The 45,939-nt window shown below is 58.6% G+C and carries 46 protein-coding genes, 1 tRNA gene and 2 pseudogenes (1 of these 49 only partly in view); 28 read left to right on the forward strand and 21 right to left on the reverse strand.

Annotated features, from left to right (window positions below):
* Positions 1-1,391 carry the 5' portion of a GABA permease gene (gabP, locus tag BK659_RS05125; protein ID WP_123424027.1) on the reverse strand. Its footprint begins 1 nt before the window's first position, so only the first 1,391 of its 1,392 coding nucleotides appear in the window; the start codon lies at positions 1,389-1,391; only part of the stop codon is in view: it crosses the left edge, with 2 bases visible at positions 1-2.
* Between the two features lie 555 nt (positions 1,392-1,946).
* Between gabP and BK659_RS05130 the strand changes: the two genes are divergently transcribed.
* The 9 genes and pseudogenes from BK659_RS05130 to BK659_RS05170 form a co-directional block, all read left to right on the forward strand.
* The gene (locus tag BK659_RS05130) at positions 1,947-2,720 is read left to right on the forward strand and encodes an ABC transporter ATP-binding protein (protein WP_123424028.1); all 774 of its coding nucleotides are present in this window, start codon (positions 1,947-1,949) and stop codon (positions 2,718-2,720) included.
* 13 nt (positions 2,721-2,733) lie between these two features.
* Entirely contained in the window at positions 2,734-3,489 is a 756-nt protein-coding gene (locus BK659_RS05135; protein WP_123424029.1) for an ABC transporter substrate-binding protein, read from the forward strand.
* Between the two features lie 77 nt (positions 3,490-3,566).
* Positions 3,567-4,262: an ABC transporter permease gene (locus BK659_RS05140; RefSeq protein ID WP_123424030.1), complete on the forward strand. Its 696-nt coding sequence runs from the start codon at positions 3,567-3,569 to the stop codon at positions 4,260-4,262.
* Positions 4,259-4,948, forward strand: a complete 690-nt coding sequence (locus BK659_RS05145) for an ABC transporter permease (protein WP_071552393.1) — start codon at positions 4,259-4,261, stop codon at positions 4,946-4,948. Before BK659_RS05140 ends, BK659_RS05145 begins: the two co-directional genes overlap by 4 nt.
* A complete protein-coding gene (locus BK659_RS05150) occupies positions 4,929-6,158 on the forward strand; it encodes a methyltransferase (RefSeq protein ID WP_123424031.1) in 1,230 nt (409 codons plus the stop codon). Before BK659_RS05145 ends, BK659_RS05150 begins: the two co-directional genes overlap by 20 nt.
* A gap of 310 nt (positions 6,159-6,468) precedes the next feature.
* Positions 6,469-7,710 carry a nucleoside deaminase gene (locus BK659_RS05155; RefSeq protein ID WP_123424032.1) on the forward strand — a complete coding sequence of 414 codons (1,242 nt, stop codon included), beginning with the start codon at positions 6,469-6,471 and terminating at the stop codon, positions 7,708-7,710.
* Between the two features lie 269 nt (positions 7,711-7,979).
* A tRNA-Thr gene (locus tag BK659_RS05160) sits at positions 7,980-8,055 on the forward strand.
* A gap of 83 nt (positions 8,056-8,138) precedes the next feature.
* Complete coding sequence (locus BK659_RS05165) at positions 8,139-8,420, forward strand: hypothetical protein (RefSeq protein ID WP_123424033.1); 282 nt, start codon at positions 8,139-8,141, stop codon at positions 8,418-8,420.
* Positions 8,421-8,538: 118 nt separating this feature from the next.
* Positions 8,539-8,974, forward strand: a pseudogene (locus BK659_RS05170) (site-specific integrase); the annotation flags it as partial.
* Here BK659_RS05170 and BK659_RS05175 read toward each other — a convergent pair.
* The 6 genes from BK659_RS05175 to BK659_RS05200 all read right to left on the reverse strand — a co-directional run bounded on the left by BK659_RS05175 (position 8,975) and on the right by BK659_RS05200 (position 12,821).
* Positions 8,975-9,802 carry an NYN domain-containing protein gene (locus tag BK659_RS05175; protein WP_123424034.1) on the reverse strand — a complete coding sequence of 276 codons (828 nt, stop codon included), beginning with the start codon at positions 9,800-9,802 and terminating at the stop codon, positions 8,975-8,977.
* Positions 9,803-10,265: 463 nt separating this feature from the next.
* Positions 10,266-10,589, reverse strand: a complete 324-nt coding sequence (locus BK659_RS05180; RefSeq protein WP_259740208.1) for a hypothetical protein — start codon at positions 10,587-10,589, stop codon at positions 10,266-10,268.
* Positions 10,555-10,953, reverse strand: coding sequence for a carboxymuconolactone decarboxylase family protein (locus BK659_RS05185; RefSeq protein WP_123424036.1), 399 nt, complete (start codon positions 10,951-10,953; stop codon positions 10,555-10,557). The genes BK659_RS05180 and BK659_RS05185 overlap by 35 nt, the downstream gene beginning before the upstream one ends.
* A 247-nt stretch (positions 10,954-11,200) precedes the next feature.
* On the reverse strand, positions 11,201-11,911 hold the full coding sequence (locus BK659_RS05190) for an SDR family NAD(P)-dependent oxidoreductase (protein WP_123424037.1): 711 nt from the start codon (positions 11,909-11,911) through the stop codon (positions 11,201-11,203).
* Positions 11,912-11,952: 41 nt separating this feature from the next.
* Positions 11,953-12,609: a DsbA family oxidoreductase gene (locus tag BK659_RS05195; RefSeq protein WP_123424038.1), complete on the reverse strand. Its 657-nt coding sequence runs from the start codon at positions 12,607-12,609 to the stop codon at positions 11,953-11,955.
* Positions 12,606-12,821, reverse strand: a complete 216-nt coding sequence (locus BK659_RS05200; RefSeq protein WP_123424039.1) for a tautomerase family protein — start codon at positions 12,819-12,821, stop codon at positions 12,606-12,608. The genes BK659_RS05195 and BK659_RS05200 overlap by 4 nt, the downstream gene beginning before the upstream one ends.
* Positions 12,822-13,095: 274 nt before the next feature.
* Between BK659_RS05200 and BK659_RS05205 the strand changes: the two genes are divergently transcribed.
* Positions 13,096-14,253, forward strand: a complete 1,158-nt coding sequence (locus BK659_RS05205) for an AAA family ATPase (protein ID WP_123424040.1) — start codon at positions 13,096-13,098, stop codon at positions 14,251-14,253.
* A 46-nt stretch (positions 14,254-14,299) separates the two neighbouring features.
* Here BK659_RS05205 and BK659_RS05210 read toward each other — a convergent pair whose 3' ends face one another.
* Positions 14,300-14,500 carry a hypothetical protein gene (locus BK659_RS05210; RefSeq protein WP_123424041.1) on the reverse strand — a complete coding sequence of 67 codons (201 nt, stop codon included), beginning with the start codon at positions 14,498-14,500 and terminating at the stop codon, positions 14,300-14,302.
* A 494-nt stretch (positions 14,501-14,994) separates the two neighbouring features.
* Between BK659_RS05210 and BK659_RS05220 the strand changes: the two genes are divergently transcribed.
* Complete coding sequence (locus tag BK659_RS05220; RefSeq protein ID WP_123424042.1) at positions 14,995-15,276, forward strand: DUF3077 domain-containing protein; 282 nt, start codon at positions 14,995-14,997, stop codon at positions 15,274-15,276.
* 100 nt (positions 15,277-15,376) lie between these two features.
* Here BK659_RS05220 and BK659_RS05225 read toward each other — a convergent pair whose 3' ends face one another.
* From BK659_RS05225 to BK659_RS05255, 7 genes are all read right to left on the reverse strand, one after another.
* Positions 15,377-16,663 carry an OprD family porin gene (locus tag BK659_RS05225; RefSeq protein ID WP_123424043.1) on the reverse strand — a complete coding sequence of 429 codons (1,287 nt, stop codon included), beginning with the start codon at positions 16,661-16,663 and terminating at the stop codon, positions 15,377-15,379.
* A gap of 236 nt (positions 16,664-16,899) precedes the next feature.
* Positions 16,900-17,295: a nuclear transport factor 2 family protein gene (locus BK659_RS05230; protein ID WP_123424044.1), complete on the reverse strand. Its 396-nt coding sequence runs from the start codon at positions 17,293-17,295 to the stop codon at positions 16,900-16,902.
* Positions 17,296-17,320: 25 nt separating this feature from the next.
* Complete coding sequence (locus tag BK659_RS05235) at positions 17,321-18,016, reverse strand: DsbA family protein (protein ID WP_123424045.1); 696 nt, start codon at positions 18,014-18,016, stop codon at positions 17,321-17,323.
* A 211-nt stretch (positions 18,017-18,227) separates the two neighbouring features.
* Positions 18,228-18,428, reverse strand: a complete 201-nt coding sequence (locus BK659_RS05240; RefSeq protein WP_123424046.1) for a hypothetical protein — start codon at positions 18,426-18,428, stop codon at positions 18,228-18,230.
* Positions 18,429-18,674: 246 nt separating this feature from the next.
* Positions 18,675-19,781 carry an agmatine deiminase gene (aguA, locus tag BK659_RS05245; RefSeq protein WP_123424047.1) on the reverse strand — a complete coding sequence of 369 codons (1,107 nt, stop codon included), beginning with the start codon at positions 19,779-19,781 and terminating at the stop codon, positions 18,675-18,677.
* Positions 19,782-19,786: 5 nt separating this feature from the next.
* Positions 19,787-20,665, reverse strand: a complete 879-nt coding sequence (gene aguB / locus BK659_RS05250) for an N-carbamoylputrescine amidase (protein WP_123424048.1) — start codon at positions 20,663-20,665, stop codon at positions 19,787-19,789.
* Between the two features lie 304 nt (positions 20,666-20,969).
* Positions 20,970-23,882, reverse strand: coding sequence for an aminotransferase (locus tag BK659_RS05255; protein WP_123424049.1), 2,913 nt, complete (start codon positions 23,880-23,882; stop codon positions 20,970-20,972).
* Between the two features lie 268 nt (positions 23,883-24,150).
* Between BK659_RS05255 and rfbB the strand changes: the two genes are divergently transcribed.
* The 7 genes from rfbB to BK659_RS05290 are packed head-to-tail and all read left to right on the forward strand — an operon-like array spanning position 24,151 to position 31,279.
* A complete protein-coding gene (gene rfbB / locus BK659_RS05260) occupies positions 24,151-25,233 on the forward strand; it encodes a dTDP-glucose 4,6-dehydratase (RefSeq protein ID WP_123424050.1) in 1,083 nt (360 codons plus the stop codon).
* Positions 25,230-26,102, forward strand: coding sequence for a glucose-1-phosphate thymidylyltransferase RfbA (gene rfbA, locus BK659_RS05265; RefSeq protein WP_123424051.1), 873 nt, complete (start codon positions 25,230-25,232; stop codon positions 26,100-26,102). Before rfbB ends, rfbA begins: the two co-directional genes overlap by 4 nt.
* Complete coding sequence (gene rfbC, locus BK659_RS05270; RefSeq protein WP_123424052.1) at positions 26,102-26,650, forward strand: dTDP-4-dehydrorhamnose 3,5-epimerase; 549 nt, start codon at positions 26,102-26,104, stop codon at positions 26,648-26,650. The genes rfbA and rfbC overlap by 1 nt, the downstream gene beginning before the upstream one ends.
* Positions 26,647-27,528 carry a dTDP-4-dehydrorhamnose reductase gene (gene rfbD / locus BK659_RS05275; RefSeq protein ID WP_123424053.1) on the forward strand — a complete coding sequence of 294 codons (882 nt, stop codon included), beginning with the start codon at positions 26,647-26,649 and terminating at the stop codon, positions 27,526-27,528. The genes rfbC and rfbD overlap by 4 nt, the downstream gene beginning before the upstream one ends.
* A gap of 36 nt (positions 27,529-27,564) precedes the next feature.
* Positions 27,565-29,373, forward strand: a complete 1,809-nt coding sequence (locus BK659_RS05280; protein WP_123424054.1) for a sensor histidine kinase — start codon at positions 27,565-27,567, stop codon at positions 29,371-29,373.
* Positions 29,370-30,773: a sigma-54-dependent transcriptional regulator gene (locus tag BK659_RS05285; RefSeq protein ID WP_123424055.1), complete on the forward strand. Its 1,404-nt coding sequence runs from the start codon at positions 29,370-29,372 to the stop codon at positions 30,771-30,773. Before BK659_RS05280 ends, BK659_RS05285 begins: the two co-directional genes overlap by 4 nt.
* A 50-nt stretch (positions 30,774-30,823) precedes the next feature.
* Positions 30,824-31,279, forward strand: coding sequence for a thioesterase domain-containing protein (locus BK659_RS05290; protein ID WP_123424056.1), 456 nt, complete (start codon positions 30,824-30,826; stop codon positions 31,277-31,279).
* A 46-nt stretch (positions 31,280-31,325) separates the two neighbouring features.
* Here BK659_RS05290 and cysQ read toward each other — a convergent pair whose 3' ends face one another.
* Positions 31,326-32,162 (reverse strand): 3'(2'),5'-bisphosphate nucleotidase CysQ, encoded by an 837-nt coding sequence (cysQ, locus tag BK659_RS05295; protein ID WP_123424057.1) that lies wholly within the window; start codon positions 32,160-32,162, stop codon positions 31,326-31,328.
* Positions 32,159-32,725: an ADP compounds hydrolase NudE gene (nudE, locus tag BK659_RS05300; protein ID WP_123424058.1), complete on the reverse strand. Its 567-nt coding sequence runs from the start codon at positions 32,723-32,725 to the stop codon at positions 32,159-32,161. The genes cysQ and nudE overlap by 4 nt, the downstream gene beginning before the upstream one ends.
* Positions 32,726-32,813: 88 nt before the next feature.
* Between nudE and yrfG the strand changes: the two genes are divergently transcribed.
* The 5 genes from yrfG (at position 32,814) to BK659_RS05325 (ending at position 38,680) form a co-directional block, all read left to right on the forward strand.
* Positions 32,814-33,476 carry a GMP/IMP nucleotidase gene (gene yrfG, locus BK659_RS05305; protein ID WP_123424080.1) on the forward strand — a complete coding sequence of 221 codons (663 nt, stop codon included), beginning with the start codon at positions 32,814-32,816 and terminating at the stop codon, positions 33,474-33,476.
* A gap of 187 nt (positions 33,477-33,663) precedes the next feature.
* Complete coding sequence (locus BK659_RS05310; protein WP_123424059.1) at positions 33,664-34,551, forward strand: LysR family transcriptional regulator; 888 nt, start codon at positions 33,664-33,666, stop codon at positions 34,549-34,551.
* A 94-nt stretch (positions 34,552-34,645) separates the two neighbouring features.
* A complete protein-coding gene (gene fdhD / locus BK659_RS05315) occupies positions 34,646-35,485 on the forward strand; it encodes a formate dehydrogenase accessory sulfurtransferase FdhD (protein ID WP_123424060.1) in 840 nt (279 codons plus the stop codon).
* On the forward strand, positions 35,482-37,830 hold the full coding sequence (locus tag BK659_RS05320) for an FdhF/YdeP family oxidoreductase (protein ID WP_123424061.1): 2,349 nt from the start codon (positions 35,482-35,484) through the stop codon (positions 37,828-37,830). Before fdhD ends, BK659_RS05320 begins: the two co-directional genes overlap by 4 nt.
* A gap of 361 nt (positions 37,831-38,191) precedes the next feature.
* Entirely contained in the window at positions 38,192-38,680 is a 489-nt protein-coding gene (locus BK659_RS05325) for a glycine zipper domain-containing protein (RefSeq protein WP_123424062.1), read from the forward strand.
* Positions 38,681-38,744: 64 nt separating this feature from the next.
* Here the strand turns inward: BK659_RS05325 and BK659_RS05330 are convergent, their stop codons facing one another.
* Positions 38,745-39,176: an acyl-CoA thioesterase gene (locus tag BK659_RS05330; RefSeq protein WP_123424063.1), complete on the reverse strand. Its 432-nt coding sequence runs from the start codon at positions 39,174-39,176 to the stop codon at positions 38,745-38,747.
* 48 nt (positions 39,177-39,224) lie between these two features.
* Positions 39,225-41,171, reverse strand: a complete 1,947-nt coding sequence (locus tag BK659_RS05335; protein ID WP_123424064.1) for a RecQ family ATP-dependent DNA helicase — start codon at positions 41,169-41,171, stop codon at positions 39,225-39,227.
* A gap of 255 nt (positions 41,172-41,426) precedes the next feature.
* Between BK659_RS05335 and BK659_RS05340 the strand changes: the two genes are divergently transcribed.
* The 4 genes and pseudogenes from BK659_RS05340 (at position 41,427) to BK659_RS05355 (ending at position 43,653) form a co-directional block, all read left to right on the forward strand.
* Positions 41,427-42,515: a S8 family peptidase gene (locus BK659_RS05340; RefSeq protein WP_123424081.1), complete on the forward strand. Its 1,089-nt coding sequence runs from the start codon at positions 41,427-41,429 to the stop codon at positions 42,513-42,515.
* A 394-nt stretch (positions 42,516-42,909) separates the two neighbouring features.
* Positions 42,910-43,206, forward strand: coding sequence for a hypothetical protein (locus BK659_RS05345; protein ID WP_123424065.1), 297 nt, complete (start codon positions 42,910-42,912; stop codon positions 43,204-43,206).
* A gap of 90 nt (positions 43,207-43,296) precedes the next feature.
* Positions 43,297-43,479 (forward strand): annotated as a pseudogene (locus BK659_RS05350) (transcriptional regulator); the annotation flags it as partial.
* A gap of 3 nt (positions 43,480-43,482) precedes the next feature.
* Positions 43,483-43,653 (forward strand): YhfG family protein, encoded by a 171-nt coding sequence (locus tag BK659_RS05355; protein WP_123424082.1) that lies wholly within the window; start codon positions 43,483-43,485, stop codon positions 43,651-43,653.
* A 124-nt stretch (positions 43,654-43,777) separates the two neighbouring features.
* On the opposite strand, the gene BK659_RS05360 is transcribed toward BK659_RS05355, so the two are convergent.
* Entirely contained in the window at positions 43,778-44,005 is a 228-nt protein-coding gene (locus BK659_RS05360) for a DUF7683 domain-containing protein (RefSeq protein WP_123424066.1), read from the reverse strand.
* Positions 44,002-45,216: a colicin E3/pyocin S6 family cytotoxin gene (locus tag BK659_RS05365; RefSeq protein ID WP_123424067.1), complete on the reverse strand. Its 1,215-nt coding sequence runs from the start codon at positions 45,214-45,216 to the stop codon at positions 44,002-44,004. The genes BK659_RS05360 and BK659_RS05365 overlap by 4 nt, the downstream gene beginning before the upstream one ends.
* A 207-nt stretch (positions 45,217-45,423) precedes the next feature.
* Here BK659_RS05365 and BK659_RS05370 point away from each other — a divergent pair, with 207 nt between their 5' ends.
* Positions 45,424-45,789 (forward strand): DUF1493 family protein, encoded by a 366-nt coding sequence (locus tag BK659_RS05370; protein WP_123424068.1) that lies wholly within the window; start codon positions 45,424-45,426, stop codon positions 45,787-45,789.
* Positions 45,790-45,939: the final 150 nt, after the last annotated feature.

The raw sequence follows: 45,939 nt of genomic DNA on the forward strand, positions 1-45,939 counted from the left end.
CAGCTCAACACTACCGCGCCACGTTGTTCCAGTTTGCGACGGCGAGCCACAAACAAACCGGCAGCCACCACCAAAAGGCTCAACAGCCCCGTGGCAAGGATTTCCACACGATGGGCATCCTGAAACAGCATGATGGTCAGGGCCGCCACGATGAATACGATCACCGCGTAGGTCAGGCCCGGGAACAGCCACATGCTGAAGGCGATTTTTTCGCCGCGTGCCATGCGCTGTTTGCGCATGCGCAGTTGCGAAATCGCGATCACCAGGTACACCAACAGCGCGATAGCGCCGGAGCTGGCCAGCAGGAAATCGAACACCGCAGCCGGGGCCACGTAGTTGGCGAACACTGCCAGGAAAGCTGCGGCGGTGGACAGGATTACTGCCCAGTACGGCGTGCCAGCGCTGTTGGTGCGCTGGGAAACGGCCGGTGCATCGCCGCGCTTGCCCAGGGAGAACATCATGCGGGATGCGGTGTACAACGCCGAGTTCAGGCAGCTGGTCACCGCAACCAGCACCACGATGTCGACGATCAGCTTGGCATTCGGGATGCCCATGCGCTCAAGCACGGTCTGATAGGAACCGACGCTGGCCAGAACCGGGTCGTTCCATGGCACCAGGGCCACAACGATGAAGATCGATACGAGGTAGAACAAGCCAATCCGCCAGATCACCGAATTGGTGGCCTTGGAGATTTGCTGGCCAGGGTTCTTCGACTCCGCGGCCGCGATGGTCACGATCTCAGTGCCCATGAAGGAAAACATGGTGGTCAGGATGGCGCCCAGTACGGCGCCCATGCCATTTGGCAGGAAGCCCTGGGTGTCGAACAGGTGCGAAACGCCGCTGACCTGGCTGCTTGGCAGGTAGCCGAAGATCGCCATGACACCGAGGACAATGAAACCGATGATCGCCAGGACTTTGATCAGAGCGAACCAGAATTCGAACTCGCCGTAGTTTTTCACGCTGAACAGGTTGGTCACTGTCAGCAGCAAAGTGATGATCAGGGTAAATGCCCAGATGGCCACGTTAGGGAACCAGGCATGCAGGATAGTCGCGGCGGCGTTGGCCTCCAGCGGGATTACCAGAACCCAGAACCACCAATAGAGCCAGCCGATGGTGAAACCGGCCCAGTGACCGATGGCGCGATCGGCGTAGGTCGAGAAAGAGCCCGTGTCCGGAGAAGCAACGGCCATTTCGCCAAGCATGCGCATGACCAGCACTACCAGCATACCGGCGGCAGCGTAGGCCAACAGCACGGCCGGGCCTGCGGCAGCGATGGCGTGACCCGAGCCAACGAACAGGCCGGCGCCGATAACACCGGCAATCGACAACATGGTCACATGGCGCGGTTTGAGCCCCTGTTCGAGGCCATTAGAGCTTTGGGTACTGCTCATTGAAACTACCTTTGTAAGGAAAAGCGATTGCGTCCATCCCGCCTGGCGTCCTTCTCGTAAAAAGAAGCCAACGGGGCGTTCTGGATTCTGCACGCAATAATTGCGCCAAAATGTTTCAAACCCTTCTACCCCGGCGATCTCGCCTTGACCGGACAGTCATCGCAAGTCATTGAAATTAATGGCACTTCGCCAGAACGTTACCCTGCCACCCACTTCACAAACGAATTCACGCACCAGAAACACACCGAAAAAACGGCTCGCGCACAATAAAAGTGCAGATCGGGAACGTTTGTCCGGTTAGCGCTTCCAACACCCGGCCAAAGCTGGCACCATCGCGCCTTTTTTTACGCGACACCCGCGCAGACATGGCTTCAAACGGGGGATTGGTGGTTGATGGCGCAACAGTCTGCTGCGCTGATGCAACAACCGGTCACACACTGCCCGTCCAAGCCCCGCGGGGCTGTTGGTCGCCATTCGAACGCTATGCTAGCGTGGCGCCTCGCCAGGAACGCCGACCAACAGCACAAGCACAACAGAACACAATGAGGACCGCACATGGCTGAGGCCACGCCCGCGCTTGAAATCCGCAACTTGCACAAACGCTACGGCCAGTTGGAGGTGCTCAAAGGCATCTCGCTGACCGCCCGCGACGGCGATGTGATCTCGATCCTGGGCTCCTCCGGTTCCGGCAAGTCGACTTTTCTTCGTTGCATCAATCTGTTGGAAAACCCGAATCAGGGCCAGATCCTGGTGGCCGGTGAAGAGCTCAAACTCAAGCCTGCGAAAAACGGCGAACTGGTCGCCGCCGACGGCAAGCAGATCAATCGCCTGCGCAGCGAAATCGGTTTTGTATTTCAAAACTTTAACCTGTGGCCGCACATGAGCGTGCTCGACAACATCATCGAAGCCCCTCGCCGCGTGCTCGGGCAAAGCAAGCGCGATGCCATCGAAGTGGCGGAAGCCTTGCTGGCCAAGGTCGGCATCGCCGACAAGCGCCACGCCTACCCGGCAGAACTTTCCGGCGGTCAGCAACAGCGCGCCGCCATCGCCCGCACTCTGGCGATGCAACCCAAAGTCATTCTGTTTGATGAGCCGACTTCCGCGCTTGACCCGGAAATGGTTCAGGAAGTACTAAACGTGATCCGCGCCTTGGCCGAAGAAGGCCGCACCATGCTGCTGGTCACCCACGAAATGGGCTTTGCCCGTCAGGTGTCCAGCGAAGTGGTGTTCCTTCACCAGGGCCTGGTGGAAGAGCAAGGATCGCCCCAGCAGGTGTTCGAAAACCCGCTTTCGGCGCGCTGCAAACAATTCATGTCCAGCAACCGCTAATGGAGCTACCCACATGCAGACTTACACAAAATTCCTCCTGGCCGTGGCCACCACACTGGTGTTTTCGGCCAACGCGATGGCCGACGAAAAACTGAAAATGGGCATCGAAGCGGCTTACCCGCCGTTCAACAACAAAGATGCCAGCGGTCAGGTGGTCGGCTTCGACAAAGACATTGGCGACGCCCTGTGCGCCAAGATGAAAGTCGAGTGCGAAGTCGTCACCTCTGACTGGGACGGCATCATCCCGGCACTGAACGCCAAGAAATTCGACTTCCTGGTCTCCTCGCTGTCGATCACCGAGGAGCGCAAGCAAGCCGTTGATTTCACCGACCCGTACTACTCGAACAAGCTGCAGTTCATCGCGCCGAAAAACGTCGACCTGAAAACCGACAAGGCCTCGCTCAAAGGCAAGATCATCGGCACCCAGCGCGCCACTCTGGCCGGCACCTGGCTTGAGGATAACTATGGCGACGACGTCACCATCAAACTCTATGACACTCAGGAAAACGCCTACCTGGACCTGACCTCCGGTCGTGTCGATGCGATCCTCGCTGACAAGTACGCCAACTACGACTGGCTGAAAAGCGACGCTGGCAAAAACTACGAGTTCAAAGGCGAACCGGTTGTATCCAGCGACAAAATCGGCATTGCCGTGCGCAAGGGTCAGGACGAACTGCGTAACAAGCTGAATGCCGCGCTGAAAGAAATCGTCTCTGACGGCACCTACAAAAAGATCAACGACAAGTACTTCCCGTTCAGCATCTATTGATTCTGACTGGCCTGACCGGTGCTGCCTGAAGCGGTGCCGGTCGTCAGCAATGCCTGCGGCAACTTGAATAGAAATTCATGATTATCGATCTTTACGGATTCGGCCCGGCGCTCGCCGCTGGCGCGCTGATGACCGTTAAACTGGCGCTCACGGCACTGTGCCTGGGGCTGGTGCTCGGTCTGCTCGGCGCCTTGGCCAAGACTTCCCCGTACAAGCCGCTGCAATGGCTTGGCGGCACTTACTCGACACTGGTTCGTGGTATCCCGGAATTGCTCTGGGTGCTGTTGATCTACTTCGGCACGGTCAACCTGATGCGTGCCTTGGGCGAGTTTTTCGGCAATCCCGACCTCGCGCTCAATGCCTTCGCCGCCGGGGTGATCGCCTTGGGCCTGTGCTTCGGCGCCTATGCCACGGAGGTTTTTCGTGGCGCGATCCTGGCGATTCCCAAAGGCCACCGTGAAGCCGGCGTAGCCTTGGGCATGTCGAAATTCCGGATCTTCACCAAGCTGATCATGCCGCAGATGTGGCGCATCGCCCTGCCAGGGCTGGGCAACCTGTTCATGATCCTGATGAAGGACACCGCGCTGGTGTCGGTAATCGGCCTGGAAGAAATCATGCGTCACGCGCAGAACGGCGTGACCATGAGCAAGCAGCCGTTCACCTTCTACATGGTCGCCGCCTTCATGTACCTGGGCCTGACGATTCTGGCCATGACCGGCATGCACCTGCTGGAAAAACGCGCCGCTCGCGGCTTCGCGAGGAGCACGCAATGAACTGGGAAGTCATCATCAAATGGCTGCCGAAATTGGCTCAGGGCGCGACCCTGACCCTTGAGTTGGTGGCGATCGCCGTCGTCCTCGGTTTACTGCTGGCGATTCCGCTGGGCATCGCCCGCTCGTCGCGTCTGTGGTACGTGCGCGCACTGCCTTACGCGTACATTTTCTTCTTCCGTGGCACGCCGTTGCTGGTGCAACTGTTCCTGGTCTACTACGGTCTGGCGCAGTTCGATGCCGTCCGCGCGAGCGCGATGTGGCCGTACCTGCGCGATCCGTTCTGGTGCGCCACCGCCACCATGACCCTGCACACCGCCGCCTACATCGCCGAGATCCTGCGTGGAGCGATCCAGGCCATCCCGAAAGGCGAGATCGAAGCCGCACGGGCGTTGGGCATGTCGCGCCCCACTGCGCTGTTCTACATCATCCTTCCGCGTGCCGCGCGCATCGGCCTGCCGGCCTACAGCAACGAAGTGATCCTGATGCTCAAGGCCAGCGCCCTGGCCAGCACCGTGACCTTGCTCGAACTGACCGGCATGGCCCGCACCATCATTGCCCGGACCTACCTGCCGGTGGAGATCTTCTTCGCGGCCGGCATGTTCTACCTATTGATGGCCTACATCCTGGTGCGCGGCTTCAAGTTGCTGGAGCGCTGGTTGCGCGTCGATGCCTGCCAGGGACGTTGATCGGCCAGTGCTGACGGGCGAGCAACTGCTCGTCCGCTTCAACGCGCTAGACGGGTTTCTGACTGAACACCAGGCGCTCTGGCGACCGCGGCCGTTTACCCATCGGCAACTGCCGTGGGAAGCGGAATATCCAGAGCTGGCGGATTGGCTACGCCAGGGTTCACTGGAAGACGCGGAAAACAGCCACAACCATCCCGAACAGCTTCTGGCACCCGCGCCTTTTCCAGGACTGGCAGCGCAGGCCATCACCCTCGGCGCTGTAGGCGAGCTTCCGGCTCATATGACGGAGCCTTCGACCCGACGGCTGAACGTCGACGTGCCGGGCCGCAAATGGCAGCAGATCGAAGCCTTCGCCGGTTGCCTGCAATTTGCCGCAAAGCCCCGGCACTGGCTGGACTGGTGCTCGGGTAAAGGTCACCTGGGACGACGCCTGCTGCAAGCCGACCAACAACTGACCTGTCTGGAGTACGACCCGGCGCTGATCGCCAGCGGTCAGGCGCTGAGTCAACACCATCACCTCATGGTCAATCACTTCCAGCAGGATGTGATGGCAAGCGATGCGGCTGCTCACCTGAGCGCCGAACACACCCCGGTCGCCCTGCACGCCTGCGGCGATTTGCATGTACGGCTGATGCAACTGGCCAGCGCGGCCGGCTGCAAACAATTGGCCGTTGCACCCTGCTGTTATAACCGCATCAGCGCCCGCCAGTACCAACCGCTGTCCGACGCGGCTAAAGGCTCCAACCTACAACTTTCCCTCGACGATCTGGCCCTGCCGCTGAGCGAAACCGTCACCGCCGGTGCCCGCGTCCGACGTCAACGCGACATGTCCATGGCCCGCCGCCTGGCCTTCGACCTGCTGCAACGGCAACTGCGCGGCTGTGACGACTACCTGCCAACACCATCGCTGCCCAGCGCCTGGCTGGATAAACCCTTCGCCGATTACTGCCGCGACCTGGCCACGCTGAAAGACTTATCCACAGTCCCGGCGCAGGATTGGACGGCGCTGGAAGCCGCTGGCTGGGAACGCCTGGCGCAGGTGCGCAATCTTGAGCTGCTACGCGGCCTGTTCCGGCGCCCGCTGGAACTGTGGCTGGTACTCGACCGTGCGCTGTTTCTCGAAGAACAGGGTTATTCGGTTCGCTTGGGATTATTCTGCGAAACCCCACTGACACCGCGCAATTTGATGCTGCTCGCCGAGCGTCGATGACCCCTCCATTTCGATCAACAGCCTGTGGATAAGTCTGTTGATGAAACTTGCCGAAAGCCTTTGGATCCATGGCTTTTAGGCCATAAAAGCGGCTGGTCATTTTTTGTTCATATTAAAAAACAGGCGAAAAAACAGCCAGTTGCGATTTATTGAGAACTGCTCCACAAAATAAGCCGTAAACGCAGCGAAGCCACCTCCCGTTGTGCATAAGCATTAAGCCGAATGGTCATAACCAACCTCCGTAGCTTGAACTATGGTTGCCAGGCGTCAGAAATCTCTGGCACTCAGGACAGCAAGGAGCTGGTACACAATGACCACATTGAACAGTGCACAGGAAGCAGTCGATACCGTCGCCAACCAGGCCATTCTCGCGGCCATTCAAAAAACTTTCGCCGTCGGCGGGGCGATCATCAACAACGCCACCGGCGAAGTCATCGCAGCCCTTCATAACAACGTGTTAATGCCTTTTCCGGGGAAAGGCACCACCTACTTCCTACCTCACGACCCGACCGCCCATGGCGAGCGGCAATTGGTGGACTGGTACTACGAAAAAGCCGCATCGCTGAAGCTTCCGCCGCCCGACAAATTGACCATCGTGACCACACTGGACCCATGCGCCATGTGCGCCGGCGCTCTGCTCACGGCCGGATTCAACGTCGCCGTAAGCGCGATCGATGACTACGCGGGGGTCAACTACAACAGCCAGTTCACCTTCCCGTCGTTGCCACCGCAGATTCGTCAACAAGCGCAAAAAACCTGGGCCTATTACGCGGTCGCCGCTCCTGTCAGCCGTGCCTATCAAGGCTCGATGAGCCTGGTGTTTGGCGGCCAGACCATCGACTCGGCGGCGTACTACCTCACCAGCTCGATCTTCTCCGCCAGCGTCGACACTGTGCGCAAAGCAAGTAACAACAGCGGTCTTGAGCCTTCCAAGCTGAAAAACCCGGCCACGCTGCCGGCGAACAGTCCGGTACGCCAAGCGTTGACCAAGTTGAGTCCATTCGCCTTGACGGTCACTTCCAGCAACCCGCGTGACCCTGGTGCGGAACTGGCGCCGCCTCTGCTGAAAACCGCCCAGCAAGCCAATGTGTTCAATTCTGTGGCCTTGCTTGATCCCTTCGGCAACCTGCTGGTGTGCCTGGGTGGCGTGGAAAACCAGTCGCCGATTCGCACGGCATTCATGGAGACCACCCGCAGCTATGCAGTCATGCGCTGGACCCTGATGAACGACCCGGACCCGGCGGTACGCGCCCAGGCCGAGCAGTACCTGACGCACCCGAAATACGGCACCTTCGTGTTCCTCTACGCACCGGACCCACTCACACCCCAAGCGGTGATGACCTTCGGCGCGTACGGTTCGACCATGGAAGGCCCGGTGCCGCAAAGCTACCCGTCGAACCTGCAATACGTGCTGTTGCCAGGAAACACCACGGCCCAGGCGCTGTCGCAACTGGCCCAGAACCTGCCGCCGTTCTATACCCAGAGCGTGCAGGTGGCGCCCGCCCAAGTCCTGAGCCAGGCCTTGATCAGCGCTGTCAAAAACGGCGTGTAACCGACTGACGCCATCCACAAGACCAGCCCGCCGAACCATCGGCGGGCCTGCCGTGAAAACGTCACGATTGGAACCCTGTCATTCGTCAACAAAAGCCTCCCTGCGGGCGACACGTTTTACACCGAACGACAACCGTGGACTGATCAAGACCAGCCCTGAAGCGCTCAAGCGCACGCAAGGGCGAGAACCTTGCCAAAGGCATACTGAAAAATAGTCAGTAATCAGGGGTTTACAGAACCCTGCCAATCGCTATAATCGTCGCCCAACACGCCGGTATAGCTCAGTTGGTAGAGCAACTGACTTGTAATCAGTAGGTCCCGGGTTCGACTCCTGGTGCCGGCACCATACAAAACGAAGCCCTCGCAGCAATGCGAGGGCTTTGTTGTTTCTGCCAAACGTACAATTAGACGTACAAAAGGAAGAAAGTAATGGATTACCTTGTAGGTATGAAAGCCTGCATCAACGTCATTGGTCTTTGTCTGAATATGGGCGGCGTCATCATGCTGTTCTTCTGGTCTTTGCCTCAGCCATCTCCGGATGCGAACACTGGGCGCATTCTCGAAGACGGTACCAATATGGAAGATGGTAGAACTGCTGGGGAGCATCGAGCAGAGGCAGCCCGCAAGAAACTAAAGTCCAAAGTCATCGCCTATGCTGCCTTGACCCTTCTGCTTGCCGGGTTCGGCTGCCAGCTATTTGCCGCCGTTTAGATTGCCTGCAAGAACCAACTGCCGCCTCCGGTATCCGCCCCTACCCAATCCTCTGCTGGCACCCAGCCAGCAGCAACTACGCCGCCGGCGCCCACCCTATTCCGTTTTTTCTACATGGATTACCGACGAGAACGAACTGGTCAAGGGCGTACTAACCAACCGCCGCAAGGAAAGCCGGGACAACATCGTTCGTTGGACAGCGCGCCTTCGCGCAGCATGGGACGCGGCCAAAGCTGTCAGGTCGGAAACCTGAGCGAAAACGGGTTCCGGTTCCGATCCGCGCAGATCAACGTTTTCTGATCGTATCGTCCACCGGCAAACAGCTGTCGAAGTCCGGACTGGATACCGCGTTCCAACGCCTAATCGTCCAAGCCATCGAGAAGGGAGTGCTCACCGAAGAGCAGCGCTTTGGCATGCACGATTTCAAGCGGAAGGGGATCACCGACACCGTCGGCACCCGGGCGGACAAGCAACAAGCATCGGGTCACAAAGATGAATCGATGATGGATGTTTACGACTTGAGTGTGCCGACAGTTAACCCATCGGCAGATTGATCAATCAGGAACGCCAGGCTCGTCGGTATCATCTGGCGGATTGACGTATTCAGGCGCAGGTTCCGCTGCATCAGCAGGATCTGGCTGCCGCCACCACACTGGAACGTTTGCTACCGGCTCTCTGGTCACATTGCTAATCATCCTGACGATATCGTACGACCTGACACCGTCCACATGCTCGCTCAAACTCGCTGCGGTCGTGGCCCACATCGGGTCAAGGACAAAATCAATACCGTTCGTTCTCGCAAGCTTCGCAGCTGGCACAAAATCAGAGTCACCGGCGATCAGAACGATCACATCTGCCAGCTTATTCAAAGCCAAAGTGGTGATGTCCATGCCAAGCTTTATATCAACCGCCTTCTGATCAATGTCGTAGTGAAAATCGGCATTGGTGAGGTCCGCCCAATTTTTCTGGCCTTTCAGTAGGTCATCAAGCGAATGGTCATTGAGACGCCATCGGCCGCTTTTCGACAACTCGCCAAGCCGCAACGCAGTTTTTCGGCTTTTTTTGAGCCTATCGTGGAGTTCGCCCCTTACTTTATACGGCGGGTGTTCTTTGAAATTGATGTTGCCTGGGGTTCTGTGCCCTTCGGGGGTGATAGGGTAGCGAACCTGCTTGTCGTTGGGAGGACAGTCGTAGTAGTAAACGCGGTATAGCTCTCGCGGTAGCGTCCGACGCTCTTCGATGTGCGATTTCACGAGCACGTGGACGATAGTGCTGAGCTGTTCTGAGTTGAGAAGGAAGCCTGGTCGAAAGTATTTTCGGGCAAAAAATCGTACACGCTCGAAGAAAAATCCACCATCGACCAGTACGGCTGTCCTTTTCATATCCAATTCCTTCAGGCAAAAAAAAGTCCAGGACCGCCGGGCAGGTTCTAAACATTGCCTGCGAGCTGTACTGGACTGTTGATCAATTTTGATCAAGGCTGTCACTGGTGTCAACTCAATTGTCAGGTCAAAAGTTAATTCGAATGTCAGGTTGTCGGCTAGCCTGATGATCAATCAGGTACTCGGGCAAATTATCCACAGATCAAAGGTAGAGAGCGCTGGACAAAACACCAGTTTTTTCCGCGTACATTAACCCGGCAGGAATCCGCAAAATCAGGGCAAAAGCCACATAACAAGCGTACAAAATAAGCTCTAGACGTTATGACTTCACTGACTAAGGCGCCTGACTTGTAATCAGTAGGTCCCGGGGTCGACTCCTGGTGCCGGCACCATACAAAACGAAGCCCTCGCAGCAATGCGAGGGCTTTGTTGTTTCTGGGGTTTGGAAAACCCGCGCTCCCGCCTAGGGCCCTTTGCCGAGAAAAGGCGCGGTTTCCACCTCCAGCATCAGCAGCACCATTTCCGTCAACTCGGCGTCGGACTTCTGTCCCCCATAGAGGTCGTGGAGTGCTTTGGCGAAGGGAATACGCAGGTCCTGGTTTTCTTCGCGGGCGGTATCGCTGTATTGCATGAGTTCGCTGATGGCTCGCAGTACAGCCGCTTGCCACCGAGCGGTGGTCCTGGGACCATCGCCGGTGATTGCAATCAATTTATCCTTCGTCAGCTGGCGAAGGGCTTGTTCCCGCAACGGCTTAAGCGGCTTTGGGTTGCGAGTGATCTTTGACATACCGGATGATACTCAGCGTTTCCTGCCGGAACTGCTCGTAGTCGATCTGCTGGGCGTTAATAAAGGTGCTGCCCATCATGGTCAGCGATCCCATAAAGCTGGCTTCTGAAATTTCCTCGTCGCTCGCGCCAAACAAGCGCGCGGCTTCGGTATGGAACAGGGCGCAATACTTACAACGGGTCGCGCCAGACACTGCCAGACCTATTAACTCCTTGTACTTATTAGGAATCTTGGTATCCGCCAGCCAGAAGTCCCGGGCCACGGCCCAGAATCCGCTCGCTCCACCTTCCGGCATCTGCTTAATCCACTCCGGTACCTGACCCAGGGTCTGTTCAATTTCCCGATAGGTATCACGAATGGCCATTTGGCACCTCCTTACCTCTCTGGAGACATCTGCTTCAGAGGTACAACTTAGTTTAGTTCGCTGGCAGCCATGCCAGAGCCGGCAGCAGGACGACGCCAGCAATGAATTCTTAAATATCGTAGAAACAACAGGATGGATTTAGACTTTTTTGGCGCAATGACGAACCACTCAGTCCCTGGAGTTATCAAACTTGACCCTCGCAAAAGTGCGAGGGCTTGGTTGTTTCCGAGGTGTGGAAAAGCAGGTCTTAGTGACCGGCGCTCTGACCGCCATCGACGTGCAGGATCTCGCCGGTGACGAATCCGGCCGAGTCCAGATACACAACGGCCTGGGCGATGTCGCTGATCTCCCCCATGTGCCCGACCGGGTGCAAATTGCCCAGCGCTTCATGGGTTTCTTCGCCGTGCATCGGCGTTTTGATGATGCCGGGGCTGACCGCGTTCACACGGATGCCACGCTTGGCATATTCGATGGCCAGGGATTTGGTCGCCGCGTTCAGGCCCCCTTTGGTCAACGACGCCAGTACCGAAGGCACGCCGTCGATCGCGTGGTCCGTCAGGCTGGTGGTGATGCTGACGACGTGGCCGCTGCCTTGTTTTTCCATCTCGGCGATGGCGAGTTGGGTGATGTAGAAGAAACCATTCAGGTTCACCGACAGCACAGCGGCGTAGTCCTCGTGGGTATAGGCGATGAACGGCTTGGCGACGAAGATCCCGGCGTTGTTGACCAGCGTGTCGATACGGCCAAAACGTGCGATCGCTTCACGAATCACGCGCTCGGCGATCGCCGGGTCGCCGATGTCACCCGCCACGGTGAGGATGTCCGGGTCGGTGGACGGTTTGATCGAACGCGAGGTGGCAACCACCCGGTAATCGAGATCACGGAAAGCCTTGACCATACCCGCGCCAAGACCTTGGGATGCGCCAGTAATAACGATGACTTTTTTCGAATTGCTCATGATGAACCTCTACAAAATAGTGGGGTTTGAAACGTGATCAATCAGGCTTCGGCGGGTGCCCGCGCCATTTGCCTCAGCATGTCTTCGTAGTACTCGACCGATTGCGAACCGGACACCAGGTGACGGCCGTTGAGGACCATGGCCGGTACCGAATTGATGCCGTGCTCGCGGTAAAACGCTTCGAGCTCACGGACCTCCTTGGCAAACGCTCCAGACGCCAACACCTCACGCGCACGCGCGGTATCCAACCCCGCTTCAGCGGCCAGACGTACCAGCGTTTCCCGATCGCTCGGGTTCTGGCCTTCACTGAAAAAAGCGCGCAGCAAGCCTTTCTTCAGTTCGATCTGCCGCCCTTCCTGTAACGCCCAGAACAACAGACGATGCGCATCAAAGGTGTTGTAGAAGTGGCTGCGTTTTTCCAGATCGAACCGCAACCCGATGGCCTGACCACGGTCCATCAGCATCTCTTTACCGGCGGCGACTTCCTCGGCGCTGCGTCCGTATTTACGCATCATGTGCTGGACCGCGTTCTCACCTTCGGCCGGCATGTCCGGGTTCAACTCGAAGGGCTTGAAAGTCAGCTCGACCGAAACTTCACCGGCCAGATTCTCGATGGCCTGCTCCAGTGCCGTCGCGCCCAAAGCGCACCACGGGCACACCACATCAGAGACGAAATCAATGGTGACGGACTGAGTCATGACTGCCCCTGCGCCAGTTGTTTTCGGTATTGGGTGGTGGTGATCCCGGCATAGCCCCAGTTATCGGTGTCGACTTCTTCGATCACGATGTGGGTCAGGTCCGGGCGTTTGTTGAGAACCCGCTCCAGGGTTTCAGTGATTTCGGCGATCACCTGAGCTTTCTGCTCTGAGGTAACGCCATCGCGGGTGATGCGTACGCTGACGAAAGGCATGACAACTCTCCAGTGACCTGCCCTTCGGGATGATGGGTAGGTGGTGGAGATGAATGTATGGCGTTACTTGGGAGGGATAAAGATGGGTGCGAGAACTTCATTAGTGACGCTGTGTAATGAGTAAGGGCAAGACATTGATATGCCTAAACCAGCTCTCCCTCCTGAAAAATCTTGGAGGAACGCTGATTTCTGAGCCCTCAGACCAGGTCCCAGTCTTTATGCTAAATTATGGCTGGCCAATAATTATGGCATATCCATAAAAAGAGGTAATTGCATGAGCAGCATTTTCCAGCGCCCTGAACTGGCTGAAGAGATGGCGAACCAGCTCCTCAATCCGGGTGTTCTCGATGAAGGTCTGCGCTCAGGTCTGTTTCTGTCCGGCCTGCGCAGGACAGGTAAAACGACATTCTTGAGAAACGACCTCATCCCTGCCCTGGAAGAAGCCGGTGCTCTGGTCATTTACGTCGACCTATGGAGCGATACGCTGGCCAATCCTGCGACGCTTTTGCACAACGCTATCCGTAAACGCCTGGAGGAGCTCCAGACGCCAGGCTCCACGCTGCTCGAAATACTCAAGCGCGTTAGCGGTGCTGATATAGGCGCAGCAGGATTCAAGTTCAGTTTCAAACTCGACAGCATTGGCAACGCAGGTGGACCGACACTGGCGCAGGCTTTGACGGAAGTCGTGGATCAAGCAAAAACCAATTTGGTGCTGATCATCGACGAAGTACAACACGCCATTTCCTCCGACGACGGTAATCAACTGCTCCTGGCACTCAAAGCAGCTCGTGACGCGATCAACCCTCGCCCGAATACGCCGGGTTACTTCCTGTTCATCGGAACGGGATCGCACAGGGCACAAGTCAGCGAACTGACGGCAAAGCGAAATCAGGCATTTTCCGGGGCCACATCGACGGCGTATCCGGTGCTGAAAGGTGATTACGTTGAATACCTGCTCAACCGGCTCGTCATGACAGTGAAAAAGGAGAAATTACCGTCCCTCGACGTCGCGGTCGAAGCGTTCAACATTTTGGGAAATCGACCTGAGGAAATGCTCAAGGCGCTGCGACAGCTCATGCAGCAAGATGGGGATCCCGACCTTTTCCTGCCGGTTATTGCCAGTACGTTGCGCTCGGCGGCGGCGAGTATTGAGCTTGAGAAAGTTGAGCTGTTGGGCAGCCTGGCCCAAGCAATTTTCAACAAAATTGCATCCACGCAGGGCGATGCACGGGGCATTTTCTCCACCGATGCTGCGGCTGAGTATTCGAAGACAGTGGGTCGAGAGGTGCGTGTTGAGGAGATTCAGCCCGTTGTGATTGCGCTGGTTGCGGAGAACATCATCATGCGGCGCGGGCATGGGATCTATGCGATCACGGATCAGTTTGTTCAGGAGATCTGGCTGGAAGAACGGGCGTTGATTGAGGCTAGTTAGAGACCTAGCAGGGGGTATTGATAAGAAACGTGGTCTGTCCCCAGATTTACTCTCCACTCGTTGACGCGTCGCTGTTATTTGATTGCTGCGACGCGTTTTTATGATGTGCCGTGGATGACGACACGTTCGCGTCGAAGTCAATATCTGCTAACGGTGTCACCTCTGCCATACGAAGGGCGCGCTCGATATTCATTTCACGCACAGAATCCAGCAGATCCATCTGAAACTGATTCAGCTCATCACCCATTTCCTATGTCTCCTTCATCCGCTCTGACAAAGCGCCGACCGGCTTTTTCGAAATTATGAAAATTATAGCCGGCCAACAATTATTGCCCATTCATAAAAACCACTAAAACTCCCCAGCTACGGCCAGCACTTCGCCACGCTTGCAGACTATCAGCCCGCACGCTAGGCTCCCGTCATCGCTGCAAATTCAGCGAACGGGTTTGGCGACCCGATTTACAATAGGCGCACAGGCGCCACCATTACGATTGCTGGCGTTTTTTTTCGCTCGTACTTTCTGTTATGGCGGCTGTGCGCGGGAGACCTTCGGGTCTGCCGGGTTCCTATTGTCCCGGTTCGCCAACCTGCGTACAGCTGCCACCCATAATCGTTTGGCGACGGTTCGTGGCAGTTCCTCAACAATAGGAGCTAGACCATGTACAAGATCAGTCCGTCCAAATTCTGCGCCAGGCGACCTTCAAGGTCCCATTTTGCCTCCCCTCGTCGCGGAGGTGCCCAATGACTAACCCCCAAGACCTGAAAACCATCGGCCTCACGCCCTTCTCCATCCATTCCGACCAAGCTCTATTTCGCGTCAGCAGTGGCGTCCCGATCCTCGAAGCCCTGTCCCACGTTTCCGACTTGCTCCACCTTTCCAAACTGTTGGCCGAAGATGCGGCGATGGAGCGCGGTAAAGACCGCTATGCCTGGGCGTCGCACTATTTGCAGGAGATGAGTAAGGCGGTGATCGATGACGTGGTGAAGGTGCTTGGCGCGCCGGGTAACAACCGCAGCCAGTAACGTCGTGACCTGAATCTGATCCGCATGCAAGAAAAAGCCCCAAATCAGTCGGGGCTTTCTCATTTCGGCCTTACATCAGGCCTGAATCACACAACCATCATCAGAAGATATTGATCGGGTAATCCACAAACACACGTACTTCGTTGCCGCTGACGTTGTAGTCGCTGGATTTCTGCGACACGCGCAGGACCGAACTGCGTACTTTTACGCTCAGGTCTTTGGCCGGGCCACTTTGGACCACGTACTTGAACTGGTTGAAGATTTCGCGCTCGGTACCGCCGGTGCTGGTGGCGGTGGTGATGTTGTCGCCACGCACATAAGCCACGTTGTAGGTCAGGCCTGGAACGCCGAAGGCGCCGAAATCGAGGCCGTAGCCCAGCTGCCAGCTGCGTTCGTCTTCGGCGTTGAAGTCGGACCAGTAGGAGTTGGCGAGGTAGATGGTGTTGCCACCGTCACCGACACGACCCTGTTCTTTCTGATAGCCGCCGTACGGGTAGCCGAGGTTGCTGTCACCGGTGCTGCGCTGGTGCGCAAGGGTGAACGAGTGCGGGCCAGTGACATAGGTCGCTGCCAGGCTCCAGATTTTGTTGTCCTGGCCTTCGGTGTCATGTTCCAGAGCGTAAGACTTGTCCAGCTTGGTCTGGTAGCCGTTGAAGTCCAGGGTCAGGGACTGATCGGTGGTCAGCGGGAACACGTAGTTCAGGTTCACGTACTGTTTCTTCAGAACGTCTTCAACGTTGGACGCGTAGAACGCACCTTTGAACTGTTCGGTGAACTGGTAGCTACCGCCCAAGACGTTGATCGACTTCAGGCCACCGCTGTCACGACCTTCGGCGCTCTTGCGCGATTCGGCGGTGAAACGGCCAGCGTTCAGCTCCAGGCCTTTGATCTCCTTGGAGGTGATCAAGGTGCCGGTGTAGCTTTCAGGTAGCAGACGGGCGTTGTCGTAGTTCAGTACCGGCAGTGCCGGCATCTGGTCACCGTAGGTCAGCACGGTGTTGGACAGACGGAATTTTACCGCCGCGCCAGCCTTGGACAGGTCATCGGCGGCTTCGCCGCTGTCGCCTTGCTTGAAGAAGTCGATACCACCGGCGCCGCTACGGCCCTTGCCGCCATCGAGACGCAGGGCGTACAGACCGAAGGCATCAACGCCGACACCCACGGTGCCTTGGGTGAAACCCGAGGAGAAGGTGCCGATGGCAGCCTGGCCCCACTCGGCCTTGTCTGGGTTACCGTCCTTGTAATCGCGATTGATGTAGGCGTTGCGCAACAGCACTTTCAGGCTGCTGTCTTCAACAAAACCTTTGGACTCAGCTTGGTCATTTGCCATGGCTTGAGTCGCGCTAAAAATCCCCAGAGCGATCAGACCGATCCGCTTGTTCAACATGTTATTTTCCTTATTACGGGTTGATACGCGCTGTGACCGGTGGCTGAAATGGCTGCTATGGCGCTCTTTTTTCATTCCAAAACAAAAGGCCCGCCCACGCAAAAGCGAGGCAGGCCCTTATTATTTTTTGGAGTCGTGGCGGTTGGCCACAGGCGTGGGCGGGAATCCTAGCCGCGCCCCTAAGCATGTGTCAATTTCGTGAATCGTCTGTGATTAGGCGAAAATCGTCTAAGAACTTACTGATCAGCGATCGCCAATTGCACGGTGTGGCTGTCTACAAACTGCTCGAAATGGGTGACTTTTCCATTCGCCAGAGTCCACAAATGCGCGACTCGAGCGTTCATCGGACGGCCCGTGGCCTTGTAGATTCCACTGTAGTTTCCGTAGGCAAACACCTTGTCATCCTGCGCGACATAGCTCTCGACCTTGAACTGAAAATTTTCCCATTCAGTGCCCAGACGCTTGAAGACATTCTCGACGATGGCGTCGAAGCCAACGTAGGTTCCAGCGTAGGGAAACCCCGCGGCTTCGGTCCACTGTGCATCGGCAGTCAACGCCGCAGCAGTGTTGCGTGCGTTTTCCTGGGAGTTGGCACCTTCGTAGGTGCTTTTGATCAAGCTCAGGTTATCCATGGGTCGCTCCGCGTAAGGTATGAAATCAGTGAGCACAACCGTCCAGGCCACAAGCCTGAACCGGGGAAGCGGAATCGCTCGGCTGAGTGACGACCGATTGGCTCAACCAGGCAGCAAAAGCTTCAGGCTTACCGAGCCATGGGCCGATGTCGACCAGGGTAAATTGACCGTCCTGTTCCAGCGCCAGTGTCGGAAAACCCTGGCCACCGACCTCTGCCAACAATGCGCGGCTTTGCTTGATGTGATCTTGGGTTTCGTTCGCCAGTGCGTCCTTGAACTCGCGCTTGAAGGACTCTGCTTCCAGGCCAATCGACACGGCGAGTTCCAGCAACACCGCTTCATCGGCAATCCGCCGACCTTCCGCGTAGTGCGCGCTCTGCAAACGCCCCAGCAGTTCCAACCCACGTCCGGCGAGTTGCTCAGCAGCCAGCACGGCAGCAATCGGTGGTGCCGAATCGAACACCGCAGTGTGATCACGCAGCAAGCCTTCGAAATACGCCTCACCAAACGACTGCCCGGTGTACTCGGCGATGCGTCGGTCGTGAGGCATCACGTAATCGCGCAGTTGAGGCGAAACCGTCTGTCGGTTAGCACCGGTCATCATGCCGCCGCCGTGGGCGACCACCGGCAAAACGGCCTGTGCCGCTTGCACCAAAGGCTTGGCACCGTAGCACCAGCCGCACAGTGGATCGTAGATGTAATGAAGGATCGTGGTAGACATGGAAAGCTCCAGCAAAGTCGTAGGAATTCGATGCCGGCAGACTATTCCTCTGTCGATGAACGAAAAACGCCGGATTGACTTTTAGTCTGTTTCGCAGATCGGTCGAATGGTCTGTTTGGGCCACAGCAGGCTGGACCAAACCTGAACCCGCTTTTTTAAGGGCAAAAAAAAGCGCTGCCATCCGGGCAGCGCTTTACCAATCCTTTGCTTTCTATCCTTCAATCACAGCCCACAAGGCTTCAAGCTCTGCCTCACTGAACAAACCAGCGGGATAACGCTCGATCATCATCCTGCGCGGGTCAGGTTCTCTGACCTGTCGCGTTCCGTTGGATTTCAACCATTGCGCCAGCACCTGAAGCGATTCGCCATTCATTGCCAAGGGATGCGATGTCCGCTCGCTGACCATATTCATTTCCGGCGCTCTCTCCTGGTTTGTGAGCGGCTAACTTATCCAAGGTTTATGACAGAACAACGCAGTTCTACATTCCCGAGAATTACTCTCAGACAGATACAAGAGCTATGCCAATGTGCCAGCCAGACCGACGCGCGGACATAAAAAAACCCGCAGTCCATAAGGGCTGCGGGTTAGATAGGGGTCACTCGATTAAACCGGGTATAGCTCCCATCAATCCAGTGCCGCCGGTTGTTACAACTTCACTCAACCTTTGTGCGGTGCTGGCTGCTGTTGGGTAAGGCAATGGATATTACCGCCGCCCAGTAACAGTTCACGCCCCGGCACCATTACCACTTCGTGCTGCGGGAACAGGTTTTGAAGGATTTCCTTGGCTTGCGCGTCCAGCGGATCGTCAAAACTCGGCGCAATGATGCCGCCGTTGACGATCAGGAAGTTCACGTAGGAACCGGCCAGGCGCACTGAAGGGTTACGTTCCTGAGTGCCGTCTACCGGGTCGACACCTGCGCATTCTTCCTCGGTCGCGTAAAGCGGCCCCGGAATCGGCATTTTGTGCACCGTAAATGGGCGGCCCTTGGCGTCATTGCTGCTTTGCAGCACCTTCATCGCGGCCTGGCAACGCGGGTAGTTCGGATCCTGCGGATCATCGGTCCAGGCCAACAGCACTTCACCGGGACGCACGTAGCAGCAGAAGTTATCCACATGACCGTCGGTCTCGTCGTTGAACAGACCGTCCGGCAGCCAGATGATTTTATCCACAGCCAGCTGTGCGCTGAGCACCGCTTCGATGTCGGCACGGTTCATGTGCGGATTGCGATTGCGGTTCAACAGGCACTCTTCGGTAGTGATCAGCGTGCCCTCGCCATCGACGTGAATCGAACCGCCTTCGAGCACAAAGCCCTCGGTGCGGTAACGCGGGCTGCGCTCGATCTCAAGGATCTTTCCAGCCACTTGCGAATCACGATTCCACGGCGAATACAGACCGCCATCGAAGCCGCCCCAGGCGTTGAAGTCCCAGTCGACACCACGGACTTCGCCGCTGTTGTTGATGACAAATGTCGGGCCGGTATCACGGACCCAGGCGTCGTCGCTGGACATCTCGACGAGGCGAATATTCGGCACGTCCAGACGCGCTCGGGCGTTTTCGTACTGGGCCGCCGATACGGCAACAGTCACCGGTTCAAAACGCGCGATGGCTTTGGCCACCGCAACGTGAGCGGCCTGCGCTGGCTTGCCACCCAGGCGCCAGTTGTCCGGGCGCTCCGGCCAGACCATCCAGGTCTGGGTCTGGGTCGCCCACTCGGCGGGCATGTAAAAACCGTCAGCGCGAGGCGTGCTGTGCAAAGTAGTCATAGCGATCAGGACTCCAGGGAACCGTCGAGGGTTTTGATTGCGCCGTACAGGTTCGGGCGACGGTCACGGAACGAACCCCAGGCACTGCGGACGCGCTCCAGTTCGTCGAGGTCGAAGCTCTGAACCAGTACGCCTTCTTCGGTTTCGTTGAGTTCCTGAACCTTTTCGCCAAACTGGTTGGCGATGAACGACGAGCCGTAGAAGGTGATGTCGTAGCCGTCCTGTTCTTCATTGCCGATGCGGTTGCTGGCGATCAGCGGCATCAGGTTGGCGCCGGCATGGCCTTGCTGAACGCGCTGCCAGTGATCGCGGGACGAAATGGTCTTGTCGTGCGGTTCGCTGCCGATCGCGGTTGGGTAGAACAGGATTTCCGCGCCTTGCAACGCCATGCTGCGGGCGCACTCCGGGAACCACTGATCCCAGCAGATGCCCACGCCGATTTTCGCGTAACGGGTATTCCAGACTTTGAAGCCGGTATCGCCCGGGTTGAAGTAGTACTTTTCATGGTAGCCAGGACCGTCCGGGATGTGGCTTTTACGATAAATCCCGAGGTTGCTGCCATCGGCATCGATGATTGCGATGCTGTTGAAACGTGCGCGACCTGCCAGTTCGAAGAAGCTGATCGGCAGTACGACTTGCAGTTCCTTGGCGACTTTCTGGAAATGCTTGATGGCCACGTTTTCGGAGGCGGTGGTGGCCAGCTGCAGGTAGTCCGGGTTCGGCTTCTGGCAGAAGTACGGGGTCTCGAACAATTCCTGAATCAGGATGATCTGTGCGCCTTTGGCTGCAGCCTCACGGACCAGCTTTTCTGCGGTCTCGATGTTGGCTTCAAGGTCCCAGGAACAGGCCATCTGGGTAGCGGCGACAGTAACGATACGGCTCATGAATCATCTCCCGGGCGGGTTCAGAGGGTCGATTGTGGCATCGGCCGATGACAGAAATGGGAACGGACAGGCGCGGTGATCTGCGCCGTGGCGTTAGGCGACTTTATAACCGATAAAAATCGGCTTTTAAAGCTATAAAACATCAACCCATCGAAAATACTTCAGTTAAACCCGATATCAATCGAATTTAAACGCAATCCCTGTGGGAGCGAGCTTGCTCGCGATGGCGGTCTGACGGTCAACATTAATGTTGGATGTACCAGCCTCATCGCGAGCAAGCTCGCTCCCACAAGGGGGGATGTGTTTAGAGCCCTTCGTCCAGCACCCTCGACAGGGTATCGACAAAGAAATCCACGCTTTGTCGCGAGGTCACCATCGGCGGTTTGATCTTGAGGATGTTCAGGTAATCGCCGGTCGGCTGCATGAAAATCCCCAACTCGCGCAGGCGGTCGCACAGTGCGGTGGTTTCTTCCGTGGCCGGTTCCAGGGTCTCGCGGTTGCGAATCAGCTCAACGCCCAGATAAAAGCCGGAGCCATGCACCGCGCCCACCAATGGATGGCAGTCGATCAACGCCTCAAGCCGCTCCTTGAAATACCCGCCAACGACCTGGGCGTTTTCCCAAAGTTTCTCTTCCTTCATCACATCCAGCACCGCCATGCCAATGCGGCAACTGACCGGGCTGCCACCAGCCGACGAGAAGAAATAACCTTCGGCCTCCAGCGCTTCGGCGATTTCGCGACGGGTAATGACCGCACCCAATGGCTGGCCGTTGCCCATGCCCTTGGCCATGGTGATGATGTCCGGCACCACGCCTTGCTCTTCGAAGCCCCAGAAGAACTTGCCCATGCGGCCATAACCCACCTGCACTTCGTCGGCGATGCACACGCCACCCTGGGCGCGAACCAGCGCATACACCTGTTTCAGGTAACCCGGAGGCAGTGAGATCCCACCCGCGTTGCCGTACACCGGCTCGCAGATGAAACCCGCCAATTGCCGCTTCTGCTCGGCAATCTTCGCCAGGTTGTGTTCGACGCTGCGCACATAATCCGGTGCGCTGTCGAGGCCGCGGAACTCGCCACGATAAGTGTTCGGCGCGGTCACCGGATGCACCCAGTCCGGACGACTGCTGAGGGCCTTGGGGTTATCTGCAATTGAAGTCGACACCGCGTCGGCCGCCACCGACCAACCGTGATACGCCTCAAGCACGCTAAGCATGTCGCGACCACCGCTGTAGGCCCACGCCAGGCGAATCGCCAGGTCATTGGCCTCGGTGCCGCTATTGACCAGAAACACCCGATCCATCGAGTCCGGCGCCAGCGCCAGCAAGCGCTCGGAGAACTCGGCGATTGCCGCATAGTGGAAACGCGAGTTGGTGTTGAGCAACGACCACTGACGGCTGGCCTCGGCCGCCATGCGTGGATGACCGTGACCGAGCACCGCAACGTTGTTGAGCATGTCCAGGTAGGAACGCCCCTGCATGTCGATCAGGTAATTGCGCCAGCCACGCTCGATGCGCGGCGGATCGACGTAATAGTGTTTTTGCGAGCGGGCAAAACTCGCATCGCGGCGTGCCAGCAAGGTGTGTGAATCGAGTTCAGCTTCAGCATCGCAAGCCAGCCCCAACAACGCAGCCGGCGATGGGCACAACGCCTGCCAGGCAGATGCGCGCGATGGTGTGCAAAACAGTGGAGGATTCAGTTCCGCGCCACGGCTGAGTTGGACCCGCAACGCTCCACTGACTTCACCCAGCACCTGCCCTTTGAGCACGGCCGCACCTGCGTGTAGCGAGGGATGGACACCCCACAGGCGCACACTCAACTGTGCACTGTCCAGTTGCAAGCGGCCGTCAGCGGCCAGGTGCACGACGCCGGCAAACGGTGCCTCGACCGTAGTGCCCTGTGGCACCCGCAAGTCGACGTGCAGCGGACAAGTGTCCGGCTCGACGGCACTGTCCGGACGCGTCCGCGATAAACGGTATTGCCCATAACGACTGGCTGCCAAACCATGAGCTGCCGCCGCTTCGACCAACAGGCGTTGGTCGATACCTTCGTGCTCCCAGTTGCCCGCTTCGAAATGCGGACTCAGGACACCGAGGTCGATCAAGGCAAACTCGCGGCCCACCAGGCTCGGCAGCAATGGCGCAAAACCCTGGCTCACAATCGCCGGCAGCGACTGGCCGACCGCCACCAGAATGGCCGCCTCCATCAACTCAAACGGTATCGAGGTCGCGACGCGGAAAATCTCCCACTCGTGGTTCAGATTGTCGCGGCTGTACTGATTCTGCGGATCGATGCTGACCTGTTGCTCACCGCTGAGCACCAGCACCGCCGCACGCGCGACGATCATCGGCCACAGCGCCTGCAACTCTTCGTGCTTCAGCGGATTGACCGCGTGGTAAGCCTGCACCGCCGGCAGAATGCACAGCGGATCGCCATCGGCATGGTGCAGCAGCGCGGCGCAGGTCACCGACAGATCGGTAATGCGCCAGGTACGAATCAGATCGCCGAAATCGATAACGCCCTGCAACTGCCAGTGACGCTGCTGATCCCGTTGCCAGACCACGTTGTCATCGGTGATGTCCATGTGGATGGCTTGCACCGGCAACTTCGCCACCAGTGGCTGCAAACGCCGTTCGGCCTGTTGCGCGGCCTCGGCGATCAACGCTCGCTGCCGCTCGTCGCTGATCACTGGCAACAGGTGGTTGATCAACGCACTGGCGTGCCGGGCGTCCCACTGCAAGGTACGCTCAAGCCCCGGATGCTCGAACCCGGCCAGCGCCAGGTCCATTTCGCCACAGAGCTGGCCGAGGCCGACGACCAGTTCATGGCCAAGGTGTTTGAGGTGAGTCAGCGATTGACCTTCGATGTAGTCGAGCAAGCGCACATGCAGTGATTGACCGGCAAGTTCCAGGGTCAGCAGGTCTTCACCATTTTTCGCCGGGATCACCCGGGGCACCTGCAGCCCAGGCTGTGTGCCCAAATGCTTGAGCGCTGCGTGCTGGGCCTGCAACTCCAGGGCGGCGTAGTCACCACGGCAGATTTTGAGGACGAAACGGCCCTGGTCGCTGTCGAGCCGGTAGTTGAGATCCTGCTGGCTGCCCAACGACTGCAGCGTCCCGCTCAGGCCGTAGTGCTCGCGCAACAGCTCCAGCGCTTGCTGCGCGGAGACTCGCGGGCTGGGCAAACTGGCGCGGTGAATCAACGTGGCGAGCAACATACAACGACCCCTGGAATTTTTATAAGGCGTCTATATCGCCACTGCTGACTGCGATACGCAACCCCCTTATACCGGTCAGTGATCGGTAAGGGTGGGGGCTTTCAAGCCACGCCATACAGCGGCGAACTTTCCCACGCTGTGTTACGAATCCGATCAACAAAACCCCACAAAAAACTAAATCCGACCGCCCCCCCCTTGTGCCGCCACCCCTCCTGCCGACAAGCTATGATCCATACGTTTATCGTTTGACGGAAAAGGGCAACTCCACATGCGCATCCTCATAACCGGCGGTGCCGGCTTCATCGGTTCGGCGCTGGTTCGCCACCTGATCCGCCATACGGCACATGAAGTGCTCAACCTGGACAAGCTGACCTATGCCGGCAACCTGGAGTCGCTGAGCAGTATCGCCACCGACACCCGTTACGAGTTTGTGCAAGCGGATATCGTCGACCAGGCCGCCGTCAGCGCGGTACTGGCGCGGTTCCAGCCGCACGCGATCATGCACCTGGCGGCCGAGTCCCATGTCGACCGTTCCATCGATGGCCCGTCAGACTTCATCCAGACCAACATAGTCGGCACCTACAGCCTGCTGGAGGCCACACGCGCCTACTGGCTGAACCTGGCCGAGCCAGAGAAAAGCGCCTTTCGCTTTCACCACATTTCCACTGACGAGGTGTATGGCGACCTGCATGGCGCCGACGACCTGTTCACCGAAACCACACCCTATGCGCCGAGCTCACCGTACTCCGCCAGCAAGGCGGCGTCCGACCATCTGGTCCGCGCCTGGCAGCGCACCTACGGATTGCCGGTGCTGCTGACCAACTGCTCGAACAATTACGGGCCGTTCCATTTCCCCGAGAAGCTGATTCCGCTGGTGATCCTCAACGCCCTGGCCGGGAAACCGCTGCCGGTGTATGGCAACGGCCTGCAGGTGCGTGACTGGCTGTTCGTCGAGGACCATGCTCGCGCGCTGCTCAATGTGGTGACCAACGGCGTAGTCGGTGAGACGTACAACATCGGCGGCCACAACGAACAGAAAAACATCGACGTGGTGCGCGGTATCTGCGACCTGCTGGAAGAGTTGACGCCGCAAAAACCTGAAGGCGTCGCGCACTTCGCCGACCTGATCACTTTCGTCAAAGACCGCCCCGGCCACGACCAGCGTTACGCCATCGACGCCAGTAAAATCGAACGCGAGCTAGGTTGGGTGCCCGAAGAAACTTTCGCCAGTGGTCTGCGTAAAACCGTGCAGTGGTACCTCGATAATCTAGACTGGTGCCAACGGGTCCAGAATGGCAGCTATCAAGGCCAGCGACTGGGCTTCACTGACTTCAAGGACTTGATCGCATGATAAAGGGAATTGTACTGGCCGGCGGCTCTGGTACCCGCCTGCACCCGATCACACTCGGGGTATCCAAACAACTGCTGCCGGTCTACGACAAACCGATGATCTATTACCCGATCTCGGTGCTGATGCTCGCAGGTATCAAAGACATCCTGTTGATCTCCACCCCCCAGGACCTGCCGCAATACCGCAATCTGTTGGGCGACGGCAGTCAGTTCGGGGTGAGTTTCAGCTATGCCGAGCAACCGTCTCCGGATGGCCTGGCCCAGGCATTCCTGATTGGCGAGGAGTTCATCGGTGACGATTCGGTGTGCCTGATCCTTGGCGACAACATCTTCCATGGCCAGCATTTCGGTGAGCAACTGCACGCTGCCGCCCGCCGACCATCGGGTGCCACCGTTTTCGGCTATTGGGTCAAGGACCCGCAGCGGTTCGGGGTGATCGACTTCGATGGCGAAGGACGTGCACTGTCGATCGAAGAAAAGCCGACAAAACCAAAGTCCAGCTATGCCGTCACCGGGCTCTATTTCTACGACAACGATGTCATCAAGATTGCCAAGGCCGTGAAACCTTCGGCCCGTGGCGAGCTGGAAATCACCGACGTCAACAACGCTTATCTGCAACGCGGCGACCTGCGAGTGGAGCGCTTCGGTCGAGGCTTTGCCTGGCTCGATACCGGCACCCATGACAGCCTGCTGGAAGCCTCGCAATACGTGCAGACCATCGAGCACCGCCAAGGCCTGAAAGTCGCCTGCCTCGAAGAAATCGCCTACCAGAACGGCTGGATCAGCCACGAGCATTTACTTGAACGGGCCCGGTACTTTGGCAAAACCGGCTATGGCCAATATCTGTTTACCATTGCTGGAGAAGAGTAATGAAGGTGATCCACACCGACCTGCCCGGTGTTCTGATAATCGAGCCGAAGGTCTTTGGTGACGAGCGCGGTTTCTTTTATGAAAGCTTCAATGCGCGTGCGTTCGAGGAAGCGACCGGGCTCAGGCGCGAATTCGTTCAGGACAACCACTCCCGCTCACTGAAAGGTGTGCTGCGTGGCCTGCACTATCAACTGGAACACACCCAGGGAAAACTCGTGCGGGTCACCGCCGGCGAGGTACTCGATGTGGCGGTGGACATCCGTCGCAGCTCGCCGAGTTTCGGGCGGTGGGCCGGCGTGCGCTTGTCGGCTCAGAACAACTGTCAACTGTGGATTCCTGAAGGATTTGCCCACGGCTTTATGGTGCTGAGCGATTACGCCGAGTTTCTGTACAAAACAACCGATTACTACGTACCCAGCGCCGAACGCTGCATCAGATGGGATGACCCGACCTTGGCCATCGACTGGAAGCTCGACGGCCTGGTACCGCAACTGTCTGCGAAGGATCAAGTCGGAAAATCCCTGCAAGAGGCTGATCTGTTCCCATGAACGCGACCCTGAAAATCCTTATCAGCGGCCAGCATGGCCAGGTCTCCCGTGAGCTACAAAAACGCCTGGTCGATCTGGGTGAATTGATCGTGCTGGGGCGCGATCAGCTTGACCTGGCAAATCCCGATCAAATTCGTCGACAGGTTCGTGCTGAGCGTCCAGATCTGATCATCAATGCCGCCGCACATACGGCTGTCGATCAAGCGGAAAGCGAACCCGAGCTGGCATTTGCGATCAACGCCACAGCTCCGGGAGTATTCGCCGAACAGGCTCTGGAGCTGGGCATTCCGCTGATCCATTACTCCACCGACTACGTGTTCGACGGCAACAAGACCACGCCCTATACCGAAGCCGACGAACCCCACCCGCTGGGCGTCTACGGCGCCAGCAAACTGGCCGGCGAGCAGGCCATCCGCGCCGTCAACGGTCAGCACCTGATACTGCGCACCAGCTGGGTCTACTCGAACCACGGGCGCAACTTCCTGCTGACCATGCAACGGCTGCTGCAAGAGAAACCGCACCTGCGCATCGTCGCCGACCAGATCGGCGCACCGACCTGGGCCGGCACCATCGCCACCAGCACGCGCGCCTTGATCGAGCGCTGGCAATCGGGGCAACCCGGTGCCTGGGGCACTTACCACCTGACCGCCCAAGGCGAAACGTCATGGTTCGGGTTCGCCCAAGCCATCGCCGAGCAATTGCAGGCTCAGCACAAAACCTGCGCCAGCCTGGAAGCGATTCCCAGCAGCGACTACCCGACGCCTGCCACTCGCCCGCTGAACTCGCGTCTGGATTGTGGTCTTCTGCAACAGCAATGGCAGGTCAGCCAACCCGACTGGCGCGATGCGTTGCGCGAGTGTCTTGCCGAACAAGGCTAGGCATAATGCGCCTGTACCTTCAGGCGCCCGATGCTTATGACCCCAACACTCCCCCGCAGACCTCGCTGGCGCAGCCTGGGCCTGCTCGCCCTGTGCCTGGCGCCGTTGCTGTGGCCACTGCAGCACTTGGCCGAGCGGTATTACCGCAGCGAGTTGGCCGGGCAAAATCGCCAGACGCTGGACCTCTACGTCGCCAACCTGCTGGGGACCCTGCACCGTTACGAGGTGCTGCCGCAAATCCTCGGTGATCTGCCGGCCCTGCGTGCCGTTCTCGCCGCGCCGCATCAACCGCTGACCACCGACAACGCCAACCGCCTGCTCAAGGACATCCGCGCCCAGACTGGCGCCGAAGTCATGTACCTGATGGACACCAGCGGCAAGACCCTGGCGGCTTCCAACTGGGACAAACACGACAGTTTTGTCGGACGTAACTTTGCCTTCCGGCCGTATTTCAGCGAAGCCATGCAAGGTCGTCTCGGGCGCTTTTTCGGCCTGGGCACCACGTCGGCCAAACGTGGTTACTTCTTTGCAGGAGCCGTGCGCGATGGCGGGCAGATCATCGGTGTGCTGGTGGTCAAGGTCGACCTCGACCACACCGAAAGCCTCTGGGGCAAAACCCCTGAACAACTGCTGCTGACCGACCACAACGGGGTGGTCATCATCACCTCACGCGCGGATTGGCGCTTCAGGGCGACCCGCCCGCTGAGTGATGAGGAACGCACAGCGATCACCGCCATCCAGCCCTACCCGACTCGTGATCCGCAACCACTGAATCTCAACCCGGACGCTTGGCTGATCCAGACTCAGCAAATCGCAGAAACCGGCTGGAGCGTCAGCATCCTTGCGCCCAGAACCCTGATTGACCGACCGGTGCGCACAGTGGTGGCTATCGGCGGGGCCACATTGCTGGTGTTGATGTTGCTGCTGGGACTACTGATGCAACGCCGTCGTCATTACTTGCAGCGCATCGCCTTCGAAGCCAAGACCCGCCGCGAACTGGAAGCGCGCGTCGCCGAAAGGACCAGCGATCTCGAAGGTCTCAACCGTCGCCTCAAGCAGGAAGTGCTGGAACGCGAACAGGCGCAACAGGAACTGGTGCGCGCCCAGGATGATCTGGTCCAGGCCGGCAAACTATCGGCGCTGGGCACCATGTCGGCAAGCATCAGCCACGAGCTGAATCAACCGCTGGCAGCCATTCGCAGCTACGCGGAAAACGCCGAAGTGCTGCTCGACCATCAGCGCACCGGCGATGCCCGCGGCAACCTGAAACTGATCAGCGAACTGACCGGGCGCATGGCCTCGATCATCGCCCACCTGCGCGCCTTCGCCCGTCGCGACCGCCACGCCCCGGAAAGTGTCGCGCTGCAACCGGCACTGGACGACGCACTGGCGTTGCTGGCCAAGCGCAGACGGGCAATGGAAGTCGAGCTGATCCGTGATCTGCCGGCCGCCACGCTGTGGGTCGAGGCCGGCGAAACCCGACTGCGCCAGGTGCTCGGCAACCTGCTGGCCAACGCCCTCGACGCCCTGACCGAAAAAGGCCCGCCACGTAGACTCTGGTTGAGTGCCGAATCCACCACCGACGGCGTCAACCTGTACATTCGCGATAACGGTCCGGGGTTCTGCATGGAGGCCCTCGGCCGCGCCGGTGAACCTTTTTACACCACCAAGACCCGCACTCAGGGCCTTGGATTGGGGCTGGCCATCTGCGACACCCTGATGCGCGCCTTCGGCGGTGAACTGTCGTTCGCCAACCACAAGGAAGGCGGCGCCCTGATCACCCTGCGGCTGCGCGCGGGCGCACCCGGTGTCAGTCTGCAACCGTCCGAGGACCGCAGTGAATGAGCAACCTGATCGACAACCGCATCCAGGTCGTGCTGATCGATGACGATCCGCATCTGCGTCAGGCCCTGAGCCAGACTCTGGACCTCGCCGGCCTGAAAATCCTGCCATTGGCCGAAGCCAAGGGCCTTGCCTCGCGCCTGGAGCGCGACTGGCCCGGTGTGGTGGTCAGCGACATCCGCATGCCAGGCATGGACGGTCTCGAACTGTTGAGCGAATTGCACGCCCAGGACCCGGAGTTGCCGGTATTGCTGATCACCGGTCACGGCGACGTGCCTTTAGCCGTGCAGGCGATGCGTGCCGGCGCTTATGACTTCCTCGAAAAACCATTCGCCAGCGATGCGTTGCTCGACAGCGTGCGCCGCGCCCTGGCCTTGCGCCAATTGGTGCTGGATAACCGCAGCCTGCGGCTGGCCCTGAGCGATCGCAATCAGCTCAGCACGCGACTGGTCGGGCAATCGGCACCGATGCTGCGCCTGCGCGAACAGATCGGTGCCTTGGCGCCGACCAAGGCCGATGTGTTGATCCTCGGTGAAACCGGTGCCGGCAAGGAAGTGGTGGCCCGAGCCCTGCACGACCTGTCGAACCGCCGCAATGGCCCGTTTGTCGCGATCAACGCCGGGGCGCTGGCCGAGTCGGTGGTCGAGAGCGAATTGTTCGGCCACGAACCCGGTGCCTTCACCGGCGCGCAAAAGCGCCGGATCGGCAAATTCGAATTCGCCAATGGCGGCACGCTGTTCCTCGATGAAATCGAAAGCATGAGCCTGGACGTGCAGGTGAAATTGCTGCGTTTGCTGCAAGAGCGGGTGGTCGAGCGTTTGGGCGGCAATCAGCTGATCCCGCTGGACATCCGGATCATCGCCGCAACCAAGGAAGACCTGCGTCAATCGGCGGATCAGGGGCGTTTTCGTGCCGACTTGTACTACCGCTTGAACGTCGCGCCGCTGCGCATTCCGCCGCTACGTGAACGCGGTGAAGACGCGCTGATGCTGTTCCAGCACTTCGCCAACGAAGCCAGCGAACGCCACGGTCTGCCACCCCACGAACTGCAACCCGGACAACGGGCTCTACTGCTGCGGCATACTTGGCCAGGCAACGTCCGCGAACTGCAAAACGCCGCCGAACGTTTCGCCCTGGGCCTGGAACTCGCGCTGGACAACAGCGTTCCGGATGGCAGCGCTGCACCGCTCACCGCAGTGCTCAGCGGTAATCTGAGCGAGCAGGTGGAGAGTTTCGAAAAGAACCTGATCGCCGCCGAACTGACGCGCTCTCACAGCTCGTTGCGCAGCGTCGCCGAAGCGCTGGGTATTCCACGCAAAACCCTGCATGACAAACTGCGCAAACACGGCTTGAATTTTGCCGATGGTGCTGGCGCCAACAGCAACGCCGACGAGCTCGATTGAGCCGTGCCGACTAACCTTCACATAAGCGTTCAAAATCCCGAGGCCCGTGCATGAATCGCGACAGTCGTCACCTGGAATCCGTCCTCCACCGCGACATTCCCCTCACGCGGGACATGGGCCTCAAGGTGCTCGACTGGCAGTCGCAACAGCTGCGCTTGCAGCTACCGCTGGCAGCCAATTTCAATCACAAAAGCACCATGTTCGGTGGCAGCCTGTATTGCGGTGCGGTGTTGGCGGGTTGGGGCTGGCTGCATTTGCGCCTGCGTGAAGAAGGCGTCGAGGACGGGCACATCGTGATTCAGGAAGGTCAGATCAGCTATCCGCTGCCGGTCACCAGCGACGGCATCGCAATCTGCGCTGCGCCGAGTGCGGCGGTCTGGAAGAATTTTTTGACCATGTACCAGCGCTATGGCCGGGCACGGTTGACGTTGCATACACGGGTCGTGAATGCCGACAGCGATGAGTCTGCAGTGACGTTTACCGGGCAATACGTTTTGCACCGGTAAACGCCGTCTCCCCGTAGGAGCTGCCGAAGGCTGCGATCTCTTGATCTTAGCCGCGCGCCAGTTCCAGAAATTTCTCGCGCCAGGCAGCCTTTGCCGGAAGTGCGAGGAAGAACGAATTCAATAAAGACTCTCGCGCCGGATAGCTGAACGGCTCACCGCTCAACTCCAGCACCTCGCCACCCGCACCTTCGAGCACGCCTTGCGCCGCAGCAGTGTCCCACTGAGAGGTCGGCGCCAAGCGTGGATAACAATCGGCCGCCCCTTCCGCCAGCAGACAAAACTTCAGCGAACTGCCGATATTGGCCAGCTCCAACTCACCCAGGCTATCGCTCAAACCCGCGAGCAAACGCTCCTGCTCAGGGCTTGAATGTCGACGGCTGGCAACGACAGTGAATGCTTCACCAGCAGGCGGCACATCACGGACCTGAATCGGCAGCGGTGCTGCATCCTTGTCGGCACGCCAGGCCCCGAGCCCGGCGCCACCGAAGTAGCAGCGGCCGTTGGTCGGCATCGACACTACGCCGAACACCACGCGTCCCTGTTCGATCAGCGCGATGTTGACGGTGAATTCTTCACTGCCGGAGATGAACTCCTTGGTGCCATCCAGCGGATCGACCAGCCACCAGCGTTGCCAACCGGCGCGCACAGTTTGCGGGATGTCAGCGTCTTCTTCCGAGAGCACCGGGATGCTCGGATCAAGCGCTGTCAGCCCTGCCAGAATCAGATGATGAGCGGCCAGATCGGCGGCGGTGACCGGAGAATCGTCAGCCTTGGCAGTCACTGCCGTGCCGGTGCGCCAGAACGGCAGGATGACCTCACCGGCCTTCAGCGCCAGCTCGACCACGGGAGCCAGCAAAGGATGAACCTGGGGAAAATCACTCACGGTTGAAACACTCCACGCTGAGTCAGTAGATCACGGGCCAGGTACAACGCCGCCAAGGCGCGGCCTTCGGTGAATTGCGGGTTCTGTGCCAGCGCCGCCAGCTCTCGCAGATTGACCCGATCCACGCGCATCGGCTCCGGCTCGTCACCTTCAAGGCTTTCTTCGTACAAGTCAGTCGCCAACACCACCTGAATCTTCTGGCTCATGTAACCGGGTGACAGCGACAGCTCGGTCAGATGCTCCAGTTGCCGTGCGCCAAAACCGGCCTCTTCCTTGAGCTCACGCTCGGCCGCTGCCAACACATCCTCGCCAGGTTCGATCAGGCCTTTGGGTAGCGACATTTCATAGGCATCGGTTCCGCCGCAGTACTCTTCGACCAGCACCGCATGCTCGGAATCAAGCATCGCCACGATCATCACCGCGCCATACCCGGCGCCCTTGCCGACCAATCGCTCATAGGTGCGCTCGACGCCATTGGAAAAGCGCAGTTGCACCTCTTCAACGCAGAACAAGCGACTGGTGGCGATGATCTCGCGGGCTAATACTTCGGGTTTCTGGCGCATGGCGGCTCCTTGGCATGAACGCGGTACTATAACGCGGCTTTCCCGATTGTTTGTGTCGGATATCTTTCTACTGTTCGAGAAATTTTCCATGCCATCACTGCCCTGGCGCGACATCGATACCGTTCTGCTGGATATGGACGGCACGCTGCTGGACCTGCATTACGATAACCATTTCTGGATGGAGCATCTGCCCCAGCGCTATGCCGAGCTGCACGGTGTCAGCCGGGCCATGGCCGAGCTGGAATTGCAGCCATTGTTCGAGCGTAACGCCGGTCAGTTGCAGTGGTATTGCCTGGACTTCTGGAGCGCCGAGCTGAAGCTGCCGGTGCGCGAGTTGAAACTCGAAACCGCCCATCTGATTGCTCTGCGCCCGGATGCCGATACCTTTCTGGCGGCGATCAAACAGGCCGGTAAACGCGTGATCCTGATCACCAATGCTCACCGCGATTCGTTGTCGCTGAAGCTGGAAAGAGTCGAGCTTGCGCCCTATTTCGAGCGGTTGATCAGCTCCCACGATTACGGTTTCGCCAAGGAAAACCCGCAATTCTGGGATGCCTTGCGCACAGACATCGACTTCGACCCACGCCGCAGCCTGTTTATCGACGACACCTTGCCGATCCTGCGCAGCGCACGAGACTTTGGCGTGGCGCATCTGTTGGCCGTGAGCCAACCGGACAGCCGCAAAGAACCGAAAGACACCGCCGAGTTTATGGCAGTGGGGGATTATCGGGAGTTGATCGAGGGGCTCTGAGACCAAGTCGCTAGCATCGCGAGCAAGCTCGCTCCCACACTGGATCTTCTTCGTGCACAAACTCTGTGTTCACTGCAGATCAAATGTGGGAGCGAGCTTGCTCGCGATAGCGGTCTCAACCGACCCATGACTCAGGTTCGGCACAAGCGCTAGAATCGCGCCCCCTGGCCTGCGCACTGGAGCGACGATGGACATCAAACAGCTGAAATTCCTCATCGCCCTCGACGAAACCCGGCACTTCGGCCAGGCCGCTGCGCGTTGCCACATCACTCAGCCAACCCTGTCGATGCGCTTGCGCAGCCTTGAAGAAGAACTCGATCTGCCGTTGGTCAATCGCGGCCAGCGCTTCGAAGGTTTCACCGCGCCGGGCGAGCGGGTGCTGGCGTGGGCACGCACTGTGCTGGCCGCCTGTGACGGCTTGCAGGCCGAGGCCGCAGCCTGTCGCGGCAATCTGGTCGGCACCTTGCGTCTGGGCGTGGTGCCGCTGTCGAGTTTTGATCCCCTGCCGCTGATGCAACAGCTGCACGGCGAACACCCGAACCTGCGATTCGAACTCTCGGCCTTGAGCTCCGAGCAAATCCTCGAACACTTGGCAAACAATCGCCTGGACCTCGGCGTGTCCTATCTTGATCGCCTTGATAGCGAGCGCTTCGACTCGCTGGCCTTCAGCGAAACCCGCATGGGCTTGCTCTACGACCAGCGCTTCTTCAGCTTCGGTGAAAAACCCTTGAGCTGGGAAGCACTCATCGAGCTGCCCTTGGGCATGCTCACCAGTGGCATGCACTTTCGCCAGTCCATCGACCACAACTTCCACAGCCGTGGCCTCAGCCCGCAACCGTTGTTACAGACCGACGCGGTCCATCAATTGTTGCAAGCTGTGCACGGTGGCCTGTGTTGCGCGGTGATGCCATTGGAAGGCGGACTCGAAACGCTGACCGAACATTTGCGTCTGCAACCCATCGAAAACGCGCAAACCCTCAGCCGGCTGGGGCTGATCATGCGCCGCAGTGCACCGCGCTCGGCACTGGCTGAGGCGTGTTTCGCGCACTATCAGAAATCACCGACGAACTCTTGATCGACGCTATCTATCGGTAGATCAGTATTAGCGATTAGACGTGACACATTGACGCGCCTAGGCTTAAGGCTGGATAAACCGCCGGTATTGCCCCATGAAAGCCAAGCGTCCGGTCTGCGGGGCGCCCGCCCTCGAAATGCCCACGCCCGCCGCCAGTCAGAACTATCAGTATTGCAACCTCGACCACAGCGAATCAGCCAGCACCGCGCTCGCTGAGGAAGTGGCACTGGCGATCGCCTACAACGGCATCAGCCAGGCGGTGATGCTGGTCACCCCGAGCGACCTGGAAGACTTCATCGTCGGCTTCAGCCTGGGCAGCGGGATCATCAACGACGTGTCCGACCTCTATGACCTGCAACTCAGCGGGTCCGGTTCGGCGCAGTACGCGCAGGTCAGCATTTCCAGCCGCGCGTTCTGGAACCTCAAGCAGCAACGTCGGCAACTGGCCGGTACCAGCGGCTGCGGGCTGTGTGGCGTCGAAGCGGTCGAGCAAGCCTTGCCGCAACTCAACGTATTACCCGGCGCGCCATTGCCTCCCGCGCAATGGCTTGAAGGCCTGCGCCAGCGCATCAGTGAATTTCAGCCGTTGGGTCAGCATTGTGGCGCGGTGCATGCCGCTGTGTTCATGAACAACCAAGGTGAGTTGCTGCTGGGCCGTGAAGACATCGGCCGACACAACGCCCTCGACAAGCTGATCGGTGCACTGATCCGCCAGCACATCTCCACTGAAGGCGGCCTGGCGATTGTCACCAGCCGTTGCAGCCTTGAGCTGATCCAGAAAGTTTTGCGCGCCGGCATCCAGACCCTGGTCAGCCTGTCGTCGCCCACCGGCCTGGCCCTGCAATGGGCGCGCCGGCACAACCTCAATCTCATCCACCTGCCGCAGAAAAGTGCGCCGCGGGTCTACAGCCCTGCGACGGAGAACCAAGCGTGAGTCAACATCGTCAAGCCGACCAGAAACCCGTCCCCCGCTACAAACCCTACAAAGGCCCAGCCGGTGGCTGGGGCGCGCTGATCAGCGTCGCCCAGGCCTGGTTGACCAGCGATAACGCGCTGAAAAACCTCCGCATAATGCTCAAGACCAACCAGAACGGCGGCTTCGACTGCCCCGGTTGCGCCTGGGGCGATTCTCCGGAAAAGGGCATGGTGATGTTCTGCGAGAACGGCGCCAAGGCGGTCAACTGGGAAGCCACCAAGCGCCGGGTCGATGCCGCATTCTTCGCCAAACACAGCGTCAGCTCGTTACTGGAACAAAGCGACTACTGGCTCGAATATCAAGGCCGGCTGACCGAGCCGATGAGCTACGACGCCGAAACCGACCGTTACACCCCCATCAGCTGGGAGGCGGCCTTCGCGTTGATCGGCAAACACCTGCAGGGCTTGTCGAGCCCGGATCAGGCTGAGTTCTACACCTCGGGCCGCGCCAGCAACGAAGCGGCGTATCTCTATCAGCTGTTCGTCCGCGCGTTCGGCACCAACAACTTTCCCGACTGTTCGAACATGTGCCACGAGGCCAGCGGTGTTGCACTTGCACAAAGTGTCGGTGTCGGCAAAGGCACCGTGACCTTCGACGACTTCGAACACGCCGACGCAATTTTCGTCTGGGGCCAGAACCCCGGCACCAACCATCCACGGATGCTCGAGCCCCTGCGCGAAGCGGTGAAACGCGGCGCTCAGGTGGTGTGCATCAACCCGCTCAAAGAGCGTGGCCTGGAACGCTTCCAGCACCCGCAGCACCCGATCGAAATGCTCACCAACGGTGACAAGCCGACTAACACCGCGTACTTCCGTCCAGCGTTGGGCGGCGACATGGCGCTGCTGCGCGGCATGGCCAAGTTCCTGCTGCAATGGGAGCGTGAGGCGCAGCAAACCGACGCGCCATCGGTGTTCGACCACGACTTCCTCAACGAACACACCGCCAGCGTGCTCGACTACCTGGGCGAAATCGACGACACCTCGTGGGAGCAGATCGTCGAGCAGTCCGGGCTGACCCTGGAAGAGATCGAGCAAGCCGCGCGCATGTACGCCAAAGGCAAGAACGTGATCATGTGCTGGGCCATGGGCATTACCCAGCACCGGCACTCGGTGGCAACCATCCAGGAAATCGCCAACCTGATGCTGCTGCGCGGCAACATCGGCCGGCCAGGCGCGGGCCTGTGCCCGGTGCGCGGGCACAGCAACGTGCAAGGCGACCGGACCATGGGCATCAACGAACGCCCACCGGCGTTCTTCCTCGATGCATTGGAACGCCGCTTCCAGTTCAAGGTGCCACGAGCGAATGGTCACAACGTGGTCGAGGCCATCCACGCGATGCTCGACGGCCGCTCGAAAGTCTTCATCGGTCTGGGCGGTAACTTCGCCCAAGCCACACCAGACAGCCCACGGACCTTCCAGGCCCTGAGCAATTGCGACCTCACCGTACAAATCAGCACCAAACTCAACCGTAGCCATTTGGCGCACGGTAAAGAAGCGCTGATCCTGCCGTGCCTGGGCCGCACCGACATCGACCTGCAAACCGAAGGGGCGCAAGCGGTGACCGTGGAGGACTCGTTCAGCATGGTTCACGCCTCCAACGGCCAACTCCAGCCGCTGTCGAAACAGATGCGCTCGGAGCCATCGATCATCGCCGGTATCGCCGCGGCGACCCTGGGTTCCAGGCCCGTCGACTGGAACTGGCTGGTGGCCGACTACCGTCGCATTCGCGAGCTGATCGCCGACACCATTCCAGGCTTCAAGGACTTCAACCAGAAGATCGAGAACCCCGGCGGCTTCTACCTGGGCAACAGCGCGGGTGCTCGCCGCTGGAACACTTCGACCGGTCGCGCCAATTTCCGTCCGAATATCCTGCCGGCCGATCTGGTACACGAGCGCACCCGCGCCACTGGGCAGTTGCCGGACCTGATCATGCAATCAATGCGCTCTCACGATCAGTACAACACCACCATTTATGGTCTCGACGACCGTTATCGTGGGGTCAAGGGCCAGCGTGACGTGCTGTTCGTCAACGAAGCCGACATCATTCGCCTGGGCTTCAAACCGGGACAAAAAGCCGACATCGTGTCGATCTGGGATGACGGCCGTGAGCGCCGCGTCAAAGGCTTCACCTTGCTGGCGTTCGATATTCCCGCCGGACAAGCCGCCGCTTACTATCCGGAAGTGAACCCGCTGGTGCCACTGGAAAGCATCGGTGACGGCAGCCACACGCCGACCTCGAAATTCGTTGCGATCCGTTTGGAAGCAGCGAGCGAGACCGGGTTGATCATGGCCAGGTCGGCGTAACGCGGCGTCTGGTCCGGCCTCATCGCGAGCAAGCTCGCTCCCACATTTGATCTTCAGTGAGCACAGCCCTTGTGTTCGACAAGGAACCCCTGTGGGAGCGAGCTTGCTCGCGATGGCGTCCGACCATGCGACACAGGTATCGGCACTGTTAGTACACTTTCCAAACGCCCACAAAAAAGGCCGCTTTTGCATAAAAGCGGCCTGTCCGAAGTAGCTAAAGACCAGCGAAAATCGATTAAGTTCCGTCTATAAAACAATAACTTAGCAAATTGTGCACAAGTCGTGTTACTCGTCGGATTTCGATTGTAACCATCACGACACAGCCTCAGGATCGCGCCGTCATCCCTTTGAGGCTCCTCTCATGAAGTTCTCCTCGATTCTCTTGTTGTCCCTTGGCCTGATCAGTGGCGCCGCATCTGCCGGTGGCACCGCCGAGGCAGGTGTTGGCGGCGCATTGGGCGGGGTACTTGGCTCGGTGGTTGGTCAATCGCTGGGCGGCAGCACCGGTTCGACCATTGGCGCAGCCTTGGGCGGCGCCGGTGGTAGTGCAGTAGGTGCCAACAGACACAGCCGTGGCGAAGCCGCCATCGGTGGTGCGCTCGGCGCAGCCGGCGGTAACGTAGTCGGCCGCAGCATGGGCGGCACTACGGGCAGCCTGATCGGCGCAGCCGCCGGCGGTGGCGTGGGCGGTGCGCTGGGTAACCATATGGGCAACAGCAGCTATGACGAAGACCGTGGCGGTCGTGACCGTGGTGGCCGCCGTTACTACCGCGATGACGATGACCACCGCGGTCGTGGTCATGCTTACGGCCATCGCAAGCATCACCACTACTATCGTGATCGCGACTAATCGCTGATTGGCATCACGAAAGAGATTCCAAAAAATCGCAGCCCTCGGGCTGCGATTTTTCGTTTCACACCACCAACCGCTCCAACGCCCCGCGCAACCCGCCAGGAATCGCCACGGGTTGATTCGAGGCCCGATCCACAAACACATGCACAAAGCGTCCTGCCGCGCAGGCGTCCTCTTCCTCGGCCTTGAACACCGCCAGTTCGTACTGCACCGAGCTATTGCCCAACTTGCCCACCCGCAATCCGATTTCAATGCGCTCGGGAAAAGCGATTGAGGCGAAGTAATCGCACGCCGAACTGACCACAAACCCCACCACTTCACCGTCGTGAATATCCAGGCCACCGACTTCGATCAGGTAAGTATTCACCGCCGTGTCGAAGAAGCTGTAGTAGGTCACGTTGTTCACATGGCCATAGACATCGTTGTCGTGCCAGCGGGTGATGATCGGCTGGAAGTGGCGGTAGTCGGAGCGTTGGGGCATCGGATTGGACATCAGTGTCGGTTCCTGGAATTGAACAGCCAGTCTAAGGCGAAAACCGCGTTATCGTTCTTCGCGAGCATCGGAACGCTGCCGGGCCCACTCGCGCACCTCGGCATACGGATAATCCTCCAGCGTCGCAAACCCCGGAATCGCCCGCGCCTTGAGCTTGGTAAACAGCGGCACGCTGATACCGCACAAGAACCGTGTCAACCGCTCCGCACCCGGCACATGGCCGTTGTACGCTTCGTGCCTGTGGATAAAATCACCACACAGCGCCTCGAAGTTTTTATCCACAAGCGCTGGCAGCTCAGGCGGTTCCGGCAGACGGGCAACCTGCCCATGGCACACCGAACAATGCCCACACTGCTGTGGCGCGTTTTCGTCGCCGAAGTACTGCGCCAACCGGTAACCCAGACAGTGCTCGGTGGCGAACAGATCGAGCATCGCGTGGATCCGGGCGATCTCCGTGCGTTCATGTTGTGTGAAGTAACCATGCAATTGGCTGCTCAACACCTGGGCATCGAAGTCCGTCATCAGCAGGCTGTAGACCTCGGTCATCTGCTTGCTTTCAAGCTCGACCCAGCCCTTCTCCTGAAAGTAATCCAGCGCCTTGACCACCCGATTGCGTTCGGCCTGATGCTGTTGGTACAGCGCATCGAAATTCACCGTGGCCCAGGTTCGCGCACGGCTGGAGGTCTGGATGATCGCCTCGACGAAGTCCCGTCGCTCGCCCTCGAAACGCGCCAACAAGGCTTCAGGCTCCAGCAGGAACTTGAAACGGTATTCGGCGAAATAGGCGTAACGCGGTGCGATCAAGCCTTTGAGTTCAAGCTGCACCAGCAAGGTCTTGAGCGGTAGTTGGCGAATATTGCTCTGGTCGGCCAGCGGCCCCAGCAAAAACTCCCATTGGCCATCCGGCGCGGCCGCTTGCAGTTCGTCGAGCACACAACGGATGCCGTCCAGTTCTGGCGTATCACCGTAAACGAAGTTTTCCAACACGTTGAGACTGTCGCGGTTGGCCAACACCAGGCAGTCGGAAGGTTGCCCGTCGCGTCCGGCACGGCCGATTTCCTGGCTGTAGTTTTCGATGGATTTCGGCAAGTCGAAATGCACCACGTTGCGGATGTCGCTCTTGTCGATGCCCATGCCGAACGCGATGGTGGCGACGATGCAATTGGACTGCCCGCCCATGAACCGCCGCTGAATCGCTTCCCGTTGTTCATGGGGTAAACCGGCGTGATAGGCCTCGGCCTGAAGACCGTTTTGGCTCAGGTGCTGGGCAATCTGCTCAGCGGTTTTCTGCAAGGTCACGTAGACGATGCTCGGCTGCCCGGCACGCTGGCCCATCCATTCCACCAGACGGCGGCGCTTGTCCTGACCACGCACTGGTTCAACCAGCAAATTCAGGTTGGGGCGATAGAAGCCGGTGGTCACCACGTCGTCCGCCGCGATGGCGAATTTCGCCTGCATGTCAGCGATCACTTTGGGCGTGGCAGTGGCGGTCAACAGCAAGGTTTGCGGGATATTGAACTGGCGCTGGTAGTCCGGCAGCTTCAGGTAGTCGGGGCGAAAATTGTGCCCCCATTCGGAGATACAGTGCGCCTCGTCCACCACCAGCAACGAGATCGGCACTTGCTGCAGAAAGTTGCGAAAACGCTCGTTCTTCAGGCGCTCCACGGAAATCATCAGGATCTTCAACTCGCCAGACCTGGCCCGCGCCATCACCTCATTGGCGTCGTCACGGCTCTGCGCCGAATCGATACTCGCCGCCGCAATGCCATGGCGCTGCAAGAACGCCAATTGGTCCTGCATCAGCGCCAGCAACGGCGACACCACCAGCGTCAGGTGTGGCAGCAACAAGGCCGGCAACTGATAGCACAAGGACTTGCCGGAGCCGGTCGGAAAAATCGCCGCCGCCGAGCGCCCGGCCAACACCGCACTGACCGCCGCCTCCTGGCCGGGTCGGAACTGTGGATAACCAAAGACCTGTTCGAGGGTGTTGTGCATAAGCTGTCACTCCGTTGACTGCTGCCATGCCGAAAGCCTAGCCGGCTAAAGCAGCGAGTCGAGAAAAGGTCGTGGGTAAAACACTACAGATTGATACAACCGGAACTAAAAATCAGCTCACGGGAAAACGACTTCATCGGTAAGGTCAGCGCTCACATAAAGCGTCTTCCAATTGAAAACGCTACCGTCCGCGAGCACCTCATCATGGCAGGAAGCCTGATGTGCGCGGATGCCACACACATGAAGGACCACACCATGCATCAAACACACCTCCCACCGTGTTTTTCGCGGTCGCCGCGCGCCGCCCTGATGACCCTGCCTCTGCTGTTGAGCGGGTGCCTTACAGTGCACGCACAGCCTGACGTCGGACCTGCGGCTCAAGCCTTTGAAACAGCGGAATACCACGCTCAAAAAGGATTGGCGATCATCAAGGCATCGGCACTTTACGCTCGCGGTGGTACCGGACAGGGCGTCAGTGTCGCATTGGTCGACTCAGGCCTGAATGCCGACTTGCCCGAGTTTTCGGGACGTATCAGCGATCCAGGATACGACTACGTCACCAGCAGCCCTGGCACCTTCGACAGAATCGGCCATGGTACACAGATGGCCGGCATCCTCGCTGCCAATAAAGACGATCAGGGCATGCACGGTGTTGCATACAACGCTCAACTGATCCCGCTGCGCTTTGGTGATAACGATGAGCCGTTCTTTTTCGACAGCGAAATTTCCCAATCATGGAAGTACGCGTTTGATAAAGGTGCACACATCTTCAGTAACTCTTGGGCCAACTCCATCCCGGCCACCGAGATAACCGAATCCCGCTACAACCAGGTCATGCCAGAGTCCCTTGCTGTGGCACGACAGTTGGTCAAAGACGGTGCGGTTTTCGTCTTTCCGACAGGTAATGAATTGAAACGCGAACCCCTGGCTGAAGCGGGCCTGCCACTGGCAATTCCCGAATTGGAGAAAGGCTGGATCGCTGTTGTCGCCCTGAAACAGGATGGTACGGCCATTAACGCCAAATCCAACTACTGTGGCGTGGCCAGGCGCTGGTGCATCGCCGTACCCGGTGGAGACTCCGGTCCCGACGCTGGCCTGCAAACCACCCTAAAGTCCGGCGGCTACGGTCAAACAGCTGGGACCTCGCCTGCTGTGGCCATGGTCAGCGGCGCACTGGCGGCGCTACAAAGTCGCTACCCGCACTGGAGCCCACAACAGGTACGCGAACGTTTGCTCGAAAGCGCAAACCGAACCGGCACCTACGCCAACAGTGAGGCTTATGGTCGGGGCCTGCTGGACCTTGAAGCCGCCTCGCGTCCGGCACCAGACTACCTGGCCGAGTAAGCCAGTCATTGCAGTGTTGATGCACAGCAGCCTTCGAGACGATCGCTGCTGTGTTCAGTTTCCCGAGCATTGTCCTCACCCACTGGCTCTCGCTACGTAATTGACTGCGTTTGAACTTACGAAATGCCCTACGCAGTCTGGCGCACGCACTACTGCGGTTTTATCCGCCACGCCTGACAAGTGCGTAGGAAATTCGACCTCTAGGGGAGTCACTGAAAAAAACCTCGGGTAGTGCGTAGTCCCCTGCCTTGCGGGCAAGTAAACTCCCTACAAGACCTGTCCATTCGGGCTGTCTTGCGAGACTTTGGAGTGGGATTCTATAGTTTGCAGCGCGGCTAAACCCCGTGTGTCGGCCTGCAGGAGCGACGTCGCGACTTCCTATAGGACACGTTCAATGAACCCGCACGATCCGTCAAACAACCGCTATCGCCCGCTCAAAACCAACTACAGCGAAACCCCGGTTCTGGTCATCGACACCGAGGCCAATCCCCACGCCATCCTGGACGCCGCCCGACAACGCATCCGCGCCTCCAGCGACCTGCTCGAAACGCTTTATTGCCTGTGCTTCAAGCAAGCGGATGTGAAAGACATTCCCCACATCACCCACGCCCTGTACCTGCTGACTCAAGACGGCCGCGACCTGCTCCAGGTTGCCCAGCAACGCATGCTGAACTGGAAAGCGCCGGCCTGAAGTCCGAGTGAACAGATCGTTCCCACGTTCTGCGTGAGAACGATCGAACGCAAAGCGTTGAAACGCCTTCATCGAACACTGGAAATAATCATGAGCAAGTTTTTTGATGAGCTGATGGAAAGCGTGCAACAGATGGACGAGATCGTACGGGGTGAACGCCTACCTTCCCGCGAATTCCATGTTGACGCGTTGCACGTCAAAGAAATTCGTAAGGCTACCGGTCTGACTCAGGCCAAATTCGCAGCGTTGATCGACGTCGAACTCGGCACTCTGTGCATGAGTGAACTGACGTTTCAGCAAAAGCAGGATTATTACGACAAGGTGCGCCGATCAAATTATCTGGCGAGCTTACGTCTCGAAGGCTTCGACACCTCACGTGCCGATGCAGATAAGCCGCTCCCCACGCGGGAATCGGTACTCAGAAAATATCGTCAGAATCCACGTTAATGTTGGATAAATACGGGGGCGGCCAAGACCCCTATTGCTACCGCTGATAGCGGCGTTCTGCGTAACCTGCTCGATATCCACCTGCTGCCAGATCCTGCCTTGGTTCCACAGAACCCTCTCCCCTTCAGCCAGAAGAAGTTAGATAAAGATCCAACCCTTCAGGAAAAACCACAGAGGCCAAGCGCTCAATCTCAAGCGCCTGCGCTGCTGTCAGTCGGAAATCCACACCAATGCATTCATTGGTGTTCGTCCATTGCATCACGGGGGTCAAGTCCGCCACCGACAGACTAATACCGTGTTCAAAAACCAGTTCATCCCTACCAGGATGAAATCCCATCACCGAAAAAATCATGGTTCTATCTCTCGCGTCTTATCCGCACTTTTTGTCTGTTCGCCCGTGATGTGATCGAACTCGCCTAGATGTTTCCCGCGCTTGTTGTACTTCTCCAGAGCACCATGCTGCCGATCCCACTCATAAATATTACCCGCCCGATCAGTCCAACGTGGACGTAAACCACCCCCTCCTTGTACGGATGTTTTTGATCTTCCGCGAACAAGATCAGGAAAAGCAGGGAGGACACCTTTAGGGGTTGGGTGATATTTGTGATCGGAAACACTTAACACAACGTAGAGCGGCCGAACCCCAGAATCTGCCGGAAACACCAGAATGAAATCCTGATACTCCGGCGGATAAACCGGGCTGACGATGATCCTGTCAGCCGCCTCCGTCGGCGGAAAAATCCACACTTGGGGCGCTTGTGGTGCCGCTTCCAGCGCCGGGATACCCAACGTATCTGCCGGGTTCACTGCGGGCGTCCAGATCAACTCAACTCCGCCGCCAAAGTCAGCCACTTGTTGAGAGCCGCGAACCTCAAACGTCACGACGGGGATCATCTCCCAATCACGTCGGCTCTGAGTGTTGTACCCATAGCCTTTGAGCGTACCGTCAACCTGCTCTTCTATTCGCAGTCGGACGCGAGTTCGGGCTTGCTTGAGCGACCTGAGTTGGTCGTCGGTATATAACGCGCCATCACCCAGACTCGAGGGAGCAAGCAAAGCGACCAAACCCACCAATGCACCCGCAGCAACGCCAGCGGTGACGACTCCGGCGCTAGTACTCGCAACTGAGGCCGCTGCAGGCGCAATCGCTATACCACCCAATGCCAAAGAGCCGATGCCCGCAGGTAAAACTCCGCTGATTTTCTTCAGCGGTAAGCAGCCGGAATCATCGGCCTGACGACCTCCCAGCAAGGTGAACTCGCCATACTCGTTAACGCTGTCCGTCGGCACGAACCCGGATGGGCTGACGTAGTCGATGATTGAGTCCGGCAACTTGCAGGACTTGGCAAATACACAGCCAGCGATCGACTGGCGCTTTTTCTGAAACTCCACCTCCCGGCTCTTTTCGAATACGTCCTGTCTGGCGAGCATGGCTTCGTAAGCTTTTTGCCTGGCCTCTCTTTCCGCCAACTCGCTAGCGGTCATGTCTCGTAGACGGCGGTAACCCCCTCCATCGGTGTCGTAGTGCTGCCACACTTGCGGTGTGTCCTTGCTCCTGCTCATCCGTCCCCCTCTCGGTAGCCTCTGAAAACCTCAAGCTTGAAGCTGAGGCCGATGACGTTACCGAGTGTTGGAGGATGTGGTTGTAGGGTGACTCTGGACCTGCCGTGCGATTCTTCTTCATCGCCAATTGCTGACGATTACACTCTAAACTTGCCGCCAAACCAGGCTAAAACTGCCCGACCGGCATACCCCTACGGACGATGCACCATGAACCTCGCCCCCAACTTCCCCGACGACCACGCCATGCAGTTACTCATGCAGCTGCTGCACGAAGAACTCGGCCTGCCCGAACGCAAAACCATCAGCCTCACCACCTCGATCAATTTCGATCTGGGCTGCGATGGCTCAGACGCTCGGCACCTGATGGAAGCCTTGGAAGAACAGTTCGCCATCGACTTCGTCGACTACGACGCCTATCGCTACTTTCAACCGGAAGGCTTTGACGTGTTCCTCAAGCGCAGGGCCAGGGGTCGTGGTGACAAAGTCCCGCTGACCATCGGCATGCTCTACCGGGCCATCAAGTCCCAGCATTGGAATACGCAGGAACTGGAAGGCATTCAGCCGAACGCATAAGTGGCATTATTCTGGCCGTTTATCGCCTTTTGAGCTGGAATATTGGTAGTTCTGTCTTCGCTGGTCTGAATGACCAAAACAAAAGGCCCGCAGCGATGCGTAATGCTGTTCACTTAAGCGGAGCAGCCTTACGGTCTACTGGAAAACGGG

Origin of the sequence: Pseudomonas brassicacearum (genome assembly GCF_003732225.1) — a bacterium.
GTDB classification, from domain to species: domain Bacteria; phylum Pseudomonadota; class Gammaproteobacteria; order Pseudomonadales; family Pseudomonadaceae; genus Aquipseudomonas; species Aquipseudomonas brassicacearum_E.

Coding starts and splice junctions, on each gene's coding strand:
- BK659_RS05360 (WP_123424066.1), bottom strand. CDS start 44,005: ATGATTTTTTCGGTGATGGGATTTCATCCTGGTAGGGATGAACTGGTT.
- BK659_RS05200 (WP_123424039.1), bottom strand. CDS start 12,821: ATGCCTTTCGTCAGCGTACGCATCACCCGCGATGGCGTTACCTCAGAG.
- BK659_RS05130 (WP_123424028.1), top strand. CDS start 1,947: ATGGCTGAGGCCACGCCCGCGCTTGAAATCCGCAACTTGCACAAACGC.
- yrfG (WP_123424080.1), top strand. CDS start 32,814: ATGCCATCACTGCCCTGGCGCGACATCGATACCGTTCTGCTGGATATG.
- BK659_RS05150 (WP_123424031.1), top strand. CDS start 4,929: ATGCCTGCCAGGGACGTTGATCGGCCAGTGCTGACGGGCGAGCAACTG.
- BK659_RS05195 (WP_123424038.1), bottom strand. CDS start 12,609: ATGACTCAGTCCGTCACCATTGATTTCGTCTCTGATGTGGTGTGCCCG.
- fdhD (WP_123424060.1), top strand. CDS start 34,646: ATGAAAGCCAAGCGTCCGGTCTGCGGGGCGCCCGCCCTCGAAATGCCC.
- aguA (WP_123424047.1), bottom strand. CDS start 19,781: ATGACTACTTTGCACAGCACGCCTCGCGCTGACGGTTTTTACATGCCC.
- BK659_RS05145 (WP_071552393.1), top strand. CDS start 4,259: ATGAACTGGGAAGTCATCATCAAATGGCTGCCGAAATTGGCTCAGGGC.
- BK659_RS05135 (WP_123424029.1), top strand. CDS start 2,734: ATGCAGACTTACACAAAATTCCTCCTGGCCGTGGCCACCACACTGGTG.
- BK659_RS05325 (WP_123424062.1), top strand. CDS start 38,192: ATGAAGTTCTCCTCGATTCTCTTGTTGTCCCTTGGCCTGATCAGTGGC.
- rfbC (WP_123424052.1), top strand. CDS start 26,102: ATGAAGGTGATCCACACCGACCTGCCCGGTGTTCTGATAATCGAGCCG.
- BK659_RS05190 (WP_123424037.1), bottom strand. CDS start 11,911: ATGAGCAATTCGAAAAAAGTCATCGTTATTACTGGCGCATCCCAAGGT.
- BK659_RS05285 (WP_123424055.1), top strand. CDS start 29,370: ATGAGCAACCTGATCGACAACCGCATCCAGGTCGTGCTGATCGATGAC.
- BK659_RS05175 (WP_123424034.1), bottom strand. CDS start 9,802: ATGAAAAGGACAGCCGTACTGGTCGATGGTGGATTTTTCTTCGAGCGT.
- rfbA (WP_123424051.1), top strand. CDS start 25,230: ATGATAAAGGGAATTGTACTGGCCGGCGGCTCTGGTACCCGCCTGCAC.
- aguB (WP_123424048.1), bottom strand. CDS start 20,665: ATGAGCCGTATCGTTACTGTCGCCGCTACCCAGATGGCCTGTTCCTGG.
- BK659_RS05330 (WP_123424063.1), bottom strand. CDS start 39,176: ATGTCCAATCCGATGCCCCAACGCTCCGACTACCGCCACTTCCAGCCG.
- BK659_RS05225 (WP_123424043.1), bottom strand. CDS start 16,663: ATGTTGAACAAGCGGATCGGTCTGATCGCTCTGGGGATTTTTAGCGCG.
- BK659_RS05210 (WP_123424041.1), bottom strand. CDS start 14,500: ATGGGTGATGAGCTGAATCAGTTTCAGATGGATCTGCTGGATTCTGTG.
- BK659_RS05140 (WP_123424030.1), top strand. CDS start 3,567: ATGATTATCGATCTTTACGGATTCGGCCCGGCGCTCGCCGCTGGCGCG.
- BK659_RS05205 (WP_123424040.1), top strand. CDS start 13,096: ATGAGCAGCATTTTCCAGCGCCCTGAACTGGCTGAAGAGATGGCGAAC.
- rfbD (WP_123424053.1), top strand. CDS start 26,647: ATGAACGCGACCCTGAAAATCCTTATCAGCGGCCAGCATGGCCAGGTC.
- BK659_RS05290 (WP_123424056.1), top strand. CDS start 30,824: ATGAATCGCGACAGTCGTCACCTGGAATCCGTCCTCCACCGCGACATT.
- BK659_RS05340 (WP_123424081.1), top strand. CDS start 41,427: ATGCATCAAACACACCTCCCACCGTGTTTTTCGCGGTCGCCGCGCGCC.
- BK659_RS05240 (WP_123424046.1), bottom strand. CDS start 18,428: ATGAATATGGTCAGCGAGCGGACATCGCATCCCTTGGCAATGAATGGC.
- BK659_RS05345 (WP_123424065.1), top strand. CDS start 42,910: ATGAACCCGCACGATCCGTCAAACAACCGCTATCGCCCGCTCAAAACC.
- BK659_RS05155 (WP_123424032.1), top strand. CDS start 6,469: ATGACCACATTGAACAGTGCACAGGAAGCAGTCGATACCGTCGCCAAC.
- BK659_RS05235 (WP_123424045.1), bottom strand. CDS start 18,016: ATGTCTACCACGATCCTTCATTACATCTACGATCCACTGTGCGGCTGG.
- nudE (WP_123424058.1), bottom strand. CDS start 32,725: ATGCGCCAGAAACCCGAAGTATTAGCCCGCGAGATCATCGCCACCAGT.
- BK659_RS05230 (WP_123424044.1), bottom strand. CDS start 17,295: ATGGATAACCTGAGCTTGATCAAAAGCACCTACGAAGGTGCCAACTCC.
- BK659_RS05255 (WP_123424049.1), bottom strand. CDS start 23,882: ATGTTGCTCGCCACGTTGATTCACCGCGCCAGTTTGCCCAGCCCGCGA.
- rfbB (WP_123424050.1), top strand. CDS start 24,151: ATGCGCATCCTCATAACCGGCGGTGCCGGCTTCATCGGTTCGGCGCTG.
- BK659_RS05220 (WP_123424042.1), top strand. CDS start 14,995: ATGACTAACCCCCAAGACCTGAAAACCATCGGCCTCACGCCCTTCTCC.
- BK659_RS05280 (WP_123424054.1), top strand. CDS start 27,565: ATGACCCCAACACTCCCCCGCAGACCTCGCTGGCGCAGCCTGGGCCTG.
- BK659_RS05365 (WP_123424067.1), bottom strand. CDS start 45,216: ATGAGCAGGAGCAAGGACACACCGCAAGTGTGGCAGCACTACGACACC.
- BK659_RS05180 (WP_259740208.1), bottom strand. CDS start 10,589: ATGTCAAAGATCACTCGCAACCCAAAGCCGCTTAAGCCGTTGCGGGAA.
- BK659_RS05310 (WP_123424059.1), top strand. CDS start 33,664: ATGGACATCAAACAGCTGAAATTCCTCATCGCCCTCGACGAAACCCGG.
- BK659_RS05185 (WP_123424036.1), bottom strand. CDS start 10,953: ATGGCCATTCGTGATACCTATCGGGAAATTGAACAGACCCTGGGTCAG.
- BK659_RS05355 (WP_123424082.1), top strand. CDS start 43,483: ATGAGTGAACTGACGTTTCAGCAAAAGCAGGATTATTACGACAAGGTG.
- BK659_RS05335 (WP_123424064.1), bottom strand. CDS start 41,171: ATGCACAACACCCTCGAACAGGTCTTTGGTTATCCACAGTTCCGACCC.
- BK659_RS05165 (WP_123424033.1), top strand. CDS start 8,139: ATGGATTACCTTGTAGGTATGAAAGCCTGCATCAACGTCATTGGTCTT.
- BK659_RS05370 (WP_123424068.1), top strand. CDS start 45,424: ATGAACCTCGCCCCCAACTTCCCCGACGACCACGCCATGCAGTTACTC.